The sequence below is a fragment of the Chitinophaga cymbidii genome (assembly GCF_007992715.1).
Classification (GTDB): domain Bacteria; phylum Bacteroidota; class Bacteroidia; order Chitinophagales; family Chitinophagaceae; genus Chitinophaga; species Chitinophaga cymbidii.
Window position 1 is genome coordinate 1,555,888 of record NZ_BKAU01000001.1, and the last position, 57,012, is coordinate 1,612,899.

A 57,012-nucleotide genomic window follows, 5' to 3' on the forward strand; every position below is an offset into this window, starting at 1 on the left:
CCACTGATAGTGATTCGCCGTGTCCGCGCCGAGCCAGGGCGTTACAGGTTCTTTCACGGCATAGCGGTGCCCGTCCCGCAGAAAGCTGCTTTTACGTGTGACGCTGTAAAGCTGCGCAGCGGCCAGTTCCATGTCGTCCGTCCAGTTGTCTTCCGCATAAATGTAGGGGGATAATACGGAGGCTGTCTGCTGCACGCCGGGCTTTTGTACGCCCAGCCTGTACGCCCATCCCGCGCGCTTCAGCAATTCGTTCGCATACACGGCGTCCTGCTCCCGCAGCAAGGAATACCCCAAAGCGAATGTGCTGGCGAACTTCCCGGCGGTAGATGCTACACCGTCCGAACGGTTCATCTTTTTATATTTCACGCCCTGCACCTGCGGCTGACCGGAGCAGAAGTATACCGGCCGTTCAGATCCCCGCCCATAAAAAGAATCCAGCGCGGGAATGCGCATGCCGCGATGATCGCGGTCGTCCGCGATCTGGTTGAAAAGCCAGTCCTCCTTCGGATGCATTTTCAACAGCCAGTCCAGCCCCCAACGTGCCTCATCCAGTACATCCGCTACTTTATTGCCACCGGCGAGCCCGTTGGCATCATGATGATCGCCGAACACACCGGGAAAATCCCGGTACGCGGCCAGCAGGTGATAAGCGGTGTTGGCGGAGGTGGTGGAATACTGGAGGTAGTCGCTGGCATCGTGCCATCCGCCAACGGCGTCGATATGGGTACTGTCCGGCATAGGGCCGTACAGGGTATATCCGTCGCGGGTATGGCAGGAATCTTTCAGGAAAGGGTTGAAGCCGCAGCGTTGCTGGCGCAGGTAACGAAGGCAGAAATCCGCCGCGCCGTTATACACGTCCCCCGCGATCCTGAATGCGGGCGACTGCGCGTTGCCGGCACGGAGGTAATAAGTGCCGGGGGTTTTGTAGGCGGAAAAATCGAGCCGGAAGGATTGCCGGAACGGGCCGTAGCTACCGAATGCTTTACCCGCTTCCGCTGTATACACCGTTTTCCCGGAGGCTGAATCGATCAGCGAAAAAGAAGTGATGGAGGTATTGTCCAGACTGCCCCACACCGCCGTTTTCAGGCCGGCGGGCAGATATCCCAGCTGGTTGATGCGGATAAATGCGGTATCCTCCTGCCGGGCGGACAATAAAAATGCGGGAAGCAGTAACAGCAGTGCGATTCGTTTCATACGGCCAATTTACTTAAAAAGACAAACTGGCCGCATGATGCCGTTATGCAGTATGTTGCAGCAATTTAGAGCGGGTGAGGTAAGATGTATCCGGACTGTACATGAACAGGCAGCTGCCGTTCTGAATGGTGCTGATGATCTTTTTATGCAGCTTTACCGGCAATGCGGGGCAACCCAGGCTGCGCCCGATATAGCCCTGTTTGCGGCCAAGCACTTCGTTCACATAACTGGCGGCATGCATTACGATCGCCCTTTCCATCGCATTATCATTAATGCCGCTCTCTTCTCCTTCCAGGCGCAGGGAATAGCCGTGCTTCCCCCTGTAAGTTCCGCCGGTCACGTAAAAGCCGAGGCTGGTCTTATAACTTTCGGGGGAATTGGAAAAGCTGGTCGCCATTTCCTTCCCGGAGTTTCGTCCGTGTGAAACGAGAGAATTAAACAGCAGCTGACCGCTGGATATATCGATCACGAACAGGCGCTTCTTCGTGGAAGGCAGGCTGAAGTCAACAATCGAAAGGATATTTTCATTGCGCAGCTTTCCTTCTTTCGCCAATTGTTCCTGGCCCTGTAAAGCGAACTCGTACGCCTCTTTTGAAAGGCCCAGTGAATCCAGCGACAGTTGTTCATACAGCATGGCCGCAGCCGAAACCGCCACTGCCGGCGCCGCCACCACCATACCGGTATTCTTTTTACCGATGGAGGAAACTTTCAGGCTGAACAGGGAAGTAAGTGCTATGAATGGTAGTATGTATGCTCTCTTTGTAATACGTAATTTCATCCTCAACATTTTCAATGTCCTATAAAAACGGTTTTTCTGATATGATATTGTGAGTTACAAAAGTAAGAAATATTATCTTTTTAAATTATAAAGAATGTGTTAAAAGATAGCTTATTATGTCACAAAACTATCAGTTTTAACAGCTATTCGAACGGCTGTAAAAACAGCAGTTACACGGTGTTTCTTATTTCCCCGACTGTATAACCGTCAGTTGTAAAATGACAAACACGGTTGATCCTGAAAATTGCTGTTGCATTGGAGATCCGCGATGATAGCGGTGTTCATGACGTTTATTCGGATGAAAAAGCTTTTGTTATTCAGATTTTAATTTCATCTTTGCATCGCTAAAAATAAAAATCATAAACATGCAACGCTCATTGCGACATATTAAACCAGCGGCCAGCTTCAATCCCTCAGCGGATTGCAGGTATCGCGGTGCATGTTATGCGAAAGGATAAAAAGGAACCTTTTAAATAACGGAAGCCCCGCAAGCAATTGCGGGGTTTTTAATTTTTGGATGATGTTTAAACTGTTGACGATAAAAAATAACAGGACCGGAATGGATCAGCATATTGATCGATCCGAACGACCTTTCCTTGTCTGTACATAATTGGAATGATGTAACAGCGCAGGAGCCCGGTCGTTTACGGCCGGGTTTTTTTATGGCTTATAGCGCAACGGTAGCGCAGCTACCTGATACGTAGCAGGTTACAGGTTCGAATCCTGTTAAGCCGACAAGATGGTGCTTTTAGTTCAATGGCAGAACGGCCGGTTGTGGTCCGGAAGATGAGGGTTCGAATCCCCAAAGCACCCAAAATGGCTGGTAGCTTAACCGGATAAAGCTCCATACTACGAATATGGAAGATGCGGGTTCGAATCCCGCCCAGCCATCGTAACATCGGTCTGTAGCTCAATGGCAAGAGCGCCGGTCGCTGAAACCGGATGCGTGAGTTCGAATCTCACCAGGCCATCAATATTGGTTCGTAGCTCAACTGGTCAGAGTACCGGTCTTTTAAACCGGGAGTTGTGAGTTCGATTCTCACCGGGCCAACCACGGATAAATAGCTCAACGGCAGAGCAGCGCCCTGTTAAGGCGCAGGTTGAAAGTTCGAATCTTTCTTTATCCGCCATGCTGATGGAATATCAGCGAAGAGCTTTGTAGCAAACCAGGCGAGGGTTTCTGTATGGCCCCGCAGTGCAGGAGTAATAGCTCGCTGTATGCTGTTGCGGCAAAGGTAATCTGTGTGTCAAACGTTCGATTCGTTTCCGGGTAACGCCGGTAGCTCAGCTGGAAGAGCAACAGATCTCTGTGTGTCAAAGGTTCGATTCCTTTCCGGCTAACACCGGTAGCTCAGTTGGTAGAGCAACAGAAAACGTGCAGGTTCGAATCCTGCTCCTCTGAAAAAGGAACGCATAATGGTAGTGCATCAGAAGAAGTAGCCGCTTCTATAAAAATGGCGCCCAAAAGCCGGGGACACTTACCGCATGTTCGGTAACCGCCCTGCAGGCTGGTGTAAATGCAATGACGCCCGTGCCGCTTGAAGAGTTGCGCAACCGGCAAGGAGCCGCATCGCTGAAACCTTCTTCCGTGCTTATTGAATGGAAGTATCGCCGGCTTTTTTTAACCTTAAAAACTTATTACCATGAAACGTGTAAACATCTACGCCTACCAGGTCGGGCTGGTCTACAAAAACAAGGCATACCAGCGTATGCTGACGGAGGGCGCCCACTGGCTGTGGTTCTCCGAGGAAGTGGTGGTGTACGACAAACGGGAAGCCTTCTGGCCGCCGTACGATCTCAACATCTATCTGCAGGACGAAGCTCTGGCGGAAGCGCTCATCGTATTAACGGTGAAGGATAAGGAGATCGCGTTGCAGTACGAGAACGGCCTCCTGAAAAAAGTGCTCACCGCCGGCCGCTACGCTTACTGGAAAAGCCACACCGAATACGCCTTCGTGAAAGCGGATACCAGTGATATCCACATCCCGGCGGAGATCGGCAAGGCCGCCCTGCAGCACCCGCTGGTGACGCCGTACGTACGCTCCTACATTGTGGAGAACTACGAACAGGCCCTGCTCTTCGTGGACGGAAAATATGTGCAGATGCTGGAAAGCGGCACCTACCACTGGTTCCGTAACAACACGCCGGTGCATGTTGGCAAGGTGGACATGCGTCAGCTGCAGATGGAACTGAACGGGCAGGAAATACTGACGAAAGATAAAGCGGCCATCCGCTTGAACGCCTGGGCGCAGTACCGCGTGACGGACATCCGGAAAGCCTTATTGCAGAACAAGGAATACGAGCGCCAGCTCTACGTGTGCTGCCAGCTTGCCTTGCGTGAATACGTAGCGGGGCTGACGCTCGATGAATTGCTGGAGAAAAAAGACATGGCCGGCAAAACCGTGCTGGAAGCGATCCGTACGGACGAGCTGGGCGTGGCGCTCCTGCACTTCGGTATCCGCGATATCATCCTGCCGGGTGATATGAAAGATATCATGAACCAGGTGCTCATAGCGGAAAAGAAAGCACAGGCCAACCTGATCACACGCCGGGAAGAAACCGCCAGCACCAGGAGCCTGCTGAACACCGCGAAGATGATGGAAGACAATCCCATGCTCTTTAAACTGAAAGAGATGGAATACGTGGAAAAGATCGCGGAAAAGGTAAGCAGCATCAGCGTCAGCGGCAACAGCGCGCTGATCGATCAGCTGAAGCAGATATTTGTTGCCCCGAAATAAAAAAGGAGTTGGCTGCATGTTCAGTCAACTCCTTCTCCCGTTATAAAAGTCCTTAAATCACCGGATTCTTCGCATAATCATCCCACAGCTCGTCCACCGTTTTACCGGTTTCCGCTTTCCAGAATTCATCTGTATATGTCTTGCTGCGCATGGCGCTGTCCAGCTTCACGATGATGCCGCTTTTTGTATTCTTTTCCAGCCAGATGAAGAACCTTGCCGTTACGCGGTAGGCGTTCCTGTAGCTGTGCTCCGGTTTGAAAGCGGGAAGGCTCCAGCCGGCGCCTTCATTGTCTACCCCCATGGTGGCGCGCACATAATCCGCGATGCCTTCGGTGATCCAGCCTTCGCCGCCGCGGTACGACTGAATAATATGCATCACTTCATGCGTCACTACATCAATGTCGCCGGGATGTTTGTCGAACCACGCCGGGTTGTAATGCACATAAGTGCCGGCTGTAGCGGCTACGCCGTCGTATTTCGGGTTGATGATGAACGTCACCTTTTTTGCCGTATTGGGATTGTAGATCTTCGCCTGCTCGGGGTAGACTTTAAAAAACGTTTCGATCATCCGTTCTTTCAGGGCGGTGCTGAAGCCTTCGGATTTGTTCACGAAGATCAGCGTATACTCCCCGCGGGTGATGGAATCTTTTGACACCACGTCCGTTTCCGTATCCCGCCATCCGTTTTTCCGCTGCGCCTGCACGCCCAGTACCGCCAGCAGCAGGCAGGATACCAGGAGGGTTTTGTAAATTTTCTTGCTCATGTCTGTAATTGTTTACAACGAAAAATAATATCGCATCTTTACATTTCCTGTTAACACACCTCAAATACATTGTTAACGGATTTCAAACGGGCTTGCTAAATTGAAATAATTTGCTGATAATGAGGGGCTTTTTCATACCTGGATATGCGCTCACCGATTCTTATACATAAGCTGATAGCGGTCACCAGCTTCCTGATCCTGTCCACCGTACTGTTTTTCCTGCTGTACAATACGTACGAGCTGAAGAACCAGCATTACGCCGTGGAGGAAAGGACGGTGCTGGACCAGGAGTACCAGCGTTATATCAGTAACGACAAGCTCTTCCCCGGCGGGGCGAAGATCCTGGACGAATACGTGTACCGCAACATCGGCGAGCTGGAGCGGCTGTACACTACCGACAAGGCGCAGTTCGACTCCCTGGGCCGGCGCGTCTGCGATTCCGCCTTCGCCGCCCTGCGCAAAGCGAATACGATGGACAGCGTGCTGGAAGTCATCAAAAAGAAACATCACCTGGAAAGAGACCTGCAATACACGCTCCGCGCCCTGCTGCTGGACATCCGCTTCAACTCCAACCAATACATCAACCTGTACGACTTCCGCAAAGCGGACGGCCCTTCCTCCCGCATCGGCGGCACGCTGGAAGAAGTGAACAACCAGAACCTGATCACCGCGCTCACCGTCAGCGCCCCGAATAACTACAGCTACCGCTTTGGTTTCAGCCTGAATGTGGACACGCCCAACCGCTTTATCACCATCCTCCGGCAGATGATGCCCGCCTTTTCCCTGGCGCTGTTCTCCATCCTGTCCGTCGTGATCATCTACTACATCACCTTCCGGAACTGGCTGCGGCAAAAGAAGCTCTCGGAAATGAAATCCGATTTCATCAACAGCATCACCCACGAATTCCATACGCCGCTGGCCGCCATCATCGTCGCCAACCGCACGTTAAGCCGCATATCGCCGTCAGACAACGTGTCCCCCCTCACCGAAGTGATCAACCGCCAGGCCGGGCGCCTCAAAAAACTGATCGCGCAAACGCTGGACATCACCACCCTGAACAAGGTCACCGTGCAAAAGGAAACGCATTCCCTGCATGCGCTGCTGGACGAGATACTGCTGGACTACCGCCTGAAGCTCACCGGCACCAATGTGCAGCTCAGCCTGGTAAAAGGCGCGGGGAAGGATGAAGTGATGGCCGACCAGTTCTGGTTCACCACCATCCTGCTCAACATCCTGGACAACGCCATCAAATACAACGACCAGTCCTACAAGGAAATACAGGTATCCACCCATAACGATAAAAAGAACATCATCCTGCGCATCGCGGACAATGGCGTGGGCATGAACGCGGAAACACAGCGGATGGTATTTGAAAAGTTCTACCGCCGCGAGCCGCAGGTATCTGTAGGGCTGGGGCTCGGACTTTATTATGTGAAACAGGCGATCGACGCGCATAACTGGAAGATCAGCGTGGAAAGCACGCCGGGAGCCGGCAGCGCGTTCATCATTACAATCCCGATTTTATGAAAGCGAGTATATTATTAGTGGAAGACGAGGCCGACCTCGGCAATGTGATCAGGCAATACCTCGAGATCTCCGACTTTGACGTTACCTGGTTCCAGCACAGCACGCAGGCGCTGGAACATGTGCGCGTGCATCTGGACAAATACCACATCGTGCTGCTGGACGTTTCCATGCCGGACATGGACGGCTTCACGCTGGCGCAGCATATCGTACAGATCCGCCCGGACATGCCTTTCCTTTTCCTCACCGCGCGCAACGAGCGTTCGGACAAGCTGTACGGACTGAAGATCGGCGCGGACGACTACATCACCAAACCTTTCGACATCGACGAACTGGTGCTGCGCATCCGCAACATCATCAAGCGGAACTTCACCGCCGTGGAACCCTCTTCTCCCCGCAACTACATCGAACGCGGCGACGTGCGGTTTTATAAGGATTCCTTACGGCTGACCATCGGCGGAAACGAAAGCATGCTGACGCCGCGGGAAGCAGAGCTGCTGGAATTCCTGTTCCGGCACGAGAACAAGGTGCTGCGCCGCGAGGAGATACTGGTGCAGCTGTGGGGCGATAACGATTATTTCCTGGGGCGCAGCCTGGACGTGTTTGTGTCGCGGTTGCGGAAGCATCTTGGGAAATCGGGCGTGGTGAGTATTGAGAACGTGTATGGAGTGGGGTTCATTTTTAAGGTGATGAATATTTCATCTTCTCAATAGATCGTTTCGCCCGCCGGTTTGTCTGTTTCACCCCGTTTGCCGCTGGCATTATTGTCTGATTCCTTTTACTTGCTGAAAAAATTTCAGCATGAAACCGAGCATGCTTATGCGAGGTTCCATCTGGCCACTAAAAAAATTTCAACAGATGAAAAGAATGATGATGTTTGCCATCCTGATGACCATCGCCGCCGTTTCCCGCGCGCAGTCACAATCGAACGAAGACCTGAAGGCCAAAATGACGGAATACCGGGAAAAGCTCAATCTCACCGAGGAGCAGTCCACCCGCGTAGACGCGATCAACGCCGATTACATGGAGGCGTTATCCGCCTTAAAATCATCCAACGAAAAAAAGCTGGCTAAATACCGGCGCTTCAAAGACATCCAGGCTAAAAAGGACAAACAGATGAAAGAAGTGCTGGACAAGGAGCAATACAAGCAATACCAGGCCATGCAGTCGGAGATGAAATCGGAAATGAAGAAGAAAAGAAAATCAAAATGACGGGCGCTGCTGTTAACCTGCTCCTGTTTTGCCTGTTGCTTTTTACCGGTTGCGGTAAGGATATTGATGATGCGTTGCCTCACCGCATTTCGGCCACGATAACGGTGGATGGCAGAACGAGGCATTACCTGCTGTATCTCCCCGCCGGTTACTATGAGGATACTTCCCGGTACGCCCTCGTGCTGGGCCTCCACGGCACCGGCGGCAGCGCCGCGCAGTTCGACCGGCAGTATGGCCTTACGCAGAAAGCGAATGCTGCAAAATTCATCGTGGCGTACCCCGAGGGCGTCCGCAGTGACGGGCCGCTCGGCATTCGCACCTGGAACGCGGGCAACTGCTGCGATTATGCCGCCGAACATCAAATCGACGACGTGCAATACATCCGCCTGCTGATCGATCAGCTGACGGCCCGTTATCGCATTAATCCGAAAAGGGTATACGTTACGGGGATGTCCAACGGCGGGATGATGGCGTACCGCCTCGCCTGCGAGATGCCGGAAAAGATCGCCGCCATCGCGCCGGTGAGCTGCACCATGATGGCGGCGGACTGCCATCCCTCCCGGCTCATGCCCGTTCTGCACCTGCATTCCGCGCTGGACACGAAGGTGCCTCCGCAGGGAGGCATCGGGATCGGCGGGTATTATTTTCCGCCGGTGGATTCTGTTTTGCATGTGCTGGCATCCGGCGCAACGCCGGTGATGGTGCGGGATGATGGGCAATACAAGCTGACGAAGTGGGGGGACCGGATGGAATATTACCTGACGCGGGACGGGGGACATGCGTGGCCGGGGGCGCTGAGTACCGCGGGTTGGGCCGATGCGCCGTCGGAGGTGATCAATGCGAATGACTTGCTGTGGGCATTTTTTCAGCGGTTTGAATTGGAGTGATGAGGATATTCCGACAGGGCTGAACAATATTTTTGTTCAGCCCCATTGTTCCATCCACCGGCTTTTTTTATATTCGGTGTATGCTACACTTCCCCACTATGATAAGTAAACTCGCCGTATTGTTACTCCTCCCGGCCATTGCGTTTTCACAAACCGGCAAACCCGACCGCAAACTTCAAAAAGCACTGCAGGAGATCGTGGATGGTTTCCATGGCACCGCGGGCGTTTACGTACAGAACCTGAAAACCGGCCGGTACGCCGCCGTGAATGCGGACACGATCTTTCCTACCGCCAGCATTGTGAAAGTTCCCATCCTCGTGGGCGTTTTCGACAAGATCGAAAAAGGGGAACTGAAATACCACCAGCCCCTGGTGTACCGCGATTCCGCCAAATACGGCGGCTCCGGCCTCATGCAGTTCTTCAAAGACAGCGCTCAAACGGAATTAAGCGTGCTGCTGCATTTGATGATGTCTTACAGCGACAACACCACCTCGCTCTGGAACCAGGCGCTCGCCGGCGGCGGGGAGCAGATCAACAGGCTGATGGAGCAGTACGGTTTGCAGCACACCCGCGTGAACTCGCGTACGCCGGGGCGTGAGGAGATCTGGAAGATCTACGGCTGGGGGATGACCACGCCGCGGGAAATGTCAAGCCTCGTAGTGAAGATATTCCGGGGAGAGGTGATCAGTCCGGGTGCGAGCGAAAGGATGTACCGGCTGATGACGAAAGGATATTACGATGAAACCGGCATCTCACAATTGCCGCCGGACGTGCAGGTAGCCGCGAAAAGCGGGTCGGTGAACGAATCCCGTTCGGAGGTGCTGCTGGTGAATGCGCCGCATGGGGATTATGTGTTTTATGTCGGAACGAAAAATATTAAAGATCAGCGCTGGGAGGAGGATAATGAAGCGGTGGTGATGATCCGGAAGATATCGGCGTTGCTGTGGCGGCATTTTGAGCCGAGGAGCAAGTGGACGCCGATGTTTAAGGCGTATTGACCTTATTGTTTGTTTAACGCTGTTGGCAGCCCGTCTATACTGAACTGGTTCTTTTCTGCTTTATAGGTTTCGAGGCCGCCGGGGCCTTTCTTCTCTGCCCATTTCTGTACGTGATCGCGCTCGCCTGTGTATTCGTAGAGTGGTACGCCGAAGCCGCAGGAGGTTTGTACTTTGTGAATGTCCGCCACGATGATTTGCCGGGTGGAGGGCATGAGCGTGAAATCCTTGCTTAATACTTCCCATTCTTCCGTTCCAGGTAATACCGTATGCCCTTTCCCGTAGAGGCGCAGGATATTCGGCGGCCCGTCGAACGCGCAAAACATGAAGGTGATGCGGCCGTTCTCTTCGATGTGGGCGGAGGTTTCGTTGCCGCTGCCGATGATGTCCATATATGCTACACGGGATGGGGAGAGTATGCGGAAGCTGTCGAGCCCCTTGGGGGAGAGGTTGACGTGGCCTTCTTGCGCTAACGGAGCTGTGGCCACGAAGAACATTTTCTGGTGGCGGATGAAATCTGCGTGGTGGGGTTCGATGGAGGTGAAGAATTTTCCCATGGGTGCTTTGTTTGGTGATGTAAAGATACGGCTTGTGATATGATCTTAACCCTTTTCTCCTTGCTCTCTTCCGGCCTTCTCCTTGCTTTCTCCTTGCCTTCAGGTTACGGCAGTGTGTCCTGATAATATAATATCATGATGCTAAAAATTCTCCCCTGCGGTATATTTTTTCTCCGCTGCTACATATCCTTTTGGATGCGGCTGTGCGAGCTTTGTATTGTTAACGATAAGTACTTAAAGTTGATCAAACAAATTTTCTTTAAATCTTAAATTCTTGAAAAATGAAACAGACAAGAAACAGTATCATGCGTGGCACCAGTGGTGCCCTGGGCGATGAGCTCGTATTCCGGCAGCGCGCCGGTAAAACGGTGATCAGCTTGCCGCCGATCGTAAAAGCATACCCGCCTACCACAGGCCAGCTGGAAGTCAGGAATAAATTCCTGGAAGCCTGCCGTTATGCTAAAACGGTGCTTGCCAATCCCGCTTTGAAGGAAGCCTATGCGGCAAAATCGCCTGCAGGCACCTCTGCTTACAACACTGCAACGGCAGATTTCTTCAGAGCCCCGGTCATCCTTTCGGTGGATACCGGTAACTACAACGGATCTGCTGGCGGTACCATCCTCGTACTGGCGACAGACGACTTCAAAGTACAATCCGTACGTGTATCGGTCATCGATGCGGACGGTGAAATACTGGAAGAAGGGCTGGCGGTCGCCGGCGCATCCGGCACCGACCTGTGGACGTACACTGCGCTCAACAGCGTAGACATTACAGGGGCAAAAGTAAGCGTTCAGGCGCATGACCTGCCCGGTAATGTGACCACGCAGGAGACGGAGCTGTAACATTGGTTGCCAGGCCCCGGAGGTACATGTACTCCGGGGCTTATTTTCTGTAGTTGGCCGGCGTGATGCCGGTTTCCCGCTTGAAAGCGCGGATAAAGGCGGAGGTGTTGCAATAGCCGATCTCGAAGGCGATGCTTTCGAGGGACATATGCGTATTCCGCAGCAGGTGCTTCGCTTTTGCCATTCTTTTCTCTATCACCATCCGGCTGAAATTGTCGCCGAACACCATTTTGAAGCCTTCACTCATCTTCTTGGGATGGAGGTTCAGCTTGCGGGCGGCTTCTTTGAGCTGCAGGGGTTCATCCAGCTGTTCAAGCTTCCACTCACCCGCCTGCAGGATCGCCTGTATATCTTCCTGCGAAAAATTAAAGCGTCCGCCCAAACGCTTGCCATCTTCCACCGCCAGCTCTTCCGCATACCTGATCAGCAGGTCCAACACCCTGGCATGCTGGTACATGATCCTTTCCTCTTCTTCGAGATTGCACATCAGCAGATGATTCACCAGCTCCCATATGGGGGCATTGATGTATCCGTTATGCCTGACAAGTTCCGGCTCCTGCTCGTCATAAGCATTGTATACCTGGTATACCGGGAAATACTTCCAGGCGATCAATGTGAGCATTGGCGGCTCAAAGTGTATATGGACGATGATGTGGCTCCCTGCTTCCACCTGCACCGGATATCTGCCGGGCGGGAAGTAGAACAGGGAATAATAGATGCCCTCGGGCAGCCGGGTGTCCGCGATGGCGGGGGCGCCTTGCAGGATGTAGGTGAGCACTATAGCGCGGGTTTTCACCGACAGTTCCAGGCTCAGGGGGATGTTTGTTTCGATGGCGTGGTAGTAGACTTTGTATTCCGGGCCGTATATCTCCTGTTTGATGATGGTGCCGAAATCGCCTGTTATTGTTTCGGCGGGTGCGTAGGGGAGCATTCGGTTGGAGGTGTGGGGTGGTTCGTGGGTTTGGGTGGTGGTTTGTAGATTTTCCGGGGATAGGAGGTGCATTGTGTATTGTTTTTTGTTTTGGTGTGGTGGTTAACCGGGAGGAGGGTTCAATATAGCGATTGTTTATGAAAAGTCAGGCTTTGGGCAGCTATTTAGTTTTTAGCTTATTTACCATATATAGCTAGAAATGAGTCTTCAAAAAGGTAGTATAGTGCCCTTTTTAGTGTATTTAGGCACATTCCATATATGTTTTAATTAAAAAAGTGCTTTTTAACGCACTTTATAATGAATTTTAATCCAAAATGCTTAAATTTACTATGAAAAAGGTACTATAATGCACTCCAAGGAAATTTTTAACATCGTGAAAGCCAGAAGGGAATCTCTAAATGTGACGCAGGAGACGCTCGCTCAACTTTCCGGCGTAGCATTGAGAACCTTGAAACAATTCGAAAGCGGCAAGGGCAATCCTACCTTGCAAACGCTCCAAAAGCTCGGTGACGCACTGGGCCTTGAGGTAACGGTCATCATTAAAAACAGGGGGATTAACTCATGAGAGCAGCCAAGGTTCTTTTCAAAGGGCAAGAAGCCGGCGTCTTAACACAACATGATGACGGTACGTTCACATTCCAGTATAACGCATCGTGGGTAGAAGATAGCAGCAAGCCACCGATCAGCCTTACATTGCCGAAGATCGCCTCGCCATACCATTCCAGTTATTTATTCCCACTCTTCTACAACATGCTGCCAGAAGGGTCAAACAAACAGGTCGTTTGCCAACTTAACCACTTGGACAAGACCGACTATTTCGGGTTATTGCTGACGATTGCTCAAACAGATACCATCGGCGCGGTTACCGTGTCAAAAATCGATTAAAGATGAATTTACCAGATATCCAACATTGTCCCGGTACGCTGGCCCCTGGCTACCATACCTATAGTCGAACGGCACTTGTCAGGGTCTTCAAGGGCCGCAAGGTAAGTCATCTTCTTCCCTATGATTCCCCCGCTTCAAATGCGGCAATGGACGAACTCTTTGATGAAAACAGAAAACGCATATCTATCTCGGGTGTACAAGAAAAATTCTCAGTTCTGCTCGAGAAGAACAAACTTCGATTGATTAACGAGGGGGAACGAGGTAGTTACATCTTGAAACCGATTCCGGCAGCCGGCCGGCGCCCGGACCAGATGCCCGCAAATGAACACCTTACCATGCAGATTGCGCGACAAGTATATCATATCGAAACGGCAGAGAATGCGCTGATCTTCTTCCGGAATGGAGCACCCGCGTATATCACCAAACGTTTTGATGTTGATGAAAATGATAGAAAACTCGCGCAAGAAGATTTCGCATCACTAGCCGGGCGCACGCCTCAAACTCACGGAGAACATTATAAATATCTCGGCAACTATTTGCAGCTATTTCAGCTCATGCAAAAATACGTCCCGGCTTATCCCGTAGAAGCGCCGAAATTACTGAAGCTGCTCATGTTCAACTATCTCTTCTCAAATGGTGATGCACATTTCAAGAATTTTTCTCTCCTCGAAACGCCCATGGAAGATTACCGGCTGAGTCCGGCGTATGACTTGCTTAACAGCCGGATTCATATTAAGGACAAAGATTTCGCCTTAGATGATGGCTTATTACCAAAAAATTTAGCGCAGGGGAAAATTATGCAGCAGTTCTCAGTACTAGCCGATCAGGCAGGCATTTCCCGGGCCTCCTTCGATGCAATCAGGCAACTTATGCTTTCCGAAACAGATAAGGTGCAGGAATTAACGTTGGCGTCCTATCTGGATGAAACCACCAAACGCAATTATTGGCAATCGTATCAAGGTCGATTGCGGCAACTGGAAAAGACGTGAAAAATTTTGTAAATCCTAGCGCTCTGTTTTTCAGGAGAATATTAATTAATCTAATTTTATTTATTTAGCTGTACTAATAGTACGACTATTATGCATGGAATAAACTTATTGCTCGGTTTGGTTTAAGCTAAGTGGTACTACCCCATTTAGGATTGACAGCAGTAGAATTAAGCAACTTTTCAGTCAAAGTTTCGGGAGCAGGTCGCACCATCATGGAATGTCTTCATCTTGCCCCAATAACAAGAACTCATGGAATGCTTTGAGCTGATGGAAGGGTTGAATAATCTTGCTCCCGAACAAGTTCAAACATCACTTGAAAATTGCCAGTCAGTGAATGTGAACCACCTGTTTCTCTTTATGGCCGAGAAAGCGGATCATAGTTGCCTCAAACACCTTGATCTTAATAAGGTGGATTTAGGGAAGGGCAAACGCAGCATTGTAAAAAACGGAGCGCTGATAGCTAAATACGGATAACAGTCCCCAAAGAGTTCGTAGAACATGGAAAGAATTTATAGACAACAGGTAAAATTATTGCTGCTAGTGTTGCCAGAGGCGGCTAAAGGTCAATCCGGCACAAGTAACCGAAGTCGAAGTTTCACGGCTCTTATGGCTAAATTAATTTCTCACCAAGCATATCCTTCCAAATGACAAATCCCTTCTGCTCATCGGAATAGTCGTGGAGAATACGGTTGAAGTTCTCGGGAGGAGCCGCTAAAAATCCCTGCCGACCTTGCTTCCGGATAATATCCAGATGATTGTCTATTTCTTTTAGTCTTAGTGGCAATTCGGAAACTCTTTTGGGAAAATGCCAAAGATAGCTGGCCTCTTCAGTATCCAACGTTTCTAAAATGATGTGGAACTGTTCGGGGCCTTCCAGAAGAAACACGAAAGAAAACGGTTGTAAGACAAATCTCACTTTCACCAAATGCCCGGCATGATTATCGGCCAGGTGACGCAGATGCCGATGATGTTTAAATTGGGTATGTTTTAGCATGTCTTTCAACAGTTCTTCGCCCGATTCATATAAAGGGTGACTTGTTTGAAGCTGCTGGCCTAGATCATTTCTCAGATCAGGATTTGTCCGGCTAAACAAAGGTTTAGTGACAAACTGAAAACGAACTCCTTCAATAATCTGCCGGTCTATTTTTTTAATATCCTCAGAGGTCGCTAATTGAGACATCAATTGCCCATTTTCTATTTCTGCATATACAGACACATTAATATACTTAGATTTCAGTGTTTTGATAAAATATGGCTTTAGAACTTCGAATTCAGGTCGGATGTCATCATGCTCAATTTCAAATTCAATCTGAAAATTTAATTCGGTGGCAGGGTATGTAAACGCAATACTGCCATACCTAAACTCCAACGATTCAATAGGTATATTTACCTGCTTGCTAATAGCTACAGTTGTACTTTTCTCTGTGGCGATACTACTTTCATCAATAAGATCATCAAACAAATTTGCCTGCCTTTCCAGTCTTCGATAATAGGTGTTTCTTTTTAGAAACATCTTATTGAGATAGTCAATCTTAATATCCCGGTAATCGTATATAATTGGCGCAATTTCTGATCGCTGTACCCTTCCGATATACTGTATCAATTTCCCTTCAAAAGAAAAGGGATATGCCAGAAACAAACACGATGCATTTTGAAGGTCAGTTCCTTCTCCAAAAAATTGCCCTGTGGTGACTAAAGCCTGATAATTACCTGAATTCAATATTTTCCACTTTGCAGTTCTATTGCTTTCCGAGTCTTCACCACTCAATGTAATGACCTCATACGACTGTTTAAGATATTGATGTAGTGAATCAATATGCTCCTTTCGTTCTGTTAGAACAACCACCTTTTTACCATTGTTCAATTCATTGGTGATGTCATTCAAAATCAGTTTGTTCCTGGAAGAATCATGTACCAGAATCTTGGACAATGTTTCAAACCTGTCTGTTTTTGTATTGAATGGAATATCCAGGTCAGTATTTCTAACAACAACTAAAGCCAGCTTATGCCTGCCGGTTTGCTCTGCTGTAATTTCGGCGATTATTTCCCCCAGGTGAATAAAAATCAGTTTCCCGTCATTGTATTTTCGAAAAGGCGTGGCTGTCAGTCCATACAAATAATGACTATTGAACTGGTGAATTGTTTTTCTATAGCTTTCAGCCGGAATATGATGGCATTCGTCAATCAATATTGTGCCGAATGTATTTTTTAATGCTGCATCCTTTTCTATTTCTTTAGCCAGACTTTGAATAGTAGCCACGGTAATGTGTTTACCTATCTTTGATTTCCCCTTTCCTAACTTCCCTATTTCGTGTTGAGGAATCCCCAAGAAGGCCTCAATTCTTTCTACCCACTGATCCATCAATTGTTTCCGATGAACTACTATTAATGCAGGTTGTTGCTTATCTACAATGATTTTTAACCCAATTACGGTTTTTCCGGATCCTGGTGGTGCAACAATCACTCCCATGTCCTTCTTGCTTACTGCTTCCAGAGCCGGAACCTGATAACCCCTCAATGCTGCCTGAAAGTTTAATGAAGCGACAGCTTTCTTTTGTCTTTGGTCTTTAAAGGAGTAGGAAATACCTGTATCCTTACAAAATCTCAATAATTTGCCGGCAAAGCCTCGTGGTAAAACAACTTCGTTCTCCGCTTCCTCTATAAACCTGAAATATCGTTCTGTCCCAAATGTATTTCTCCCAGCTTTCCTTTTGATAATAAATTCTGAATTCGCAAAATTCAATTCTTCTTTAAGAAAGGTGATGAGCGTAAGCGGCATTGCCGACCGATTTAACCGTAAAGCATTATCTAATGATACAATTAGTTCGCTATTACCTCCGGGTTCATTGATTATTGCTTTACCGCTGGCGACACTCCAAATAGAGTTATATATTTCCTCTAGTAGCTTGGTGTTCACTTTTTCAATCGCAGAAAGGAAATTCCATTGATCAGGAAATGGCATTAAATTTTCGGGATCAATAAAACAACTGTTTCCCTTATCTAAAGCACGCTTATGTAATGGCAACGCTATGAGGTTGCCAAGTCCTTTCCCGGAAAGTGTATCTTGATTGGGGAATAACCTGTCAAAGCTCGAATTCTTATCAAATACCGAAATCACTCCCGATTCAGTTAGGAGCGATAGGAATATCTTTCTGCTCTTGATGGCTGCATAAGGTTGGCTAAAAAACACCCATACATGCCCTCCCTTACCCGAACGCGAACGTTCCAGGTATGCAGGTATGTTTCTGTCTTTGCAGTATTTTAGAAATTTTTGGCTGTCGGCTATCCAGTTCTGTTCATCAAAATCCGCAACAATGAACCAGGAGGTATTGTCTTGCAATAGCGGGTATATCCCTATAAGATGCTCGCCATTCAAATGTTTCGTAAGCTGGTCGTCCGAAAGCGGTAGATATTCTTTATCAGCGTAAGATTGAAAAGTGCCTCCTTTCATTTTATGAGCCCTGTATCTGTAAGGGTCATATAAATAAGCGGGCATATAGCCACTCTTTGCTTCCCCACCTGGTGAACTGGCAGGTATTTCCCAACGAGTTGCAAATACGTCTTCACGGCCCTTGAAAAGGGAACGGAATAGCTGTAACTTTCTATCAATGCTTAGTTCTGACAAATCAATAGGGGCGTTTTCGTAAAAGTGAGATTTGATGAATTACAATTGGTAAGATGACATGTAGCCCGCAAGGAAAATGAATAACCTAAGTTAAATTCTCTCAAAATTTTGCTGGTAAATTGTTGGCAAAAAATAAAGACGGCACTTTCGTGACCTCTTAGATATTTGATACCCAAGCCCCTAAAGATGAAACATCTAACCATATAGTGCAAGACTTGGTGAGTTTTAATAATATAATAGGCTGCCATAACGGCAACTCTTATCAACATCCGAGAGAATGCTTATTATTAGAATAGTTTAGTCTGAGTTTCCTTTTTAGGGTAGAAAACCCCTATGATTACAAATGGATTGGGCGCGCCCATTGCATGAAATTTCTTCGTAGTACCAAGAAAAAGATAAATATCTTTTGCATTAAACTCGTCCTCATACTTCTGTTTCACCTTTTCTAGTGCAACAGCCTCGTTCCCTTCGGCCATTTTCAAACAATTCCAATAGAGTGCTCCTATCTCCCAATCCTCAATCATCATTTTACGCTGCTTGCCTGTTTCGTCGGTAAACACGTAACTGAATTTGTAAGGAAGTTTAGGTATAAGACTCTCCGGAGTCTTATCCGTAGCAAACAAATCAAGTTGCTTGCGCAAATCCTTCCATTCGTCTTTCCACTCACGAGCCACTTCCTGCCACATAAGCTTTAGATTACCAGCAGGCTTAAATACCGCTAAGGACGTATGTTTGGGTGATTTTGAATCCTCAATGAGTGTTTCCATGTTTGTATAAACATTCTGCAAGCAGATTTGCTTCCTTTCCTCCCAATTGTCGGTAGTCTCAATCTTCTCATGAATTACCAGGTCACGGAAATCATAATTTACGGGAGAATGGCTTTCAGGACGAAAATCGTCAAGTCTCTTGTTTAGATCGATTTCGATCCATGTATATTTTACATTCTTTACTCTGCCGCTTCCTTTCAAATCAAGCAGAAAAGATAAAGGGACGGGATAAATCCTTATCCATTGACCATCTTCTAACATTCCTGCTGTACAAACTAATTCGTCATGGCTTCTCGATGGAAGGGGATAAGTCGTAACAGTAATCAGAACTCTTTTTCGGGGCATGCATGGAATTTATATATGTATGACTTCGTAACTAAAATTGGGAAGTTGACTTATTGCCTTAGCTAAATGACTTCGATGACATTGACAGAAATTTGCTTCAAAACAGGTCAGGGCTACTCGTTTGTGCTCGTGCAGTAAATTTAGAATTTCCTTTTGTACATTAATTGTTTTAGGAAGATCATTCACGCAATAATCTCGAAATAGTTTATCGTAATCCGATTGAGTATTTAGTTCTTGCCTCTTATCAGACGAAATTCCAACCTCTGGGAAATGCAGATATATAATACCAAGGCTCTCACAATACCTCTTTAGGAGGCTTTTATTAAATCCGAATTTCATACTCAAGGGATTCCTACGAACATCTATCAACGCTTTGACATCGTTCCGTATTAGACGATTTAAATAATTTTCAAGGCTCTCACCTTCATAGCCGATTGTAAACAGCACTGTCTTATTTCCAGGCTGTCTCTGCTTATCTACATTTGCTAGTTCTTCTGAAGTGAGAATGCTTGAAGCTTTTACGCTCTTAGTAGCCCAATAAGGGAAATTTCGATATGTATACTTCATCAGCGCGTTGCCGTCCATTTCACCATGAAGTGCTTTTATAGCTCTCAGCTTATATAAGTCATCAGGTTTGAGTGATTTCAGATAGCTTACGTTATCGCTCTTTTGATATCCTTTATTTGTTTCAAAAACTTGATTTTTGCTAGTCATAGCCACCAAATCAGCTGTTGCTGAGTACGAGTAGCATCCATACTTATATGGCACAAACTCATATTCAGCCTTAGCCTGTTTCTGGCAAAACAAAAACAACAATTTCTGCAGTCGAATTTTTTCAAGTTCGCCTTCAAAAATCTCCAATAACGCCAGAATAATTTTGCGTCTATAAAACATGATACAAAGATACGTTATACGAGTGATTTACTAATACGATACTCTTTACAAATTAACAGATTTTTAGACATGTTAACCTTATGAAAAAATCTAAATCCGCTCTCTCATTAAACTTACTATAAATTACCACCTGTTGGAACTCTTACGGAGTACTTATGTGATCTTCAAATAGACCAAGCATGGGCAAATCTTCTCTATATCGCATATGCGAGAACTCTGCCTGAGTATCCTCAAATAACTCAACCTTCTTAAATCCTATTGCAAATCCTTTGTGAGACTGTGCATAATAAGACCAGAGTAAAAAATTCATTGGGCTTTTGCATAAGCAAGCAATACCGAAATCCCTAGCGAAATCATTAGCTGCCTCACGTTGAAAATTGGCGATATAGGTATCGTCATGAATAAACCCTTTTGCTGTTGATCATAAGCCATTTGATGAAGAGCCCATCATCAAGCTCTGGATACATCTTTCTTGCCGATTCCAGCAACTTAATAAAAATATTCTCTTCAGTAATATCTTGGGGATCGTATTGGAACGGAATTCCACTATCGAAGGGATTATTAAACAACTTATAAGAACTGAAAAAAGTTCTCTTTCAAATGGGAGTTTTTGAGAGTTTTTATTATCCCAGTCATGGAATTTATATAGAATGTCTGGAACATCATAAAGAAATTTCATACACTAATAAATTTTGAGTTGTAAGGGCTACGGATTTGTATAATTATGTTATACAATCTGGTGGTTAGTGATTAGCAATTGGAGATGCATATATGGAGAAAAAATAAAAAAGGCCTTAAGATATTACTCTAAGGCCTTTTTTGCTCCCCCTGTTGGACTTGAACCAACGACCCTCTGATTAACAGTCAGATGCTCTAACCAACTGAGCTAAGGAGGAATTTCCCGCATTACCATTGAATCTCAATCGCAAATTGGGATTGCAAAAATAGACAAATTTTTATTTCCGCAAAATCTAATTCAGATTTTTTTTAAACCCATATCTTTATAGCTGCCAGATACTTAATTCCATGCGGATTCTGTTTACCCTTTTCATCCTGCTCGCCTGCGCCGGACTCCCCGCCGCGGCCCAAACCCATGCCGGCACAGATAGTCTGCTCCGGGCACTCAATGTTACCCTCCAGCAGAGCAAACAGTTCGATGCCCAAAAGATCCAGCAGCTCAACACCCTCAAACAACAACTCGCCGCCACCCAACAGCTGCCCCAGCAATACAACACCTGCCTCCGGCTGTACGACGCCTACAAAGCCTTCCACTACGATTCCGCTTTCTCCTACGCCCTGCTCCTGCAGCAGATCGCCCGGAAAATGAACGACCCGGCCCGCATACAGTACGCCAGTATCAAAATGGGCTTTATCCTGCTCTCCTCGGGCATGTTCCGGGAAACCGCGGGCATTACGGACACCCTGCAGGTACAAACGCTCCCGGACAGCATGCGCGCGGAGTTCTATGTGCTGCTGCGCCGCTACTATTACGACCTGGCAGATTATGTGAACGACCGGTATTATTCGCCCGTCTATATGAAAGAGGCGGCCCGCTTTACGGATTCAGCCGTTGCGATGTACCCACCCAACCACTTCCAGCACCTCAGCCTCAAAGGATATAAATTCTATAAACAGTGGAACCTGGACAGCGCGCTCTATTACCTCAACAAAACCATGGAGCTGCCCAACCTTACTTTCCACGAGCAGGCCATGATCAACGCCAACCTCGGCTCCATTTACGTCATCAAAAAGGAATACGAAAAGGCGATAGAACTCTTGGCGCGCTCCGCCATGGCGGATGCCAAAGGCTCGGTGAAGGAAACGACTGCGGCCTTTAACCTGGCGTCCATCCTGTTTCAGACGGGGGATGTAAAGAATGCGTCGAGGTACATAGAGAGGGCGATCGAAGATGCTACTTTTTACGGCGCGCGACAGCGCAAAGTGCAGGTGAGCGCCATCCTCCCTATCATCGAAGGGGAAAAGCTCAATACCGTGGAAAGCCAGAAAGACCGGCTGTTCATCTACTCCGCCGTGGCCACCTTCCTGCTGCTGGCGTCCATCGTGCTGTCTTTCATCATCTATAAACAGATGCAAAAGCTGAAAACGGCCCAGGCAACGATCACAAAGGCTACTGCCGTTCAGCGGGAAATAAACGATAAATTGCTGGAATCCAACAAGATAAAAGAAGAATACATCGGCTATTGTTTCCACATCGCGTCAGCTTATATCGATAAAATTGAAAAGCTTAAAAATCAGGTCGATGGAAAACTGAACGATCACAAATTCTCCGAGATCCGCTACATCGTTAATAATATCAATATCAAACATGAAAGAGAGGAGCTGTTCCGCAACTTCGACCGCATCTTCCTGAAAATATTCCCCAACTTCGTATCCGTTTTCAACTCCTTCTTTAAAGAAGAAGACCAGATCAAACTGAAAGACAATGAGCTGCTGAACACCGACCTCCGCATCTACGCCCTCATCCGCATTGGCATCAGCGAAAACGAAAAGATCGCCCAGATCCTCGAATATTCCGTGAACACCATTTACGCCTACAAAACCCGCATCCGCAACAAAGCCATCGTTCCCAACGACGAATTCGAGGAGAAAATCATGCAAATCAAGATATAAAATTCTCTATATTAAGATAATTTAAATTTGTACATAACAAATTTAAAATCAAACAATTAAACCTCACCTCGCCGCAAAAAACCCCGATAATTTCTATAATCGGGCAATACTAATTGGCCGCGCCTTCCATACCCGCTTACTTTGACCATACAACGATTAAAGACCAAAATTTAAATCCACGTACAGCCCGTCTTCCGCCTGTACATATTCCAGGTAAACTCTAAATATTGCACGTTATGACCAAAATGCGACTACTTAAAGCGCTGCTTTTCTGTCCGCTCCTGTTCCTTATGACCGGACTTTTAGCCCAGACAAAAAACATTTCCGGCAAGATCACGGACGAAAAAGGCGGTCCCATCCCGGGCGCTACCGTCCAGATCAAGGGCACTTCCACCGGCACCGTCTCCAACGCGGACGGCGTTTTCAAATTATCGGTTCCGTCTTCGGCCACCATATTGATTGTGAGCTTCATCGGCTACGCCTCCCAGGAACTGAGCGTCGGCAGCAGGACCGAGTTCAATATTTCCCTCGTGCCCGAAAACACCACCCTCACAGACGTTGTGGTGGTGGGTTACGGCGTCGCCCGGAAGAAAGACCTTACCGGAGCCGTAGCTTCCATCCGGGCAAAAGACTTCAACAAAGGCATCACCAACGCCCCGGACCAGCTGATCCAGGGTAAGGTAGCGGGCCTCATGATAGTAAACAACAACGGTGCCCCCGGCGCCGCAACCACCGTTCGCATCCGCGGCGTCGCTTCCGTTCGGTCCGGCAACCAGCCGCTGTACGTGATCGACGGCGTGCCGCTGGACGGCCGCGTGGCCCGTCCCAATCTCGACGCCAACGGCCTCGGACGTACGCCGGACGCCAACCCGCTCAACTTCGTGAACGCGGCGGACATCGCCTCCATGGAAGTGCTGAAAGACGCATCCGCCACCGCCATCTACGGCTCCCGCGGCTCCAACGGCGTGATCATCATCACCACCAAAAAAGGCCAGCAAGGCCCCGCCAAACTGGATTTTGCCTACAGCGTAGGCGTGAGCAACATCATGAAACAGCTGGAAGTGCTGAACGCCGCTGAATACCGCAACGAGCTGCAAAAGAACGGCCTCACCGGCGGCGACGCGGGCGGCAACAGCGACGGGATGAAAGAGATCCTCCGCACCGGCGTTACCCAGAACTTCAACGTGGGCATTAGCGGCGGCAACGAAAGCGGCAACTACCGCGCGTCCTTCGGCCTCATGAACCAGGACGGCATCATCCGCAAGTCCGGCCTGAAAAAATATACCGGCAATCTTTCCGGCCAGTTTAAATTCCTCGAAAGCAAACGCCTGGGGATCGACTTCTCCATCATGGCGGCGCAAACGGCCGAACAGCTCGCGCCGGTGACCAACAACGCCGGCTTCCTGGGCAGCCTCGTGGGACAGGCGTTACAGTGGAACCCCACCATGAACATCCGCAATGCGGACGGCTCCCTGAGCATCCTCGGGGAAGGCGCGCCCATCAACCCGCTGGCCATGTCCGAAGCATGGGACGATAAAGCGGACATCTCCTACATCCTCGGCAGCATTTCACCGTACTACAAGATCACCGACGACCTGGAATACCGCTTCCTCTTTTCCATCAACCGGCAAACGGGCATCCGCCGCGCGCAGATCAGCTCCTGGGTCAACATTCCCGGCGTGAAAGGTTTGGGCCAGGCGTACTACGGCAATGCCGAGCTGACCACCAAGCTCTTTACCCATACTTTAAGCTATAACAAACAGCTTAGCTCCGCGCTGCACCTCAACGCTGTAGTAGGTTACGAGTACCAGGATTTCCAGTTCAAAGGCGTGGACCTCGGCGCCATGGGCTTCTCCTCCGATGCGCTGCCGTACACCAGCATCCTGCAGAACGCCATTCAGTCCAACACCTTCCTGTCCTCATATGACAATCCTAAATCCGAATTACAGTCCGTATTCGGCAGGGTAACAGCGAATCTGCTGGACAAATACCTGCTCACGGCCACGCTGCGGGCGGATGGTTCCAGCAAGTTCGGCTCCAACAACAAATACGGTTACTTCCCTTCCTTCGCGGCCAAATGGAACCTCCACAACGAGCCCTTCCTCAAAGGCAGCACGCTCTTCCAGCAGCTGGGCCTCCGCGCGGGATGGGGCATCACCGGCAACCAGGAATTTCCCGCCGGCGCGGCGCAGGAACAATATGCGCTTGGCGCGGGCGGATCAGCGGCGCTGAACAACGTAGCCAACCCGGACCTGAAATGGGAACGCTCCAGCCAGCTGAATGCGGGCATCGACTTCGCCATGCTGGACAGCCGCATTTCCGGCAGCGTGGATTATTTCTACAAGAAAACGTCCGACCTGCTCTTCAACTTCCCCTCCATTCAGCCGGCGCCCGCCTCCAACTACTGGATCAACCTGCCCGGCGAAGTGATCAACTCCGGCGTGGAACTGGCCGTGCGCGGCGACGTGATACGCAACAAAGACTTTACCTGGAACCTGGGCGTGAACGCCACCTTCCTCAAAAACAAATTGCAGAATTATACCGGTCCCAATGTGCTGACCGGCGCTATCAGCGGACAGGGCGTTTCCGGCGCTACCGTGCAGCGCTTCACCAACGGCCAGCCGCTGAATGTGTTCTATGTGCGGAAGTTCCTCGGCTTCGACAAAGACGGACAGGGGCAATATGAAAACAACGGCAACACCATGTACTACGCCGGCGACCCCAACCCGAAACAGATGCTGGGCATCACCACCGAACTCAGCTACAGGAAATGGTGGCTGTCCATGAACTTCAACGGCGCATTCGGCCACGTGGTGTACAACAACACGGCCAACACCGTTCTGCCGATCAACAACCTCGGCTCCCGCAACATCGCGAAAGCGCTGGTGAACAACGGGGAAAACCTTTCCAACCCCATCACCACGTCTGACCGCTACCTGGAAAACGCGAATTTCATGAAGATGACCAACGCCACGCTCAGCTATAACCTGGGCAACATCGGCAACACCTTCAAGAATGTGAACCTTTACCTGACTGGCCAGAACCTCTTTGTGATCACGAAATACACGGGCTTTGATCCGGAAGTGAATACGGACAAGAATGTGAACGGCGTAACGTCCTTCGGCATCGAATACTCGCCGTACCCCACCGCGCGTAACATCATCTTTGGCCTGAACCTGTCACTGTAAACCTAAAAACTACGATCATGACCTTACATAAAAAATTAGCTTGTTTACTGCTGGCAGGATATACTTTCACTTCCTGCACCAAGCTGGACGAAAAACTCGGCTCTACCATCACCCGCAGCGAAGCGGACTCTGTGATCAAAGTGCCTTCGCTGCTGAAAACAGCCTACGACGCGCTGCAGCTGCCTTACCAGGACCAGTCCACCTTCTGGTCATTGCAGGAAATGACGGCGGATGAAGCCGTAGCGCCTACCCGCGGCGGCGACTGGGATGACAACGGCGTATGGCGCTCGCTGAAAACGCATACCTGGACGGCCGAGCATACACATGTGGGCGCCAGCTTCAACAACCTTTTACAATTGCAGTTCGCGGCCACCAACGTGCTGAACTTCCGGCCCTCCGCGCGCCAGGCGGCGGAAGCGCGTTTCCTCCGGGCTTTATCCATGTTCTCCGTGCTGGACGGATGGGGACAGGTGCCCTTCCGCACGCCGGAAGACAACCTGCTGAAGGCGCCGCAGGTATTGAAAGGACTGGATGCGCTGGATTTCATCGTGGAGGAGCTGAACGCCATTATGCCCGACCTGCCGGAACGCTCCGGCGATGTGCCCGCATTTGTTGCCAATAAAGACGCGGCCAGAACGCTGCTGATGAAATGTTATCTCAACAAAGGGGCCTTCGCAACGCCCGCCACGCCTACGTTTGACCCGGCGGACATGCAGCAGGTGATCACCCTGGCGAACGAGATCATTTCCAGTGGCCGGTACAGCCTGGCCAATAATTATTTCGACAATTTTACACAGAACAACAACGTACTCTCTACAGAGAACATCTTCACCCAGGAGAACGGCCCCGGCCTGAGCACCGCGCGGTCCGGCAACGCGGCTTTCTGCCATTGGGCGCCCACACTGCATTACAACCAGACGCCGGGCGGATGGAACGGCTTCACCACCATCTCCGATTTTTACGACAAGTTCGAAGCGGTGGATACCCGCCGTGGCGGCGCCTATACCGGCGTGACCAATCTCACGGGGCTCCATGTGGGCATGCTCGTGGGTCAGCAATACAACAGGGACGGCGTGGCGCTGAAAGACAGGAAAGGCAACATGCTCATCTTCACCCGCGAAATACAGTTGCAGGAAACCGGCAACGATCTTGAAGTGAAAGGCATCCGCGTGGTGAAGTATCCGCCTGACATGATCACGCCGAACGGTTCCAACAGCAACAACGGGAATAACGACTGGGTATTTTTCCGGTATGCCGATGTGCTGCTCATGAAAGCGGAAGCCCTGCTCCGCACCAACGGCGCGCCGGCCGCATTGCTGATCGTCAACGAACTGCGGGTGAAACGTAAAGCAACGCCGCTCGCAGCTTTAACGGAAGATATATTACTGGATGAACGCGGACGTGAATTTTATTGGGAAGGATGGCGCCGGCAGGACCTGATCCGCTTCGGCAAATTCCTGGAGCCCTGGCAACTGAAGCCGGAGGATGATCCGAGGAACCTGCTTTTCCCGATACCAGTCAACGATCTGGCTGTTAACCCCAATCTTTCACAGAATCCCGGTTATTAAAGATTGCTTGTCCAGGCAATCATCCATTGGGGCCGGCTGAAAAATATTCACTGTTTTTCAGCCGGTCCCGGTGGATGCCTTTTGTAAAAAATTCAGCTGTTATGATCTATAGACACATCCTTTTTTACCTTTTGATCGGCATTGCCACCTTCGCACAACCCGTCAGGGAACCCGGAAAAGTAACCGCCGTAAGCATTCACGGCCAGGAGATCCGCATCACTACCGAAAAAGCCTTTGCTTCCATCACCGCCTACAGCCCGTCCGTAATACGGGTGCGGATCGACAAACAGGCATTGGCGAAAGATTTTTCCTATGCCGTCATCGCGCAGCCAACCGCATTTCAGCCGCGCATTACGCAGAATGATCAGCAGGTGAAAATGGAAACGGATTCGCTGGTGGTGCACATCCGCAAAAATCCTTTTTCCATCGCCTTCCTGAAAACAGACGGCACCGTGATCAACACGGATGAACCGGGACTGCACACTTCCTGGATCGGGGAGGAAGTCACTACCTACAAAACGATGCAGGAAGGAGAACGCTTCATTGGCCTGGGCGAAAAGACCGGCAACCTCGACCGTAAAGGCAACGCCTACACGAACTGGAACACAGACGCTTACGGCTACACCACGGGGCAGGACCCGATCTACGCCACCATCCCTTTTTACATCGGCATTCATCACGGGCTGAGCTATGGTATTTTCTTTGATAACACCTGGCGCAGTGATTTCAATTTCGGGGCGAGCAACAACCGCTTTTCTTCTTTCAGCGCGAACGGCGGAGAGATGAACTATTATTTTATCTATCATCAGCGCGTGGCGGATATCATCACCGCCTACACCGGCCTCACCGGCCGCATGCCCCTGCCGCCGCTGTGGAGCCTCGGCTACCAGCAGAACCGCTACAGCTATTATCCCGACACCGAAGTGTACCGCATTGCGCAAACGCTGCGCGAAAAACAGATCCCGGCGGACGGCATTACGCTGGACATTCATTACATGGATGCCTACAAGCTCTTTACCTGGAACAAATCCCGCTTCCCGGACCCCGCGGCCATGAACGCAAAGCTGGCGAAGCTCGGCTTCAAAACCACCGTGATCGTAGACCCCGGCATCAAAGTGGAAAAAGGATACGCCGCCTACGAAAGCGGCCTGCAATCCGACATCTTCATCAAATACACAGACGGGCAACCCTATACCGGCCAGGTATGGCCCGGCTGGTGCCACTTCCCGGACTTCACCACCCCCAAAGGGCGGCAATGGTGGAAAGGCCAGCTCGAAAGCTACGCCCGCGCCGGCGTCTCCGGCCTCTGGAACGACATGAACGAGATCGCCACCTGGGGCCAGAAAATGCCGGACAACGTACTATTCAGCTTCGAAGGAAATCCTGTTACCCACCAGCAGGCACACAACGTGTATGGCCTGCAGATGATACGCGCCAGCTATGAAGGCTACCGCGCCATTACGCCCGGCAAACGGCCCTTCATCCTTACCCGCGCCGGGTACGCGGGTCTGCAGCGTTACTCCGCTATCTGGACGGGCGACAACCGCGCGGAAGAAGATCACATGCTGCTCGGCGTGCGGCTGATGAACAGCCTCGGCCTGAGCGGCGTGCCCTTCTCCGGCATGGACGTAGGCGGCTTCACCGGCAATCCCACGCCCAGCCTCTACGCCCGCTGGATGCAGATCGGCGCGTTCATTCCCTACTTCCGCAACCACACCGGCATCAACACCAAATCCGCCGAGCCCTGGGCTTTCGGGGAAGAAGTGCTGGAAATATCGCGCAACTACATCAACCTGCGCTACCGCCTGCTGCCGTATCTCTACGCCTGCTTCTACGACGCCACGCAAACAGGGCTGCCGCTCATGCGCACGCTGGCGATCGATCATACACACGATCCGAAAGTCTATGACGGCAGCTTCCAGAATCAGTACTGCTTCGGCCCGTCTTTCCTCATCGCGCCGTTTGAAAGTAAACAGGATTATGCGCCGGTGTACCTCCCGGAAGGGCGGTGGTACGACCTTTACACGGATAGCGTAGAGCAGGGTGGCCGGGAAAAGATGCTCACCTTATCCATCCAGCAACTGCCGGTATTCGTGAAAGAAAGCAGCATCATCCCGATGCAGACGTTGATACAGAACACCACAGAAAAACCCGCGGATACATTATTCCTCCATGTCTATCAGGGAAACGTGAAGAACGAATTTGTGTATTATGAAGATGACGGGGAAACATATGCTTATGAGAAAGGCGCGTTCTACAAACGCAGGATGACCTACGACCCGGCGGCCCGCACCATCACACTGGAAAAAGCTGCCGGTCAGTCGTCCTCCCGCTTCTCCGTGATCTCGCTGGTCCTGCACGGCTTTGGCGGTCAGCAGGAGATCCGTGTGAACGGTAACAATGCATCGCTGCAAAGCGGCAACTATGCTTTCATTCAGCCCGTTTCCCGCTTCGATCCGCAGGGGGAAAGTAACCCGGTGATCAGTTGCGCCGTGCGGACAACATCGTTCCGGAATGGGGCTGATCAGATCATCATTCAATTATAACTCACCCGCAGCAGGCACCGTTGCCCCAATGCCTGCTGCCTTGTTGCGTAATTCACGAACGGCAGGTCCAGCTTGCTGACATAAAAATGCGGGAATGTTTTCACCATCTCGCAACGGTAACCGATCTTCCGCAGCTCTTCCGCTTCCCCCGGTTCCGTGAAAAGCATTACCGGCGCATCGGCAGCAGCGGTACGCAGTTGCAGCGAATCGTAGCGCAGCACCGGCGCATCCAGGTAATAGGGGAAGGCATAGGAATTGACCTTCCAGAGCGAAACCGGTTGTTCTTTCAGCGCATGATTGGCATAGCGCGCGGCCGTGCTGCCGGACTGGTACCGCATCATATCCGGGTACCACATCCAGTTCAGGAACAGGTTCAGGATGAAGGTAGCGATGCAGGCGCGGTAGAAAAGCACCGTCTTTTTACCCTCGCCCAGCCGTTGCGGCAGTATCACAAAAGCCGCGATGAGCAGGGGCGCAATAATGATATAGCTCACGCTGAATTGCGGGCGGTACAGCACCGTCAGTCCCGCGATAGCCACGAAAATAATGATGATGACCGTCTTCAGCGCAATGCGGTAGAACTTGGTGCCGTCCGGCTCCTTCAGCGACAGCAGGTATTGCGCGGTGATGATGGCGAAGAAAGGGAACAGGATATTCAGGTAATGCGGCAGCTGAAAGCGGGATAAGGAGAACAGCACAAAAGTCACCAGCGCGGCGCAGAGGCAGTAATATTCCTTCCAGCCCCGGCGGAAGAACGCGGCATACAGGAACAGCGACCAGGGCAGGAACGCCCACAGCAAAGTATGCAGGAAAAAGAAAGGATCGCCGCTGCCGCGGATAGGGCCGGTATTCATGAACCGCCCGAACTGGCTGTCCCAGAAAAAGAACCGGATGCCGGAAACGCCTTTCTGTCCGAATACTTCCAGCTCCGGATGCTGATCGAACTGATAATATAATGCATATAATTCCGGCGTGATGAACAGCGCGATCAGCACAGCCGCCAGCAACCAGCGCAAATGAAAAAGCTGTTTCCATTGCCGCGTGATCAGCAGATGCCCGCCGATAGCGCTGCCGATGGGCACCAGCGCGAACAGCCCTTTCGTCATTACCGCAAACGCCGCAAACAGGGCGCCGGCCAGCAAATGATACCAGGGGCCTTTCTCCACGCTCCTGTAAAAATGATACACCGCCGCAATGATCATCCCCGTGAGGTAAGGTTCCGCTCTCACATCGTTATTGGATAAAACAAGATGCTGCGCCGTTAGCAGGATGCACACCGCCCAGCGCGCGGTTTGCGCATTGTACAGCTTTTCCGCGAAGCGGTAGGTGTAGACCGCGCCCGCCATCAGCCATAAAATAGCCGGCAGCTTGTAAGCCCAGGTTGTAAACCCGAACAGGTGATAGCTGAGCGCCATCATCCAGAAAGGGAAGTGCGGTTTGTCCAACCAGGCGTGGCCGTCCGCATAAAGATCAAGGTAGTTGCCGGTTTGCACCATCGTTTTGGCGATACCGGCGTAGAGCGCGCCGTCCGGCTCCAGGATAGTGATGTTCAGTCCGCTGAAATTGACCAGCGCCGCGGCCGTAATAACAAGCCAGGATATACGGAATTCAGAAAAAGTTCGGCTTTGCATCGTTCGGTAATTTACAGATACCGGAATACCGATGCAAATTATCTTTTTATAACATTATTTCAGCACGTCGTCGTCGTACTCGTAGCGGACGATATGGTATTTGTTCCCGATCGTGTAGGGATTTGTAAACCGCGCTTCCGACACCAGGCCCTGGGCGTTCAGCGCAGGATCGCCCACCATCTCGTCGAACCACATTTTGTCCCCGTGGTGGTTCCGCGACAGCCGGATCACATCTCCATGCAGCATGGGCATGATGATCACGCCGCCATGCGGCACATTGAAGCGAAGCCTTGGATTGGGGGCGGATTTGTAATCCAGGTAATCTTCGAACTCGCCCAGTGAATTGACGTACCGCATGTAGTTCCCGTTTTCGAAAATATACCTTGTCGTGTCATCCGCACCGGTCTTTGCGTCTTCACCGATGGCCAGCACCTCATCGGCCAGGTATACGTATCGCGTCGTTGTTTCGGAGCCGTTGTAGGTGGACAGGTAGCTGCTGGCCGAGGGAATGGTGTCGCTGCCGCTGAAGGAGAACTTTATAACGGCCTGCAACGTCGGCCCGCTGCCGGAATATTTCCGCGCTTCCACCATCCGGTGGCTTGCATCATAGAAAAATGAATCGACCTGTATCCGCTGAAGGTTGGCCGTATCGTTGACGGCGGACGCATAGACTTCCTGCGCCAAAGGTTTGTAGTGTGCATTGTAATGTATGCGGGATTCACGTTTGCTGATGGTGTTGGGCGGCCCTTCCGGGTCGGGGAAGAATTGCTCGTAAACATCCAGCTGCACCCATTTGACGATTAGCCAGCCGGGGTTCGTGGATGGTTCCGGTTCAGGAACGGGTGGATGCGGGTCTTTAATGCAGCCGGAAACTGCCAGGACCGCTGCAAGCGCAGCCAGTTGGAGGGGTGTTTTCATAGCGATTCAGATATAGGATAAATATACCTGAATAGCGTTTCATGGCCGATACTCGTTTCAGTAGTTTTAAAACCCGAGCCAGCTCTTTTCCATGCCTACATAAATGCCGTCTTCCCGCTGCTCAACGGGATACGTACGCAGGTAGAATCCTTCACCACTGCTGTTGTAACCGTTCCGTATGCTGAATTTATACCGGTGGAGGGGGCACACCACATTTCCCTGCGCGTCAATGAACCCTTCAGACATCAGTCCCCCGGCATGCGGGCATTTATGCGCGAAAGCATATAACTGCCCCTGGAAGCGGGAGAAACAGATCCTTTTCCCTTTCACTTCATGTACCACGATCGCCTGTTCCGCCACTACGGCGTCATCCGCGTCCGTGAGCCGGTGCCAGTTGTATTGCTTGCTCATGTTTTAAAAGAAAAATTCAGATTTATAAGGATACCGCACACGGTACAGCTCCACCACCTTATCGAGGATGGTCTTGCGCAGCTCATCGATGTTGCGGCGTTCGGTGGCGGACACGAATACGCAGTTGCCGTGGGTGCGGTGCTGCCAGCTTTCTTTCAATTGCTGGAGGATGTCCTTTTTCACATCTTCGGTCAGCCATTCATCGAAGGTCAGCTTTTCGTAGAGGTCCATTTTGTTGAAGATGAGGATGGTGGGCTTGTCCAGCGCCTTCAGCTCCGCCAGCGTACGGTTCACCACTTCTATCTGGTCTTCATACTTGGGATGGGAGATGTCCACCACATGCATGAGGATGTCGCTTTCGCGCACTTCGTCCAGCGTGGATTTGAAGCTTTCCACCAGGTGATGGGGCAGCTTGCGGATAAACCCTACCGTATCGCTGAGCAGGAAAGGCGTTTGCTCGAACACCACTTTACGGGTAGTAGTGTCCAGTGTGGCGAAGAGCTTGTTTTCCGCGAACACCTCGCTTTTGCTGATCAGGTTCATCAGCGTGCTTTTGCCCACGTTGGTATAACCCACCAGCGCTACACGGATGTATTCGCCGCGGTCTTTCCGCTGTGTGAGCGCCTGTTTGTCGATTTCCGCGAGGCGCTTGCGCAACAGCGATATCTTGTCTTTCACGATACGGCGGTCCGTTTCAATCTCCGTTTCACCGGGGCCTCTCATCCCGATTCCCCCTTTCTGCCGTTCCAGGTGCGTCCACATCCCGCGCAACCTCGGCAGGATGTACTGGTACTGCGCCAGCTCCACCTGCACCTTGGCCTGTGCCGTCCGCGCCCTGCGGGCGAAGATGTCCAGGATCAGGTCGCTCCGGTCGATCACCTTTACTTTCAGTTCCTTCTGTATATTGGAAATCTGCGAGCCGCTCAGCTCGTCATCGAAAATCACCAGTGAAATATCCCTGCTGGCCACAAACTGCCGGATCTCTTCCAGCTTGCCCTTTCCCACGAATGTGGCCCTGTCCGGGTGCGGGAGCTTCTGCGTAAAGCGCTTCACCGCTTCCGCCCCGGCCGTATCGGCCAGGAAAGCCAGCTCGTCCAGGTACTCCTGCACCTGCGCCTCCGATTGTTCCTTGTGAATGAGCCCTACCAGTACCGCACGTTCGTTGCCTTCTATTGCTTGTTGTTTCTCTATCAAAATTTTATCTGTATTTCTGCAAAGTTAATGATTTCGTTTTTCCCTAAATTTATGGCTCATCACAACAAAATCTACACCAATGCGGAAAACGTTCCTGGTTGCAGGTATTTTATTTATTCAACACAGCATGGCACAACAGAAAATGAGCCCGGAGCTGCTCTGGCAGCTGGGAAGGGTAAGCGGGGAAACAGTTACGGCCGATGGCGCCGTGCTGTACGGCGTGAGCCGGTATAACCTGGCGGACAATAAAAGTGAAAGGAACCTCTATGCCATCCCGGCCAAAGGAGGCGCCGCAAAGCAGCTGACCAGCGGTCCGGGTGCGGAATCCGGCGCCCAGGTGCTGCCGGACGGGCGCATCCTCTACAATTACAAAGGCCAGCTGTGGGAAATGGATAAAGACGGCGGCAACCCCGTACAGCGTACCCATGTGGAAGGCGGCATGCAGAACATCCGCATTTCCCCCAAAGGCACGCACATCCTCTTCTCCAAAGAAGTGAAGCTGGAAAAGATACTCGCCAAAGACCTGTACACCGATCTTCCGAAAGCTAACGCGCAGGTGTATACGACGCTGAACTACCGCCACTGGGATACCTGGGAAGACGGCAGCTACAACCACGTTTTCTACGCCACCTACGATGCGGCGACCGGCAAAACCGGCGAACCGGTAGACATCATGAAAGACGAGCTGTTCGATTGCCCGCAAATGCCCTTCGGCGGCGCGGAAGATTTTATCTTCGACCCCACCGGCACACAGATCATCTACGTCTGCAAAAAGAAACACGGAAAAGAATACGCGGTCAGCACCAACACAGACATCTACCGTTACAATCTCCTCACCGGCCAAACCGAAAACCTCTCCGAAGGCATGATGGGCTACGACACCCAGCCGGTATTCAGTCCCGATGGCAAACAGCTCTCCTGGCTCAGCATGGCCCGCGATGGTTATGAGGCGGACAAAAACGACGTGATCGTATACGACCTCGCCGCCAAAACCCGCGTCAATCTTACGAAAGACTGGGATGGCACCGTTTCCGCCAGCCGCTACAGCAACGACGGCAAAAGCATCTTCTTCCTCGCTGTCGTGAAAGGCACCGAACAGGTATTCGGCATCGATCTGCGCAGCAAAGCCGTCAAACAATTGACGAAAGGCCAGTTCGACATCAACGGCTTCGTGGGGCAGACCGGGAATACCCTGGTGGTAACCCGCGCGGACATGAACCATGCCGGCGAATTATATACGGTAGACATTAAAAAAGGCGATGTAAAACAGTTGTCTGATGTCAATAAAGATATTTACGGCAACCTCGGCATGAGCAAAGTGGAAGAAAGATGGGTGAAAACCAGCGACGGCCAGCAAATGCTGGTGTGGGTGATCTTCCCGCCGGACTTCGATCCCGCAAAAAAATATCCTACACTGCTGTATTGCCAGGGCGGGCCGCAATCCGCCGTTTCACAATTTTATTCTTTCCGCTGGAACTTCCAGCTGATGGCGGCGCAGGGTTACATCATCGTAGCGCCGAACAGAAGAGGCATGCCCGGCCACGGCGTGAAATGGAATGAAGAGATCAGCAAGGACTGGGGCGGCCAGCCCATCCGCGATTACCTCGCGGCGATTGATGACGTGAGCAAAGAGGCGTACGTGGACAAAAACCGGCTGGGCGCCGTGGGCGCGAGCTATGGCGGATATTCCGTGTTCATGCTTGCGGGCGTGCACGAAAACCGCTTCAAGTCCTTCATCGCGCACGACGGCCTCTTTGACCTCCGCAGCTGGTACGGCACCACGGAAGAACTGTGGTTCGCCAACTGGGACATCGGCGCTTACTGGGACAAAGCCAACGAAAAAACGCATGCGCAGTTCAACCCCAGCAATTTTGTGAACAACTGGAACACGCCCATCATGATCGTGCAGGGCGGCATCGACTACCGCGTGGGCATAGAACAGGGGCTGCAGGCGTTCCAAGCCGCGCAACTGAAAGGGATCAAAAGCAAGCTGCTGTACTTCCCGGAAGAAAATCACTGGGTGCTGAGCGCCCAGAACGCCATTACCTGGCAGCGGGAATTTTTCTCCTGGCTGAAGGAAACCTTATAAAACCGCCATTATGCTGACCTACCACGTTGAGAAAAACATCGCTACCATTACCCTGAACCGCCCGGAGGTATACAACGCCTTCAACGACGCGCTGAGCTTCGAGCTGCAGGATGCGTTGAAGAAAGCGGAAAAGGACGCCGCAGTGCGGGCCGTAGTGCTCACCGGCGCGGGCAAGGCGTTCTGCAGCGGGCAGGACCTGAAAGCCTCGATGGAAGACGGGCGCCCGCGCAATCTCGGGGAATCGCTGCACAAGCGCTACAACCCCATTATCCGCGCGATCCGCAACATGCCCAAGCCGGTGATCTGCCGCCTGAACGGTGTGGCCGCCGGGGCGGGATGCTCGCTGGCGCTGGCCTGCGATGTGATCATTGCCTCGGAGCAGGCATCCATGATCGAGATATTTATTAACATAGCGCTGGTGCTGGATTCAGGCTCATCGTACTTTCTGCCCCGCACCGTGGGCTATCACCGCGCGTTTGAGCTGGCTACCAAAGCCACCAAGCTGACTGCCGCGGATGCGCTGCAGCTGGGGCTGGTCAATAAAGTGGTGCCGGCTGACGAGCTGGACGCTGCCGTGCAGGCGGAAGCAGAGTTCTATGCCGGCGCGCCCACCAAAGCGATCGGCCTGCTCAAGAAAATGCTCACGAAGGGCATGACGGAGAACCTGGACGCAGTGCTGGATTATGAGGCGTATTGCCAGGAGATAGCGGGGAAGACGGAGGACAATGCGGAAGGGGTGAAAGCGTTCCTCGAGAAGCGGAAGGCGGTGTTTATGGGGAAATAGGAAAACTTCCGGGAGAAAGCGGAAGAATGTTCCGCGTGAAGCGTACGCCGCGTTTACAGAAAAAGCGAAAAATAAAGGGGCTGACCATTGCTTTTGGTCAGCCCCGTCTATTTAAATAAAGCTTACAGTCCGCTTAAAGTAATACCGATAGAATACGGCCGCACATCTACGCCTGAGTTGTCTTTGAACAGCGGGTTCAGGTTCACCGCGCCGAAGACGCCGATGTTGCCGTAACCTACGCGCGCGGTAGCCGCAAAGCGCCAGGGGTTGAAGAACCGCCTGTTCTGTTCCTTGATGATATTCTTTTCACCGCCGAGGGTGTTCTTTCCTTTGGTATGCGCATTGACCAGCATGCCCACCTTGGCGCCGATCGCCGCTTTAAAGCCTTTATTAGCGTTTTCCGGCACCTGGCGGAAACGGAATTCCAGCGGGATCTCCAGGTAAGTGGTAGCCACCTTGTACTTGCGGTAAGTTTCGGACCGCTCAAAACGCACAGCAGTGGAGCTGCCATTAGACATATCCAGGATATGGTCTTTCAGGATCACACTGCTTGTGCTGATGCCCAGACCGCCCGCAAAGCTGAATTTGGTGGCTTTGATGGGGAAATCGTACATCAGCGCAATGTTAAACCCACGGTTCAACCCGAACTTCAAACTGTCAGGCGCCTGCGCCCAACCATCATAAGACAACTGGATCATGAGAAAATCCCGGGAGTAGGAAGCCCGCTCCTTTGCTTTACCCACGGCTGCTCCAGCTACATTGTCCTGCGCAAAAACACCCACGGAAACCGCGATAAGACCAAGTGTAAAAAGTACTTTTTTCATAATATGTTTAAATGCCTGGCAAAAAGAATATCAGGCAAATTTAATGGAATGTTATAAACCAAAGGGTTAAAATATTGCAAAAATAAATCATGGTAAGCCCACTGGCCGCCGAATACATAAATTAAGTAACTTGTGCCGCTAGTATTCAGCAACACCAAATCAATCTCGCTATGCGGAACGCCGCCGTTAATCCTGATATGTGAATGCTTAATGACATTGCATAGTGCGGTTGCCAATATTTTGTTTGCATGAAAAAATTCAGCGCCCCTGTTCTGACCATCATCCTGGCCACCATTACCGCTATCGCCTGGTTCGTTTATCATACCTGGTCTGCGGACGCGCGCCTTGTTTCCAATAAAGCATCTATCAAACATTCTACTGATCTCATCCGGCAGGTAGAGCAGTTGAACTATACCATGAAAGCGATGGAATCCGCCGTCCGCGCATTCGTGATCACCGGCGACACCGGCTTTTTGTACCAGGACGAATATATGGAAGCGCAATTGCGGGCGCCCATGCAAAACCTGCTGATCCTGGAACGGCAGGACCCCCTGCAGGTGCAGCGCATGGATAACCTGAAGACCGCCGTGCTGAAGAAGATGTCTTACTTCCGCTACCTGATCCGCGCCGCCCGCGAAGCGCCGGTGGTGGCGGGCGCCATGATCCAGACGAAAAACGGCGCAATGGTTACGGACGATGTGGAAAAGCTCAGTTACCAGATCATACAAACAGAACGCCACAAAGTCAACACCCGCCTGTCTACCGCCTGGTTCAAACGTATTCCTTTCTTCATGACCCTGCTGGTGATGCTGTGCTGCTCCGGCTTCATTGCCGGCGCGATCCGGCAGCTGCTCCGGGAAAGGCGCGCGATCCGCTCGGCGGACCTCGACCTTCGCGTCAGCGAAAGCAAATACCGCCGGCTGGTGGAAGGATCGGGCGTAACCATCTTCACCACCAACCGCGGCGGCTACTTCACCTATGTCAGCAGCAAGGCGTACGACCTCACGGGCTATACGCCGGAAGAGCTGATGAACAAGCCCTACTCGATGCTGATCGATCCGGCGCAGCAAAAGGAACTGCAAACATTCTATGAAAAGCAGGCTTATGAAGGGCCGGCAGAAACAACTTATGAATTCGCCATCGTTCACAAGAATGGTGAAAGAAAATGGGTGGAGCAGCAAGTGGTACTACAGCGGCACAAAGGCATTTTCTCCGGCTACCAGTGCGTGGTGAAAGACATCCATCACCGCAAAATGATACAGCAGGAACTGGAGCATACACAGAACGAGATCAACATCCTCCATCAGCGGCTGCATTCCATCCTCCAGAATTCCCCGGCGCTCATTTATATCAAAGACCTGCATGGCCGCTACCTCCTTGTGAACAACCGCTTCCAGGAAGCCACCGGCATCCGCGAGGAGCAGATCATCGGGAGAACGGACAGGGATTTCCCCGCTGTGCTGAAACCGGAGCGCAACCAGGAAAGCGACCGGGAAGTGGCGTTGTATGAGCAGCCGGTGGAGATGGAAGAAATGATCACCGTTGGCGGAAAGCCGCATTATTATTACGTCACCAAATTCCCGCTGCGCGATCATACGCAAAGAGTATACGGCATCTGCGGTATTGCCGCGGATATTTCCGACCGCATTGAACATGAGCATGCCATTATGCACGCGCGCAAAAAAGCGGAAAGCGCCAAACGCACACAGGAAATATTCATGGCCAACATGAGCCACGAAATACGCACGCCGCTCAACGGCATCATCGGCAGCACCAACCTGCTGCAGCAAACGGACATGCAGCCGGAGCAGAGAGAATTTGTGAATGACATCAAGGATTCCGCCAGCAACCTGCTGACGATGGTGGATGCGCTGCTGGACTTCTCCCGCATCCGCTCCGGCAAGCTGGTATTGACGCAGGTGGATTTTGATCCTTGCTACCTCATCCGCAAGATCATCCACCATTACGGCCCGAAAGCCACGGAAAAAGGGCTGCGGCTGACTTCTGAAGTAGATGACAACATCCGCGAAAACCTGCTCGGTGATCCGCTCCGGCTGAAGCAGGTGCTGGAAAACCTGGTAGACAACGCCATCCGCTTTACAGACAGGGGCGCCGTTCATCTCGCGGTGAAGATGGCGGAACAGGATGATGTGAGCGCCACGCTTTCTTTTGAGCTGCGGGACACGGGCATTGGCATACCGGAACACCTGCAGCATGAGATATGGGAAGCCTTTGCGCAGGTGCAGAGCGATAATGAGCGCAAGCATGGCGGCGCGGGCCTCGGGTTGACGGTGGCCCGGCAGCTGGTGAAGCTGCAGCAGGGAGAGATGACGATCGGGAATAACCCGGGCGGCGGCACCATCATCCGTTTTATCATTCCTTTCAAACGCAACCTGTTCAGCCAGGAACCCGAAGGGCTGCCCACGTCCGCCCGCCATACCGTTCCCCCGCTGGCCGGTAAAAAGATCCTCATCGCGGAAGACAATCACATCAACCAGAAAGTAGCCAAACGCACCCTCATCCAGGGAGGCGCCGAAGCAGACATTGCGAACAACGGCCTGGAAGCCCTGCGCATGCTGCAGCAACAGGCGTACGACCTGATCCTGATGGACATCCAGATGCCGGAAATGGACGGCTTCCGCGCCACCCGCCACATCCGCGAAGCCGGATCAGGCATCCCCATCATCGCCATGACGGCCTCCGCATTGAAAGGCGACCGTGAAAAATGCCTGCTCGCCGGCATGAACGAATACATTTCCAAACCCTTCATCCCCAACCAGCTGTACCAGAAAATACTGGAAGCGCTCGGCGAAAGACAACCCGCACTCGCCACTTTCAACGGCGCCGATTACGAAGAACAATCCGTGCCCGCCTTTATTGACCTGCATTACCTGCGGGGGATCGTGGATGACGACAGCGATTACATGCAGGACGTGCTGTGTACTTTCCTGGAAAGAGCTTCCGGCATTTTCGACAATCTTGTGAACAGCGCGCAGCAAAGCGCCTGGAAAGACGTGTACCGCCATGCCAGCCTGTTGCGCAGCAGCCTGAGCGTAGTGCGCATATTTCCCTTGCTGGACATTATCATGATGATAGAACAACAGGCGCGCCTCGGGGAGGATACGCACAGTATTCTGCCGAACGTGCACGTCGCGATCAAGATCTATAACGATGCGCAGGAAATATTAAAGAAGGAGATTGAGCAGATGGAAAAGCGTTAATGCTACCTCGCCGAGGGCGTTTTCTGGTTTCGCTTCACGGTCACCGCGCCCAGCAAAGCCGCCAGCGCGCCCAATGCGCCGTTCGTGAAAAACACATTGCTCAGCAGGAATATCCAGAAACCCTTTCTCTTGTCATCACTGTATTCGCTGATATGGCGGCCATCCTGCGAAGGAATGTCTATGCCCGTACCGGGCGCCGGTTCTGTTGCCAGGTGGATGATGATACTCGCCGCGGCTACAATGGCGATCACGATGCCCGCCGTGATCAGCCCGACTATAAAAAGATTGCCAAGCGAGGCGCCGCCGCCCATTACCTTGTTGGCGTGGATAACGGCGATCAGCACACCGATGAACAGTACACCGTTTACAATATAACCGGTCCACAGGTCGGAGAACCAGGCGGTCATATAAAATATCAGGGTAAGCAAGATACTTATCACTGAAATGATCGTTGCGTAAATAACGGCCAGGCGGAGGGGAGAATGAGTGGTTGCTTGCATATCCTGTGATTTAAAGTGAATGAATATCTTTTCCGTTCATGATCCGCCGCCGGAAACGGTTCAGCCTGCACTGCAATTGCTGCAGCCATTCGTCCCGGTGGGGAGATGAAATAACAAAGCCAATAAACATGCCTAGCATCAGGCCATTTCTGAAATGCTTGTTCATAACTGTCTATTTTTTTAGTACAACGCGGAGATCATTTTTCACTTTGGACATGCCCGCCCACAGGTCGCCATGCTTTTCAAGGCGCTGCATTGTATTGCCGATGTGAAAATTTTTGATGTCCAGCTTTGCATTGACTTCTTTCCATTGCAGGGGTGTGGACACGGTAGCGCCGGGGCGCGGGCGGGCGGAGTAAGGCGCGGCAACCGTTTGCCCGCGGCTGTTCTGCAGGAAATCGATATACACTTTTTTCTGCCGCTTCGACTTTGCGCGCACCACGCTGGTTAAATCCGGCAGCTTCGCATGGGCTTCCTTTGCAATGAACTCCGCAAAGAGCCGGCAGGTTTCATATTCATATTTTGCGCCGGTGGGTATGTAGATGTGCATGCCGCTGGCGCCGGAGGTTTTTGCGAATGACTCAATGCCGTAGCCTTCCAGTATTTCGTGCACCACATTGGCGGTGTCTACCACATGCCGGAACGCGATGTCTTCCGGGTCCAGGTCTATGACGATGTAATCCGGGTGATCGGGTTTGGAGATGCGGGACAGCCAGGGATTGATCTCTATGCAGCCGAGGTTGGCCATGTAGATCAGCGTGGCGGTGTTGTTGCAAATGAGATAATCCACCTCCTTGCCGGTGGATTCCGCCAGCACCGGCGTTGTTTTCAGCCAGGAGGGAATGGTTTCCGTGTCCAGGTCCTTCTGGTAAAAGCTCATGCCGTTGATGCCGTTCGGGTAGCGGTGCAGCGACTGCGGCCGGTCTTTCAGATATGGCAGCATATGATCCGCTACCGACAAATAGTAATCGATGAGCTGGCCTTTGGTGATCTTTTCCTTTGGCCAGTATATTTTCTGTTGATTGGTGAGGGCAACGGACTGGTTGTTGAGGCGGAGGCTGCGTTCGCTGGTCCCGGCTGCGTTCTTTCCTTCCTTCGCGGCGCCTTTGGCGGAAGGCTTCGCTTTACGCTTTGCAGACGCAGGCGCCTTAGCGCTTTTAGCAGCCGCCTTCGGTGTTCTTGCCTTTGTACCGGTAACCATATTCAAATCTTTTGGTAATTCCTTCTTCACTTCCTTCGCCGGCTTGTCGTCGCGCATGGCTACGAATATCGGCTGCCGGAAAATGCCTTCGCCCGTCCATTCCGAGAACTTCACTTCACACACCAGCTTTGGTTCCACCCAGTTCACCGGCATATTCGTTTTGACCTTTTCGCTGAACGGCGATGTATCGCGCCGGTAGGGCTGCAGGCGTTCGTACATATCTTTCAGCGACTGGTGATTGAAGCCGCCCCCGCAATGCCCTACATACCGCAGCCTGCCATCTTCATACACGCCAAGTATCAGCGCGCCCATTTTCTTCCTGCTTCCCCGCGGCTCGGTGTAACCGCAGATGATGGCCTCCTGCCGGTTGAGCACCTTGATCTTGAGCCAATTCAGGCTGCGGGCGCCTTCCACATAATTGCTTTCTCCGTTCTTCGCTATAATCCCTTCCCATCCCGCTTTGGCAGCATCTTCAAACAGTTTCATCCCCTTGTCCGTATGCGCTGAATATTTCACCACCGGGTCTTTCAACTGCTTTACGATCTCCTGCAACAATGCCTTCCGTTCCAGTAACGTCAAATCTTCCAGGTCATGGCCATCCAGGTGAAGCAGGTCGAATACCTGGTAGGTGAGTTTTCCTTTCCGGGTGGTCTTGTAATTCTGCAGGGCCTGGAAGTCCGACCGGCCGTTGGTTCCCAGCACTACCACCTCACCGTCCAGCACCACATTATGCGGAATTTTCTCTACGGCGTTTACCACCGTTTTGTATACTTCATCGAAGGAAAGGCGGTTCCGGGAATACAGGGAAGCCTTTCCGTTTTTCACATTGGCGATGGCGCGGTAGCCGTCCCACTTGGTTTCATAGACCCATCCTTCGCGTTCGAAAGGTTCATCTACGAGGGTGGTGAGCATGGGGCTGTAGAACTCCTTCATCTGCTCATCGCCGGACTTTTTTTTTGACGCTGTTTTAGCCGGTGCAGCTTTTTTCTTCGCTGGCGCAGACGCACGTTTACTGGCCGTGCCTTTCTTTTCCGCTGCCTTATTATTCGCTGTACCTTTCAGTTTATCTTTAACGCGCTTCGGCGTGTAATCCTCACTGTTATATTCATCTTTCGCATAGCGGTCGCGGTGCTTGATGAGCAGCCAGGTATTTTCCTCCCGCCCTTTCATCTTCACCAGCGCAAACTCACCCTTCAGCTTTTTGCCGTGCAGCACTACTTTCAGGCTGCCCGCCTTCCATTCCTTCAGCGCCTGCCTGTCAAAATCATTGCCTTTATCATCCAGCAATTCATACGTGCCCTTGTCCCATATGTACACATAGCCGGCGCCGTAGTTCCCCGGCGGTATCTCTCCTTCAAAGTCTTTGTAATCGTACGGATGATCTTCCACTTCCATCGCCAGGCGTTTATCCTGCGGGTTCAGCGAAGGGCCTTTCGGCACGGCCCAGCTTTTCAGGGCGCCGTTCATTTCCAGCCGGAAATCGTAATGCAGGCGGGAAGCGTGGTGCCGCTGTATCACGAAAATATGTTCGTCCGTTTTCTTCTTCCGTGAACTTTTCGGTTCGGCCGTCTTTTTAAAATCCCGTTTCTTGTTGTAGGCAGTCAAGCTCATGATACCCGTTTTTTATTGCCCAGGCTGGCCTTCAGCTGTTCAAAGAGGTCAGTGCTCTTGGTGTGCACCACTTTCATCTTGCGCACTTTCGGCTGCTTGCCGGAGGCTTTGGCTTTGATGATCTTCATCAGTTCGTTCCTGTATTCATCTTTATAAGCGGTGATATCAAACGGCTCCGACCATTGTTCCACGAGCTTCGCGGCCATGTCTATCTCCTTCTTCGATATCTTTGTATTGGAAGGAAGGGTAAGGTCGTCCGGCTCGCGGATCTCTTCCGCAAAGCGCAGGCGGTGCAGCATCAGGTAGTTGTCTTTTGGCCGTATCAGGGCCAGGCTGGCCTGGGAGCGCAGCACGAACAGGCTTACGCCCACCTTCCCGGTTTTCTCCAAAGTGCGCAGCAGCAGCTCGTACGCTTTACCGCCGCTTTTCTGCGGCTCGATGAAATAGGCCGTTTCGAAATAAAGGGCGTCGATCTCTGTTGTTTCCACGAAGGTGGATATTTCTATGATCTTGCTCTTCTCCGGACTGGCGGCCTCAAAGTCCGCTTCGTCCAGTACGATATATTCATCATTATAATTGTATGCCTTTACGATATTCTCCCAGGCCACTTCCTTGCCGGTGCGCTCATTGATACGCTGGAAGCGGATGTGGGAATGGTCTTTCTTGTCCAGCATGTCCAGGTCCAGACGGCTTTCCTGGATAGCGCTGTACAATTTAACGGGGATGTTCACCAGCCCGAAGCCGATGCTGCCGGTCCATATTGCTCTCATGCGGATGTGATTTTATATCCTTTTGAACAACAATGATTATACCAGCAGGCGCAAAAAAAAACCGTCCCGTAGAACGGGACGGACATCATCCTTATAAATATGCATAACTATGGGGGAATAGTGTCGGAATACGAAGGTTAAAGTTTCTGTAAGAATATGTTTCAATAATTAAGCCACAAATCGGTGGCATGCCTTTTGGATTTTATACTGCTGTACTAAAACACTCTTTTTATGGAAAATCCAACACCAGATAAACCCGGCGAAATGAACACCTTGTCCCAGATACTGGCCAAGTTGCATTCGAAAGGGTACGACAACGAGTTCAAAATGTCTGACCACGGCAGGATGCAACCTGCAAGCGGTGATCAGATCTATGATCCGGAGGACCTGAAGGTCATCAAGACTTACCGGTTTGAAGGTGAATCTGATCCGTCCGACAACTCGGTATTATACCTGCTGGAAGACAAAGAAGGCAACATAGGGTATGTTATGGACGCATATGGCATGTACACCTCGCATGACGAATCGGGATTTGATGACTTCATGCAGAAAGTTCCTGTAGAAGACAGGGAGGAACAGATCATTTTTGGTGGTCTGTAGTTGTGAGGACAGGTGAACAGAAGTAGAGATGCAATAGCTGCATCTCTACTTTTTTTTATGCTGGTCGCGGAGGATCTTCATCAGTACCTTTTCGTCTGTTCCGGCGGCGGTATAATTTTTCAGCGAATCGCTTTCATACAGCTGGATGAGGCAGGGATGAACGTAGTATTTTCTACACACTGCGCGGGTATTCCCCAGTTTTTCCGCCACACGGTCGATCACGTCCACCACATTTTTCTTTCGCTGCGCCTGTGTTTCGCAGGTTTCACAGCCGGCGAGCAGGTGCAGGGCATGCAGGGTGCCCGCCCAGGTACGGAAATCCTTGCAGGTAAATTCTTCGTTCGTGCAGGCTTTGAGATATTCGTTCACTTCCCCGGAATCGAGGCTGCGCACTTCATCCGCTTCGTAATACTGGAAAAGCTCCTGCCCGGGGATGTCGCGCACTTTTTTCAGGAGCCGGGCCAGTGATGCGTGGCGCAGCGCGATCTTCTGCACGACGCCTTTCTTTCCGCGGAATTTAAAGAACACTTCGTTGCCATTGATCTTTACATGGCTGTTATGCAGGGTGGTGAGGCCGTAGGAGTGATATTTCTTTTCATAGGCGGCGTTGCCTACGCGCATCAGTGTTTCTTCCATCACCCGCAATGCGATGGCGATAACGCGGGGTTTGTCCAGCGTTTTTCTGCGGAGGTCTTTATTGATCTGTTTACGGATGCGGGGCAGCATTTTCCCGAACTGCAGCAGGCGGTAATATTTTGTTTCATTGCGCACGGCGGCCCAGCGGGCGTGATAACGGTACTGCCGGCGGCCCAGGGCATCGATCCCCGTTGCCTGCAGGTGGCCGTTCTCGTACGGGCATATCCACACGTTTTCCCAGGCGGGCGGCAGCACGAGTTTGCGGATGCGTTCCAGCACCGCTTCGTCCATGATCTTTTTACCGGAAGCATCCAGGTAATACATGCCCTTCCCGTTTTTCATGCGGGTATATCCCCTGCCGGCAGCGGACACATAACGCAGCTTCACCGCCTGCGCCACGGTAACGGGATCGGCGGCCACGGCAAGCGCCGGCTCAGCCATTGACAATTTCTCCTCCATTGGGGTGCAGTATTTGGCCCGTGATATAACTGGCGTCGTCAGAAGCGAGGAACACGTAACAGGGCGCTACTTCCACGGGCTGGCCCGCGCGTTTCAGCGGCACGTCGGAACCAAATTCCGCTACGTGCGACGCGGGGAAAGTAGCGGGGATAAGCGGCGTCCAGATAGGGCCCGGCGCCACGCCGTTCACCCGGATGCCTTTCGGCGCCAGCATAGAAGATAATGATCTTGTAAAAGAAACGATCGCGCCTTTGGTGGACGAGTAGTCCACCAGGTGACCGCTGCCGCGGTAAGCGGTAACGGAAGTGGTGTTGATGATGGAGCTGCCTTTTCGCATATGCGGCAGGGCGGCTTTCACGAGGTAGAACTGTGCGAAGATGTTGATGGAGAAGGTGCGGACGAGCTGCTCCGCCGTAATGTCCGCCAGCTTTTGCTGCGGGTATTGTACGGCGGCGTTGTTCACCAGGATGTCTATTCGTCCGAAGGTCTTCACCGCCTGGCGGATGATCTTCTCACAATGCCTTTCCTTGCTGATGTCGCCCGCTATCAGGAGACACTGCCGGCCGTAGGCCCCTACCTGCGCAGCCGTATCTTCGGCATCGCCGTCTTCATCCAGGTAAGCGATCACCACATGGGCGCCTTCCGCGGCGAATGCAATGGCCACGGCGCGGCCGATGCCGCTGTCCCCGCCGGTGATCACAGCCACCTTGTCCTGCAACCTGCCGCCCGCGGGCGTCTTTTCCTTTTCCGATACGGGCAGGGGAATCATTTTCGACTCAATGCCCGGCTGGCGGTTCTGCTTTTGCGCCGGGCGGATATCTTTCTTAGGCTGTGATTTCTGCATAGCTCCGTTTTAAACACAGCAAAGGACCTATACGGTGCGTTGCCACATCATATCGGTCCTTTGCAGCAAATTTGGGTTACTCTTCAGACATTGCTTCTTCATTCACAGAAGATTCTGCGATCTGCGTCAGCAATACGTCTGTTTCCTTTTCTTCTGCCAGCGTCTGTTCAAGAATACTGGCGGCCTCGGTGTGCCCCATGTGGTTAGCCAGGGTGCGGAGGCTGCCATACGCGGCTATCTCGTAATGTTCTACTTTCTGCGCAGCAATGATAAGGCCGGCGTCCAGCACAACGGATTCTTCTTCCTCGTCGATCAGCTCCTGTGCTTCCGCTACCAGCCCTTCCATCGCTTCACATTTTTTCGCCACAGGCTTTACGCCCATCAGGTCAAAAATTTCTTCCACGCGGCTTACATGTTCTTTTGTAGCAGCCAGGTGGTCTGCGAATGCGTTTACCAGCTCCTCGGTAGTAGCCGCTTTCTGCATTTTAGGCAGCGCTTTTACCAGGTGTTTTTCGGCCCAGTAAATGTCTTTCAGCTCGTCCATGAACAGCTGGTGGAACTTCGAGTTTTCCATTTCGCTGCTGACCTTTTTTGTGCTGCCGTTCTTCTTTGCGGCGGTAGTGCTTTTCCGGGAGGAGTTACCGTTTCCCCGGGTATTTTTTGTCGTAGCCATTGTGTTGATGTTTTATAGTGTTGATAATTATTTATTGGGGAAAGGGAAACGGTCGCGTTTGTCTACAAGACTCTCCGTATCCCTGTCGTCTTCCACCATCAGGTCGGGGGATTGCTCCTGCACATCGTTATTCTCTTCGCTTTCACCCTTGTCCGGCATCTGCTTCTTCGGCCCCTGTTCCGGTCCTTCTGTGGGCTCGGTTTGCGGATTGCTCGGTTTGCGGTCTATTTCGCGTTTTGGAATTTCGTCCGGTATGTCCGGGTTTTCTTTCGGGGGAGCTGCCGGATCAAGTCCGGGTTTGGGTTGGCCTTCGCCTTCACCGCGATTTCCTTGCCCTTCCCGTCCGGGTGGTTGTTGACCTTGCCCTGGCCTGGGTTGTTGCGGTTGATTAACTTCGCTTTTCATGGCTCACAAGTTTTAAGGTGTATAATATATAACCGTCATCCAAACGACATTCCAATTAACTTTGCCATCAACTGGAACAGCTTTTGCAACAACAATATGAACAGCCACCATCAGACATTCCAGCGGCTGTTAAAAACTGCATCTATGGCGGGGCTTACAATTACCGACGGAATACTGCGTGTAAAAAATCAGCAGTGGGCGATGGTCCGCAGCCCGCTTTTGTAGAAAAGCGTTTTCACACTGTAGAAAATCTTTCACAGGAACATGCCGTCATCATTGGCCTGTAAGTATTTGTTTTTAAGTAACTTGTATCAATGCATATCAGTGTACATAAAAAGATAAAAGTCGGTTTCTTCATCGCGTTTACGATCATCGTAGGGGCGTCCGTGTTATCTTACCTGATCGGAAAGAACCTGATGCACAACGCCAACCGCCTGAACCATACGGTGGAAGTATCCAAAAGGCTGGAAAGGGTCACCAAACAGCTGAAAGATGCGGAAGCCGCCATCCGCGGTTACAACCTCACGAAGCAGGACGCTTTCCTGCATCCGAGCATGGAGGAACGCAGCATCCGCATCGAGCAGGAATACCGGAACCTCCGCAGGATCATGGACGACCCGGGGCAACAAAAGAACCTGGATACGCTCAAGCAGCTGCTGGATGTGAAATACAAACAACTGACGGCCGGCGAGCAGAAAGATTTCAGTAAAGGCAGCCGCATTTCCGTGGGAGAAGGCGAAGTGTCTATGGACCTGATAGACCGGAAGGTCAATGAAATGACGCAGATCGAAGAAGCGCAGCTGTATGAGAAATCCCGCCTGTTCGAATTTTTCTCCAACCTCTGGATACCAGTGGTGTTCATCATTTCGCTGTTCGCCATTCTCATCGGCGTGTATTCGTACGTGATACTCAGCAAGGAATTTCGCCTGCAGCTGCATATCGAAGCCCGCATGAAGCTGTACCAGCGGGAGCTGCAGGACAATATCACGCTGCTGAACAAGTCCAACCAGGAGCTGGAGCAATTTGCCTATGTAGCCTCTCATGACCTGCAGGAGCCCCTGCGCAAGATATCCACGTTCAGCGACCGCCTGCAAACCAAATACGGCAGGGAACTGCCGCCCGATGCAGCGGAGCTGATCAACCGGATGGTGGCCGCCGTATCGCGGATGCGCGTGCTGATCAACGACCTGCTTACGTTTTCCCGCGCGGGCCGCATGATGCCGGAAACCATGTTGCCGGTAGATCTGAACGCACTGCTGCAGGATGTAACGGGCGACCTGGAAGTAGCCCTGCTGGAAAAGAATGGAACGATCCTGATGGACCAGCTGCCCGAAGTGGAAGGCAACGATACCGCCCTTCACCAGCTGTTTCAAAACCTGCTCTCCAATTCCATCAAATTCGCGCATCCCGGCAGGCCGCTGGAAATCCGCATTAAAAGGGAGCTGCTGACGGGCCGCGAAATAGGGCTGGTAAAGGAGGATAAATGGGATGAAACATTCTGCCGCATTACGATAAAAGATAACGGGATCGGGTTTGACCCCGTTTATGCAGACCGGATATTTCTCATCTTCCAGCGCCTCCACGGCGTCAGCGAGTACAAGGGAACAGGGATCGGGCTCGCGATCTGCAAAAAGATCGTGGACGCGCATAACGGCTATATCAGCGCGTTCGGGCATCCGGATGAAGGCGCGGAATTTGTGATCATTCTGCCGCTCAAACAATCACGCGAAGATTAATGCGTTGTATTAAAACAGATGCAAACCATGAAAGATACAAGACCACATATTCTGATGATCGATGATGATGAAGATGATTTCTTTTTGGTCAGCAGCCTTTTGCAGGATGTTGCGCCCAACCAGTACCACATCGAGTGGTGTGCTACCTACGAAGCGGGCATAGCCGCCATCGAACAGAAGCAGCATGTGTTGTACCTGGTGGACTACCGGCTGGGAAGGCATACCGGGCTGGACATCCTCCGGCATTTCCAGCATATCGGCTACGACGCCCCGGTGATCATGCTCACCGGCAAGGGCGATTACGCGATCGATAATGAAGCCATGATGGCCGGCGCGGCAGACTACCTCGTAAAAGGGGAAATCGGCGCACAGGAGCTGGAAAGAGCCATCCGCTATGGCATTTCAGAACACAAGCACCTGCAGACCATCGCGGAAAATGAAAGAAAATATTTCGGCATATTCGAAAAGTCGCACGACCTGATCATTCTCGCCGACTGCGATAAAAATATCATCGAAGTAAACCCCACCGCACAGAAAAAGCTGCAGCATACCCGCGAAGAACTCCTGCGCATGAACCTGAAAGACCTGTTCATGCAGGAAACCGAAGCCCTGCAATTCCTGCTGGACATCTGTGAGGACAATGCCATCGTACAACGGGAATATGCCTTCAGGAACCAAAGCGGCCAGAAGCTGGACGTACTGGTGAATGCCAATAAGCTGGACGAGAAACTCGGCACCTTTCTCTGTGTTGCCGAAGACATCACCGAAAAGAAACGGGAAGAGCAGGAAAAGCAGCACCAGGAAAAATTCGTGATCACCGGCCGCATTGCGCGGGTGATCGCCCATGAGGTGCGCAACCCGCTCACCAATATCCTGCTGGCCGTGGGCCAGTTCAAACAGGAAATTCCCAGCGAACAGGAAGATGCGCAATTGTACCTGGACATTATCGAGCGCAACTGCACCCGCATCAACCAGCTGGTCACCGAAATGCTGCAATCCACCCGCATGATGGAACTGCACCTGCATGAAATGGACGCGAACGAAATGGTGCACAACGCGCTGGCGCTGGCGGAAGACCGCCTGCAGCTCAACGAAATGCGGCTGGAAGAAAGCTATATGGAAGAAGACATCAACCTGCTGGTAGACGCTGAAAAAATGAGCATCGCGCTGCTGAACCTGTTCATCAACGCCATAGAAGCCATGACGCCCGGCCAGGGGGTGCTCCGCGTGAACACCATGCATGAGAACGGCAAGGTATACATTCGTATAGGCGATAACGGTATAGGGATTCCCGAAGAGAATAAGGCCAAGCTCTTCGATCCTTTCTTTACGAATAAAACAAAAGGAACGGGGCTTGGCCTCACCTCTACGCAAAATATCATTCTCAATCATAAAGGCGCCATCACCGTGGAAAGCTCCCCCGGCGAAGGAACGCTCTTTACCATCATCCTCCCGGTAGTATAATAAAAACTATACAGCCCGTCCCCGTATAATGTTGATCAGAATGGCAATAACGGCCAGTACTAACAGGGCGTGTATAAGCCCGCCTGCCGAATAAACAAAGAATCCCAGTAACCATCCGATTATCAGGATCACAGCGATCAGATACAATAAGCTACTCATGGCAATTAAATATTGGTTCATCCCTTATGGTAAAAATATTATGCCAATGTCGCCAGGCACGGCTTTTCAGGACAATGGGGCGCCCGGGGCAGGGCAAAGCATACCCATGCGGGGCATCTTCTTCCACAGAAAGAGCCGGTTAGCGCGTGGCAGTGTTTTTGGAGTTTTTGTATCGTAAACTTATTGTTTCATTCCAAAAATATACACCATGCAACAGGGAAAAACAGCTGCGGTGCTGGAAGATCTGATAAAGATCAATAATGACCGCATTGAAGGATATGAAAAAGCAATGAAGCAGGCGGAAGATGAAGATCTGAAAATGCTGTTCGGCAGGATGCTGGAAGAAAGCAGGCAATATACGGAAGAGCTGAATCGCCTGCCCGGCAGCCAGAGCGATGACGGCGAAAAGGATACGACCATGGCCGGCAAGATCTACCGCACCTGGATGGACGTGAAAGTTTCCTTCGGCGGCGCCGACCGCCATTCCATCCTTGCCTCCTGCGAATTCGGAGAAGACGCCGCGCAGAAATCCTACCGCCAGGCGCTGGAACAGGACCTGCCGGAAGACGTACGCACCGTGGTAGCCAGGCAGCAGGCCGCATTAAAGGCTTCCCACGACAAGATCAGGCACCTCCGGGATATAGAGGCCGTCAACAAATAAACTGCGTTTCAAAAGAAAACCGGCAGACCTGCAAAATCTTTGCAGGCTGCCGGTTTTTTATACGACAGGATGTGGCTTTTCATAAAAGCTGTCCTGCATCGAATGCAGGACAGCGCAGGCAAGCTTTCAGTTTTATAAGTGTTTTACAACTTTCGTTGTGCTGCATTTATAAAACCATTAAAGCAGCCAATAACTAAAACAACAGCTATGATAAAAGTATAACCGGTTTAAAAAACGGGTTATAGCTCGTTAATGATTTTTTGTACTTCTTCTTTGGATTTGCCCAGTTTCTTTTGCAGGCGGCCGTACAATTCATCTTCCTTGCCTTCCGCATACATCAGGTCATCATCCGTCAAATCCGCATATTGCTGCTTGAGCTTGCCTTTGATCTCGTTCCAGTTGCCTTTTAATTGCAGGGAGTTCATATATTGAGTGTTTTGGTTTATGATGTTTGTGAGGAATATAAACCAATTACTATACCACCCGTTTTTCCCGGCACGAACCGCTATATTTGACCTTAAAAGGATGCAAACTGGGGAACAGGAAAAACAGGGATCTGTGGACATTTTTCCCCAATACATCTGTTTAAACAGCTAATTCCCGTCCGGCAAAGAGTTTGCGTAGGAAATGAAGTAAAAGGAAGAAATGGGGGATTTACAGACATGAATTACGGATGGAATATACTTGAAGAACAACCGAAAGCAATGGGTGCTTCTATTCTGATCATAGACGACGAGCCTGACATCTGCCGCTTATTACAGTTAAGTCTCAGTAAATATGGCTTCAAGGTCAAATACGTACACGCGCTTACGGAAGGCTTGCAGGACCTGCAGCGTTCCCGTCCGGATATTCTGTTCCTGGACATTCACCTGCCCGACGGTTCCGGGCTGGATGCCCTTCCTGTGATAAAAAAATGGTATCCCGACCTCACCGTGATCACCATCAGTGCTTATGACAACGGGATGGAAAAACAAAAAGCGTTAACAGCAGGTGCGGCCCACTTTTTGCCGAAACCTTTTGATGTGGGCAAGCTGAAAGAGATCATTTATCGTGTGAAGAGCTGAATTTAGCTCACAGACCCGTATGCATAATTATTCGTAAATTTATTACCCGGCCTGATAAATCTTATTTTAAAATAAAATATGAAGAGTGTCCTCATAATTGATGATGAAATAAACATTTGTACCCTCCTGAGCAAATTTCTGGGCAAGCACGGGTTCAAAACGGATAGCACTATGACCGGCGCGCAGGCGCTGAAAATGCTGAAAGAGCATCCGTACGATCTTGTTTTATGTGATTACCGGTTGAAAGACACGGACGGCGCCAGGCTGATGAGCGACATCCGGCAGATGAGCCCGCAGACGGTGGTGATCATCATCACCGGTTATTCTGATGTGCGCATTGCCGTGGAAATGGTGAAGAACGGCGCGTATGATTATATCTCCAAACCGCTTTATCCTGACGAGATACTGAGCCTCGTGAACAAGGCCCTCGCGCAGCAACCCGCCACACCCGTGGAGAGTACGCATAACGTGGTAGCGCCCCACGCCCACGAAGAACCCGCCACACCCGCTGCGCGCATGCAGAAAAACGGGCGCTCCTACGTATTCGGCGAAAGCGAAGTGTCCCGCGAGCTTTACCGCGAGCTGACCCTCGTGGCGCCGACGGACTTCAGCGTGATCGTATTCGGGGAAACCGGTACGGGTAAAGAATCTGTTGCCCACCTCATTCATGAGCACAGCAGCCGCAAAGGCCAGCCTTTTGTGGCGATGGACTGCGGCAGCCTTTCCAAGGAACTGGCGGCCAGCGAACTGTTCGGGCATGAAAAAGGCTCCTTCACCGGCGCCATCGGCACCAAGATCGGGGCATTTGAACAAGCCCACGGTGGCACCCTGTTCCTGGACGAGATCGGTAACCTCTCTTATGACATACAGGTAGCCATGCTGCGCGTGATACAGGAAAAACAGATCCGCCGCGTGGGCAGCATGAAAGAGATCGGGGTAGACGTACGCCTCATTGTGGCATCCAACGAAAACCTGTTTGAATCCGTACAAAAAGGAAAATTCCGGGAAGACCTCTTTCACCGTTTCAATGAATTCACCATCCATATTCCGCCCCTGCGCGACAGAACGGAAGACCTTCCGCTGTTCGTGGAATCATTCACCGAACAGGTCAGCAAAGAACTGAACAAACCCGCCGCTCCCATCAGCGAGGAAGTGTGGGAATGTTTCCGGAATTACGACTGGCCGGGTAATATCCGCGAACTGAAGAACGTTATCCGCCGCGCCAGCCTCCTCACCCCCGCGGGCAAAGAGATCACCATGGCGGCCCTGCCGCTGGAAATGAAAGCAGGCAGCAGCACCCCGCGTTATACGGCCGCATCCGCGGAGAACCCCGGAGACGACATGCCGGAAGGTATGATGCTGGACTCCAACGACCTGAAATCGGTGGCCCTGAAAGCAGAATACAACAAGATCATCAATGTGCTGAAAGCGGTGAAGTATAACAAGACCAAAGCGGCGCAATTGCTGAACATCGACCGTAAAACGCTGTACAACAAGCTCCGCCTGCTCAATATCAACTACTGACATGCCGATGGCGAAAAAATTACCCTTTTTTGAAAAGCTGGCAGGTAAAGCGGTCAGTGTTACCGGAAGCCCCTGGGCGTTTCTCACGGCGGCGCTGGTGATCATCGTATGGGCTGTTACCGGCCCCCTTTTCGGGTTTTCAGACACCTGGCAGCTGGTGATCAACACCGGCACCACCATCGTTACTTTCCTGATGGTGTTCATCATCCAGAAAACGCAGAACAAGGATTCGAAATCCATCCAGCTGAAGCTGAACGAGCTGATCGCCGCCACCAAAGCGGCCAGTAACAGATTGATAGATGTGGAAGACCTGTCCGAGCAGGAGCTGGATACGCTCCACCGGTTTTACCAGAAGCTGGCGGACGAAACAAAAAGCAAGCTCGACCTGAAACATTCGCATTCCATAGAAGAAGCGATGGGCAACATTGAAGAAAAAATTAAAAGCCGCAAAGCCTAGCGGTTCAATTCCTGCAGAAGATCGGTGATATTCAGCCGGCGGGTATACATGTTCAGCCCGCCCGCCTCATCCTGCGGCCACTGCTCCCGCGGCCGGTCCCAGTACAATTCCAGTCCATTACCATCCGGGTCATTCAGGTAAAGCGCCTCTGAAACACCGTGGTCCGCAAAGCCGGTGAAAGTCACATTGGCGTCCGTCAGCCGTTTGTAGATGGCCGCGAGGTCTTTTCTTTCAGGATAAAGAATGGCAACATGATAGAGGCCCGCCGCATTTTCCGGCGCGGGCGGCATGCCCTTGCTGTGCCAGGTATTCAGCCCGATGTGATGATGATAACCGCCGGCCGAGATAAACGCAGCCTGGTCGCCATACTTCATCATCAGCTCAAAGCCCAGCAGGCCGCAATAAAAATCCAGGGAGCGCTGCAGGTCGGAAACTTTCAGGTGTACGTGACCGATGCGTGTCTGCGCGGGAACGGTGTAGCTCATACCGCAAATATCGTATTACCACAACAAGCCTGCAAAAAGAAATCCCGCCGCTACGGATACGGACACACAGACCAGCCCCGGCAGCATGAAGCTATGGTTGAGCAAATATTTCCCGATGTGCGTGCTGCCCGTCCGGTCGAACTGAATGGCCGCCAGCAAGGTGGGATAACCGGGCAATACAAAGTCGCCGTTCACCGCGGGGAACATGGCCACAAGGTGTGGCGGCGCAATGCCCAGCACCACGCCGAGCGGCATCAAAGCCTTTGTGGTAGCGGCCTGGCTGAAGAGCAGGATGCCGAGCAGGAACAGTGCGATGGCAAAGGTCCACGGTGCGGCGCGCGCCATGTCGCCCAGCGCGCCTTCAATGGCGGCTTCATTGGCTTTCATGAAAGTGGCGCTCATCCACACCACACCAAAAATAGCTACCACGGCCTGCGCACCGGCGGTAAAGAGGCTGGCCCGCGCTACGGCGATCGTTTGCACTTTGCAGATAAGGAGGATCAGCGCCGCGGCGGCCAGCATCACCAGTTCTATCACAGCGGCCATTTTGATGGTGCCGTTAGCGTTCATGGAAAGATTGGCGGGGCCCGGCGGGAAAGATGGCAGCAGTGATGGAAATGATCCCGCCAGTACGATCAGTATCACCGCCATGCCGAAGATCAGCACGGAGGTCTTTGCCCCACGGGGCAGCTCTTTGCGGGTGGTCGTATGTTCCGCATCCAGCTCCCGCGCAAACTCGGGATCTTTCATTTTGGCGAGGAAAGCGGGGTCTTTATCCAGGTCCTTCCCCATTCTCCACACCGCCACCACGCCGGCGAGTATGCCTATGATG

Annotated in this window: 52 protein-coding genes and 8 tRNA genes (2 of these 60 cut by a window edge); 33 read left to right on the top strand and 27 right to left on the bottom strand. The window is 51.5% G+C overall.

Annotated elements, in window-relative coordinates; all coding sequences use genetic code 11:
• Both CCY01nite_RS06170 and CCY01nite_RS06175 read right to left on the bottom strand, forming a co-directional pair.
• A protein-coding gene (locus tag CCY01nite_RS06170; RefSeq protein ID WP_146858809.1) for a glycoside hydrolase family 9 protein crosses the window boundary here: on the bottom strand, positions 1-1,194 show its 5' portion. 588 nt of this gene lie to the left of the window's left edge; 1,194 of the gene's 1,782 nt are visible here — the first part of the coding sequence; the start codon lies at positions 1,192-1,194; its stop codon lies beyond the left edge, outside the window.
• A gap of 43 nt (positions 1,195-1,237) precedes the next feature.
• Complete coding sequence (locus CCY01nite_RS06175; protein WP_146858811.1) at positions 1,238-1,972, bottom strand: murein L,D-transpeptidase catalytic domain family protein; 735 nt, start codon at positions 1,970-1,972, stop codon at positions 1,238-1,240.
• Between the two features lie 663 nt (positions 1,973-2,635).
• On the opposite strand from CCY01nite_RS06175, the gene CCY01nite_RS06180 reads away from it, so the two are divergent.
• From CCY01nite_RS06180 to CCY01nite_RS06215, 8 genes are all read left to right on the top strand, one after another.
• Positions 2,636-2,707: transfer RNA gene (locus CCY01nite_RS06180), tRNA-Ile, on the top strand.
• A 7-nt stretch (positions 2,708-2,714) separates the two neighbouring features.
• Positions 2,715-2,784 (top strand) — tRNA-His (locus tag CCY01nite_RS06185).
• A 5-nt stretch (positions 2,785-2,789) separates the two neighbouring features.
• Positions 2,790-2,863: transfer RNA gene (locus CCY01nite_RS06190), tRNA-Arg, on the top strand.
• An 8-nt stretch (positions 2,864-2,871) separates the two neighbouring features.
• A tRNA-Gln gene (locus CCY01nite_RS06195) sits at positions 2,872-2,943 on the top strand.
• Between the two features lie 6 nt (positions 2,944-2,949).
• Positions 2,950-3,026 (top strand) — tRNA-Lys (locus tag CCY01nite_RS06200).
• A gap of 1 nt (position 3,027) precedes the next feature.
• Positions 3,028-3,102: transfer RNA gene (locus CCY01nite_RS06205), tRNA-Asn, on the top strand.
• A gap of 213 nt (positions 3,103-3,315) precedes the next feature.
• Positions 3,316-3,375 (top strand) — tRNA-OTHER (locus CCY01nite_RS26575).
• Between the two features lie 240 nt (positions 3,376-3,615).
• On the top strand, positions 3,616-4,710 hold the full coding sequence (locus CCY01nite_RS06215; RefSeq protein WP_146858813.1) for a slipin family protein: 1,095 nt from the start codon (positions 3,616-3,618) through the stop codon (positions 4,708-4,710).
• 52 nt (positions 4,711-4,762) lie between these two features.
• Here CCY01nite_RS06215 and CCY01nite_RS06220 read toward each other — a convergent pair whose 3' ends face one another.
• Positions 4,763-5,473, bottom strand: coding sequence for a basic secretory protein-like protein (locus CCY01nite_RS06220; RefSeq protein WP_146858815.1), 711 nt, complete (start codon positions 5,471-5,473; stop codon positions 4,763-4,765).
• Between the two features lie 144 nt (positions 5,474-5,617).
• Here CCY01nite_RS06220 and CCY01nite_RS06225 point away from each other — a divergent pair, with 144 nt between their 5' ends.
• The 5 genes from CCY01nite_RS06225 to CCY01nite_RS06245 all read left to right on the top strand — a co-directional run bounded on the left by CCY01nite_RS06225 (position 5,618) and on the right by CCY01nite_RS06245 (position 10,094).
• The gene (locus tag CCY01nite_RS06225) at positions 5,618-7,000 is read left to right on the top strand and encodes a sensor histidine kinase (protein WP_146858817.1); all 1,383 of its coding nucleotides are present in this window, start codon (positions 5,618-5,620) and stop codon (positions 6,998-7,000) included.
• A complete protein-coding gene (locus CCY01nite_RS06230) occupies positions 6,997-7,710 on the top strand; it encodes a response regulator transcription factor (RefSeq protein ID WP_146858819.1) in 714 nt (237 codons plus the stop codon). Before CCY01nite_RS06225 ends, CCY01nite_RS06230 begins: the two co-directional genes overlap by 4 nt.
• Positions 7,711-7,855: 145 nt before the next feature.
• Positions 7,856-8,209, top strand: coding sequence for a hypothetical protein (locus CCY01nite_RS06235; protein WP_146858821.1), 354 nt, complete (start codon positions 7,856-7,858; stop codon positions 8,207-8,209).
• Positions 8,206-9,096 (top strand): CE1 family esterase, encoded by an 891-nt coding sequence (locus tag CCY01nite_RS06240; protein ID WP_146858823.1) that lies wholly within the window; start codon positions 8,206-8,208, stop codon positions 9,094-9,096. Before CCY01nite_RS06235 ends, CCY01nite_RS06240 begins: the two co-directional genes overlap by 4 nt.
• Before the next feature lie 98 nt (positions 9,097-9,194).
• The gene (locus tag CCY01nite_RS06245) at positions 9,195-10,094 is read left to right on the top strand and encodes a serine hydrolase (protein WP_146858825.1); all 900 of its coding nucleotides are present in this window, start codon (positions 9,195-9,197) and stop codon (positions 10,092-10,094) included.
• Positions 10,095-10,096: 2 nt separating this feature from the next.
• On the opposite strand, the gene CCY01nite_RS06250 is transcribed toward CCY01nite_RS06245, so the two are convergent.
• A complete protein-coding gene (locus tag CCY01nite_RS06250) occupies positions 10,097-10,648 on the bottom strand; it encodes a pyridoxamine 5'-phosphate oxidase family protein (protein ID WP_146858827.1) in 552 nt (183 codons plus the stop codon).
• A gap of 281 nt (positions 10,649-10,929) precedes the next feature.
• Between CCY01nite_RS06250 and CCY01nite_RS06255 the strand changes: the two genes are divergently transcribed.
• The gene (locus CCY01nite_RS06255; protein ID WP_146858829.1) at positions 10,930-11,490 is read left to right on the top strand and encodes a hypothetical protein; all 561 of its coding nucleotides are present in this window, start codon (positions 10,930-10,932) and stop codon (positions 11,488-11,490) included.
• Positions 11,491-11,530: 40 nt separating this feature from the next.
• Here CCY01nite_RS06255 and CCY01nite_RS06260 read toward each other — a convergent pair whose 3' ends face one another.
• Positions 11,531-12,493, bottom strand: coding sequence for a helix-turn-helix domain-containing protein (locus CCY01nite_RS06260; protein WP_146858832.1), 963 nt, complete (start codon positions 12,491-12,493; stop codon positions 11,531-11,533).
• Positions 12,494-12,767: 274 nt separating this feature from the next.
• Between CCY01nite_RS06260 and CCY01nite_RS06265 the strand changes: the two genes are divergently transcribed.
• The 4 genes from CCY01nite_RS06265 (at position 12,768) to CCY01nite_RS06280 (ending at position 14,769) form a co-directional block, all read left to right on the top strand.
• Positions 12,768-12,986: a helix-turn-helix domain-containing protein gene (locus CCY01nite_RS06265; protein ID WP_146858834.1), complete on the top strand. Its 219-nt coding sequence runs from the start codon at positions 12,768-12,770 to the stop codon at positions 12,984-12,986.
• A complete protein-coding gene (locus CCY01nite_RS06270; RefSeq protein ID WP_146858836.1) occupies positions 12,983-13,306 on the top strand; it encodes a HipA N-terminal domain-containing protein in 324 nt (107 codons plus the stop codon). The genes CCY01nite_RS06265 and CCY01nite_RS06270 overlap by 4 nt, the downstream gene beginning before the upstream one ends.
• A gap of 2 nt (positions 13,307-13,308) precedes the next feature.
• Positions 13,309-14,295 (top strand): type II toxin-antitoxin system HipA family toxin, encoded by a 987-nt coding sequence (locus CCY01nite_RS06275; protein ID WP_146858838.1) that lies wholly within the window; start codon positions 13,309-13,311, stop codon positions 14,293-14,295.
• 249 nt (positions 14,296-14,544) lie between these two features.
• Positions 14,545-14,769: a type IV toxin-antitoxin system AbiEi family antitoxin domain-containing protein gene (locus tag CCY01nite_RS06280; protein WP_146858840.1), complete on the top strand. Its 225-nt coding sequence runs from the start codon at positions 14,545-14,547 to the stop codon at positions 14,767-14,769.
• Positions 14,770-14,905: 136 nt separating this feature from the next.
• Here CCY01nite_RS06280 and CCY01nite_RS06285 read toward each other — a convergent pair whose 3' ends face one another.
• The 5 genes from CCY01nite_RS06285 to CCY01nite_RS06305 form a co-directional block, all read right to left on the bottom strand.
• Positions 14,906-17,920 (bottom strand): DEAD/DEAH box helicase, encoded by a 3,015-nt coding sequence (locus tag CCY01nite_RS06285; RefSeq protein ID WP_222614318.1) that lies wholly within the window; start codon positions 17,918-17,920, stop codon positions 14,906-14,908.
• Between the two features lie 287 nt (positions 17,921-18,207).
• Complete coding sequence (locus CCY01nite_RS06290; RefSeq protein ID WP_146858842.1) at positions 18,208-19,032, bottom strand: DUF8758 domain-containing protein; 825 nt, start codon at positions 19,030-19,032, stop codon at positions 18,208-18,210.
• A gap of 9 nt (positions 19,033-19,041) precedes the next feature.
• On the bottom strand, positions 19,042-19,926 hold the full coding sequence (locus tag CCY01nite_RS06295) for a DUF488 domain-containing protein (RefSeq protein ID WP_146858843.1): 885 nt from the start codon (positions 19,924-19,926) through the stop codon (positions 19,042-19,044).
• Between the two features lie 142 nt (positions 19,927-20,068).
• Entirely contained in the window at positions 20,069-20,236 is a 168-nt protein-coding gene (locus CCY01nite_RS27090) for a DUF2971 domain-containing protein (protein WP_146858845.1), read from the bottom strand.
• 512 nt (positions 20,237-20,748) lie between these two features.
• A tRNA-Asn gene (locus CCY01nite_RS06305) sits at positions 20,749-20,822 on the bottom strand.
• Between the two features lie 130 nt (positions 20,823-20,952).
• On the opposite strand from CCY01nite_RS06305, the gene susR reads away from it, so the two are divergent.
• From susR to CCY01nite_RS06325, 4 genes are all read left to right on the top strand, one after another.
• Positions 20,953-22,557: a SusR family glycan utilization regulator gene (gene susR / locus CCY01nite_RS06310; protein ID WP_146858847.1), complete on the top strand. Its 1,605-nt coding sequence runs from the start codon at positions 20,953-20,955 to the stop codon at positions 22,555-22,557.
• A gap of 290 nt (positions 22,558-22,847) precedes the next feature.
• Positions 22,848-25,745: a SusC/RagA family TonB-linked outer membrane protein gene (locus tag CCY01nite_RS06315; RefSeq protein ID WP_246129867.1), complete on the top strand. Its 2,898-nt coding sequence runs from the start codon at positions 22,848-22,850 to the stop codon at positions 25,743-25,745.
• Positions 25,746-25,762: 17 nt separating this feature from the next.
• Entirely contained in the window at positions 25,763-27,313 is a 1,551-nt protein-coding gene (locus tag CCY01nite_RS06320; RefSeq protein ID WP_146858850.1) for a RagB/SusD family nutrient uptake outer membrane protein, read from the top strand.
• Between the two features lie 101 nt (positions 27,314-27,414).
• Positions 27,415-29,859 (top strand): glycoside hydrolase family 31 protein, encoded by a 2,445-nt coding sequence (locus CCY01nite_RS06325; protein WP_146858853.1) that lies wholly within the window; start codon positions 27,415-27,417, stop codon positions 29,857-29,859.
• Here CCY01nite_RS06325 and CCY01nite_RS06330 read toward each other — a convergent pair.
• The 4 genes from CCY01nite_RS06330 to hflX all read right to left on the bottom strand — a co-directional run bounded on the left by CCY01nite_RS06330 (position 29,850) and on the right by hflX (position 34,013).
• A complete protein-coding gene (locus CCY01nite_RS06330) occupies positions 29,850-31,490 on the bottom strand; it encodes an ArnT family glycosyltransferase (protein WP_146858855.1) in 1,641 nt (546 codons plus the stop codon). The genes CCY01nite_RS06325 and CCY01nite_RS06330 overlap by 10 nt on opposite strands.
• A gap of 54 nt (positions 31,491-31,544) precedes the next feature.
• On the bottom strand, positions 31,545-32,408 hold the full coding sequence (locus tag CCY01nite_RS06335; protein ID WP_146858856.1) for a hypothetical protein: 864 nt from the start codon (positions 32,406-32,408) through the stop codon (positions 31,545-31,547).
• 66 nt (positions 32,409-32,474) lie between these two features.
• Complete coding sequence (locus CCY01nite_RS06340; RefSeq protein WP_146858858.1) at positions 32,475-32,819, bottom strand: Rieske (2Fe-2S) protein; 345 nt, start codon at positions 32,817-32,819, stop codon at positions 32,475-32,477.
• 3 nt (positions 32,820-32,822) lie between these two features.
• Positions 32,823-34,013: a GTPase HflX gene (hflX, locus tag CCY01nite_RS06345; protein WP_146858860.1), complete on the bottom strand. Its 1,191-nt coding sequence runs from the start codon at positions 34,011-34,013 to the stop codon at positions 32,823-32,825.
• Between the two features lie 127 nt (positions 34,014-34,140).
• Here hflX and CCY01nite_RS06350 point away from each other — a divergent pair, with 127 nt between their 5' ends.
• Positions 34,141-36,102 carry a S9 family peptidase gene (locus CCY01nite_RS06350; RefSeq protein ID WP_246129868.1) on the top strand — a complete coding sequence of 654 codons (1,962 nt, stop codon included), beginning with the start codon at positions 34,141-34,143 and terminating at the stop codon, positions 36,100-36,102.
• Between the two features lie 10 nt (positions 36,103-36,112).
• A complete protein-coding gene (locus CCY01nite_RS06355; RefSeq protein ID WP_146858864.1) occupies positions 36,113-36,886 on the top strand; it encodes an enoyl-CoA hydratase-related protein in 774 nt (257 codons plus the stop codon).
• Between the two features lie 122 nt (positions 36,887-37,008).
• On the opposite strand, the gene CCY01nite_RS06360 is transcribed toward CCY01nite_RS06355, so the two are convergent.
• Positions 37,009-37,710 carry an outer membrane beta-barrel protein gene (locus CCY01nite_RS06360; protein ID WP_146858866.1) on the bottom strand — a complete coding sequence of 234 codons (702 nt, stop codon included), beginning with the start codon at positions 37,708-37,710 and terminating at the stop codon, positions 37,009-37,011.
• Between the two features lie 248 nt (positions 37,711-37,958).
• Here CCY01nite_RS06360 and CCY01nite_RS06365 point away from each other — a divergent pair, with 248 nt between their 5' ends.
• Entirely contained in the window at positions 37,959-40,931 is a 2,973-nt protein-coding gene (locus tag CCY01nite_RS06365; protein WP_146858868.1) for a PAS domain S-box protein, read from the top strand.
• A gap of 2 nt (positions 40,932-40,933) precedes the next feature.
• Here the strand turns inward: CCY01nite_RS06365 and CCY01nite_RS06370 are convergent, their stop codons facing one another.
• The 4 genes from CCY01nite_RS06370 to ku are packed head-to-tail and all read right to left on the bottom strand — an operon-like array spanning position 40,934 to position 45,013.
• Positions 40,934-41,431, bottom strand: coding sequence for a hypothetical protein (locus CCY01nite_RS06370; RefSeq protein ID WP_146858870.1), 498 nt, complete (start codon positions 41,429-41,431; stop codon positions 40,934-40,936).
• 10 nt (positions 41,432-41,441) lie between these two features.
• A complete protein-coding gene (locus CCY01nite_RS26580) occupies positions 41,442-41,597 on the bottom strand; it encodes a hypothetical protein (protein ID WP_186830929.1) in 156 nt (51 codons plus the stop codon).
• 6 nt (positions 41,598-41,603) lie between these two features.
• A complete protein-coding gene (gene ligD / locus CCY01nite_RS06375; RefSeq protein WP_146858872.1) occupies positions 41,604-44,243 on the bottom strand; it encodes a DNA ligase D in 2,640 nt (879 codons plus the stop codon).
• Positions 44,240-45,013, bottom strand: coding sequence for a non-homologous end joining protein Ku (gene ku, locus CCY01nite_RS06380; protein WP_146858874.1), 774 nt, complete (start codon positions 45,011-45,013; stop codon positions 44,240-44,242). The genes ligD and ku overlap by 4 nt, the downstream gene beginning before the upstream one ends.
• A gap of 231 nt (positions 45,014-45,244) precedes the next feature.
• Here ku and CCY01nite_RS06385 point away from each other — a divergent pair, with 231 nt between their 5' ends.
• Positions 45,245-45,613 carry a hypothetical protein gene (locus CCY01nite_RS06385; protein WP_146858876.1) on the top strand — a complete coding sequence of 123 codons (369 nt, stop codon included), beginning with the start codon at positions 45,245-45,247 and terminating at the stop codon, positions 45,611-45,613.
• 45 nt (positions 45,614-45,658) lie between these two features.
• Here the strand turns inward: CCY01nite_RS06385 and CCY01nite_RS06390 are convergent, their stop codons facing one another.
• The 4 genes from CCY01nite_RS06390 to CCY01nite_RS06405 form a co-directional block, all read right to left on the bottom strand.
• Positions 45,659-46,708, bottom strand: a complete 1,050-nt coding sequence (locus CCY01nite_RS06390; protein ID WP_246129869.1) for a DNA topoisomerase IB — start codon at positions 46,706-46,708, stop codon at positions 45,659-45,661.
• A complete protein-coding gene (locus CCY01nite_RS06395; RefSeq protein WP_146858878.1) occupies positions 46,683-47,552 on the bottom strand; it encodes an SDR family oxidoreductase in 870 nt (289 codons plus the stop codon). Before CCY01nite_RS06395 ends, CCY01nite_RS06390 begins: the two co-directional genes overlap by 26 nt.
• Positions 47,553-47,628: 76 nt before the next feature.
• On the bottom strand, positions 47,629-48,225 hold the full coding sequence (locus CCY01nite_RS06400; RefSeq protein WP_146858880.1) for a YciE/YciF ferroxidase family protein: 597 nt from the start codon (positions 48,223-48,225) through the stop codon (positions 47,629-47,631).
• Positions 48,226-48,252: 27 nt separating this feature from the next.
• Positions 48,253-48,630 (bottom strand): hypothetical protein, encoded by a 378-nt coding sequence (locus CCY01nite_RS06405; RefSeq protein WP_146858882.1) that lies wholly within the window; start codon positions 48,628-48,630, stop codon positions 48,253-48,255.
• Positions 48,631-48,713: 83 nt separating this feature from the next.
• On the opposite strand from CCY01nite_RS06405, the gene CCY01nite_RS26585 reads away from it, so the two are divergent.
• Genes CCY01nite_RS26585 through CCY01nite_RS06415 form a run of 3 tightly spaced genes read left to right on the top strand, consistent with a single transcriptional unit; the run spans position 48,714 to position 51,830 of the window.
• Entirely contained in the window at positions 48,714-48,917 is a 204-nt protein-coding gene (locus CCY01nite_RS26585) for a hypothetical protein (RefSeq protein ID WP_186830930.1), read from the top strand.
• Positions 48,918-48,944: 27 nt separating this feature from the next.
• Positions 48,945-50,366 (top strand): sensor histidine kinase, encoded by a 1,422-nt coding sequence (locus CCY01nite_RS06410; protein ID WP_146858883.1) that lies wholly within the window; start codon positions 48,945-48,947, stop codon positions 50,364-50,366.
• A 27-nt stretch (positions 50,367-50,393) separates the two neighbouring features.
• The gene (locus CCY01nite_RS06415; RefSeq protein ID WP_186830931.1) at positions 50,394-51,830 is read left to right on the top strand and encodes a hybrid sensor histidine kinase/response regulator; all 1,437 of its coding nucleotides are present in this window, start codon (positions 50,394-50,396) and stop codon (positions 51,828-51,830) included.
• A 6-nt stretch (positions 51,831-51,836) separates the two neighbouring features.
• Here the strand turns inward: CCY01nite_RS06415 and CCY01nite_RS06420 are convergent, their stop codons facing one another.
• The gene (locus CCY01nite_RS06420; protein WP_307726075.1) at positions 51,837-52,010 is read right to left on the bottom strand and encodes a lmo0937 family membrane protein; all 174 of its coding nucleotides are present in this window, start codon (positions 52,008-52,010) and stop codon (positions 51,837-51,839) included.
• Positions 52,011-52,197: 187 nt separating this feature from the next.
• Here CCY01nite_RS06420 and CCY01nite_RS06425 point away from each other — a divergent pair, with 187 nt between their 5' ends.
• The gene (locus CCY01nite_RS06425; protein WP_146858889.1) at positions 52,198-52,650 is read left to right on the top strand and encodes a PA2169 family four-helix-bundle protein; all 453 of its coding nucleotides are present in this window, start codon (positions 52,198-52,200) and stop codon (positions 52,648-52,650) included.
• A 239-nt stretch (positions 52,651-52,889) separates the two neighbouring features.
• Here the strand turns inward: CCY01nite_RS06425 and CCY01nite_RS06430 are convergent, their stop codons facing one another.
• Positions 52,890-53,075, bottom strand: coding sequence for a CsbD family protein (locus CCY01nite_RS06430; protein WP_146858891.1), 186 nt, complete (start codon positions 53,073-53,075; stop codon positions 52,890-52,892).
• 279 nt (positions 53,076-53,354) lie between these two features.
• Between CCY01nite_RS06430 and CCY01nite_RS06435 the strand changes: the two genes are divergently transcribed.
• The 3 genes from CCY01nite_RS06435 to CCY01nite_RS06445 all read left to right on the top strand — a co-directional run bounded on the left by CCY01nite_RS06435 (position 53,355) and on the right by CCY01nite_RS06445 (position 55,695).
• Positions 53,355-53,714, top strand: a complete 360-nt coding sequence (locus CCY01nite_RS06435) for a response regulator (RefSeq protein WP_246129870.1) — start codon at positions 53,355-53,357, stop codon at positions 53,712-53,714.
• A 78-nt stretch (positions 53,715-53,792) separates the two neighbouring features.
• Positions 53,793-55,238 (top strand): sigma-54-dependent transcriptional regulator, encoded by a 1,446-nt coding sequence (locus CCY01nite_RS06440; protein WP_146858895.1) that lies wholly within the window; start codon positions 53,793-53,795, stop codon positions 55,236-55,238.
• A 7-nt stretch (positions 55,239-55,245) separates the two neighbouring features.
• On the top strand, positions 55,246-55,695 hold the full coding sequence (locus CCY01nite_RS06445) for a low affinity iron permease family protein (protein WP_146858897.1): 450 nt from the start codon (positions 55,246-55,248) through the stop codon (positions 55,693-55,695).
• On the opposite strand, the gene CCY01nite_RS06450 is transcribed toward CCY01nite_RS06445, so the two are convergent.
• Positions 55,692-56,180 carry a VOC family protein gene (locus CCY01nite_RS06450; RefSeq protein WP_146858899.1) on the bottom strand — a complete coding sequence of 163 codons (489 nt, stop codon included), beginning with the start codon at positions 56,178-56,180 and terminating at the stop codon, positions 55,692-55,694. The genes CCY01nite_RS06445 and CCY01nite_RS06450 overlap by 4 nt on opposite strands.
• A gap of 15 nt (positions 56,181-56,195) precedes the next feature.
• Positions 56,196-57,012, bottom strand: the 3' portion of a protein-coding gene (locus CCY01nite_RS06455; protein ID WP_146858900.1) for an anaerobic C4-dicarboxylate transporter family protein. The gene runs 524 nt beyond the window's last position; only the last 817 of its 1,341 coding nucleotides appear in the window; its start codon lies off the right edge, out of view; it ends in the stop codon at positions 56,196-56,198.

Excerpts from the sequence above, each read along its gene's own strand:
- CCY01nite_RS06390 (WP_246129869.1), bottom strand. The coding sequence starts at position 46,708 with ATGGAGGAGAAATTGTCAATGGCTGAGCCGGCGCTTGCCGTGGCCGCC.
- CCY01nite_RS06240 (WP_146858823.1), top strand. The coding sequence starts at position 8,206 with ATGACGGGCGCTGCTGTTAACCTGCTCCTGTTTTGCCTGTTGCTTTTT.
- CCY01nite_RS06365 (WP_146858868.1), top strand. The coding sequence starts at position 37,959 with ATGAAAAAATTCAGCGCCCCTGTTCTGACCATCATCCTGGCCACCATT.
- CCY01nite_RS06275 (WP_146858838.1), top strand. The coding sequence starts at position 13,309 with ATGAATTTACCAGATATCCAACATTGTCCCGGTACGCTGGCCCCTGGC.
- CCY01nite_RS06225 (WP_146858817.1), top strand. The coding sequence starts at position 5,618 with ATGCGCTCACCGATTCTTATACATAAGCTGATAGCGGTCACCAGCTTC.
- CCY01nite_RS26580 (WP_186830929.1), bottom strand. The coding sequence starts at position 41,597 with ATGAACAAGCATTTCAGAAATGGCCTGATGCTAGGCATGTTTATTGGC.
- CCY01nite_RS06270 (WP_146858836.1), top strand. The coding sequence starts at position 12,983 with ATGAGAGCAGCCAAGGTTCTTTTCAAAGGGCAAGAAGCCGGCGTCTTA.
- CCY01nite_RS06250 (WP_146858827.1), bottom strand. The coding sequence starts at position 10,648 with ATGGGAAAATTCTTCACCTCCATCGAACCCCACCACGCAGATTTCATC.
- CCY01nite_RS06255 (WP_146858829.1), top strand. The coding sequence starts at position 10,930 with ATGAAACAGACAAGAAACAGTATCATGCGTGGCACCAGTGGTGCCCTG.
- CCY01nite_RS06325 (WP_146858853.1), top strand. The coding sequence starts at position 27,415 with ATGATCTATAGACACATCCTTTTTTACCTTTTGATCGGCATTGCCACC.
- CCY01nite_RS06395 (WP_146858878.1), bottom strand. The coding sequence starts at position 47,552 with ATGCAGAAATCACAGCCTAAGAAAGATATCCGCCCGGCGCAAAAGCAG.
- CCY01nite_RS06445 (WP_146858897.1), top strand. The coding sequence starts at position 55,246 with ATGGCGAAAAAATTACCCTTTTTTGAAAAGCTGGCAGGTAAAGCGGTC.
- CCY01nite_RS06420 (WP_307726075.1), bottom strand. The coding sequence starts at position 52,010 with ATGAACCAATATTTAATTGCCATGAGTAGCTTATTGTATCTGATCGCT.
- CCY01nite_RS06295 (WP_146858843.1), bottom strand. The coding sequence starts at position 19,926 with ATGTTTTATAGACGCAAAATTATTCTGGCGTTATTGGAGATTTTTGAA.
- CCY01nite_RS06415 (WP_186830931.1), top strand. The coding sequence starts at position 50,394 with ATGAAAGATACAAGACCACATATTCTGATGATCGATGATGATGAAGAT.
- CCY01nite_RS06405 (WP_146858882.1), bottom strand. The coding sequence starts at position 48,630 with ATGAAAAGCGAAGTTAATCAACCGCAACAACCCAGGCCAGGGCAAGGT.
- CCY01nite_RS06425 (WP_146858889.1), top strand. The coding sequence starts at position 52,198 with ATGCAACAGGGAAAAACAGCTGCGGTGCTGGAAGATCTGATAAAGATC.
- CCY01nite_RS06400 (WP_146858880.1), bottom strand. The coding sequence starts at position 48,225 with ATGGCTACGACAAAAAATACCCGGGGAAACGGTAACTCCTCCCGGAAA.
- CCY01nite_RS06235 (WP_146858821.1), top strand. The coding sequence starts at position 7,856 with ATGAAAAGAATGATGATGTTTGCCATCCTGATGACCATCGCCGCCGTT.
- CCY01nite_RS06290 (WP_146858842.1), bottom strand. The coding sequence starts at position 19,032 with ATGCCCCGAAAAAGAGTTCTGATTACTGTTACGACTTATCCCCTTCCA.
- ligD (WP_146858872.1), bottom strand. The coding sequence starts at position 44,243 with ATGAGCTTGACTGCCTACAACAAGAAACGGGATTTTAAAAAGACGGCC.
- CCY01nite_RS06385 (WP_146858876.1), top strand. The coding sequence starts at position 45,245 with ATGGAAAATCCAACACCAGATAAACCCGGCGAAATGAACACCTTGTCC.
- ku (WP_146858874.1), bottom strand. The coding sequence starts at position 45,013 with ATGAGAGCAATATGGACCGGCAGCATCGGCTTCGGGCTGGTGAACATC.
- CCY01nite_RS06330 (WP_146858855.1), bottom strand. The coding sequence starts at position 31,490 with ATGCAAAGCCGAACTTTTTCTGAATTCCGTATATCCTGGCTTGTTATT.
- CCY01nite_RS06360 (WP_146858866.1), bottom strand. The coding sequence starts at position 37,710 with ATGAAAAAAGTACTTTTTACACTTGGTCTTATCGCGGTTTCCGTGGGT.
- CCY01nite_RS27090 (WP_146858845.1), bottom strand. The coding sequence starts at position 20,236 with ATGAATTTTTTACTCTGGTCTTATTATGCACAGTCTCACAAAGGATTT.
- CCY01nite_RS06440 (WP_146858895.1), top strand. The coding sequence starts at position 53,793 with ATGAAGAGTGTCCTCATAATTGATGATGAAATAAACATTTGTACCCTC.
- CCY01nite_RS06430 (WP_146858891.1), bottom strand. The coding sequence starts at position 53,075 with ATGAACTCCCTGCAATTAAAAGGCAACTGGAACGAGATCAAAGGCAAG.
- CCY01nite_RS06355 (WP_146858864.1), top strand. The coding sequence starts at position 36,113 with ATGCTGACCTACCACGTTGAGAAAAACATCGCTACCATTACCCTGAAC.
- susR (WP_146858847.1), top strand. The coding sequence starts at position 20,953 with ATGCGGATTCTGTTTACCCTTTTCATCCTGCTCGCCTGCGCCGGACTC.
- CCY01nite_RS06340 (WP_146858858.1), bottom strand. The coding sequence starts at position 32,819 with ATGAGCAAGCAATACAACTGGCACCGGCTCACGGACGCGGATGACGCC.
- CCY01nite_RS06315 (WP_246129867.1), top strand. The coding sequence starts at position 22,848 with ATGACCGGACTTTTAGCCCAGACAAAAAACATTTCCGGCAAGATCACG.
- CCY01nite_RS06335 (WP_146858856.1), bottom strand. The coding sequence starts at position 32,408 with ATGAAAACACCCCTCCAACTGGCTGCGCTTGCAGCGGTCCTGGCAGTT.
- CCY01nite_RS06220 (WP_146858815.1), bottom strand. The coding sequence starts at position 5,473 with ATGAGCAAGAAAATTTACAAAACCCTCCTGGTATCCTGCCTGCTGCTG.
- CCY01nite_RS06265 (WP_146858834.1), top strand. The coding sequence starts at position 12,768 with ATGCACTCCAAGGAAATTTTTAACATCGTGAAAGCCAGAAGGGAATCT.
- CCY01nite_RS06350 (WP_246129868.1), top strand. The coding sequence starts at position 34,141 with ATGGCACAACAGAAAATGAGCCCGGAGCTGCTCTGGCAGCTGGGAAGG.
- CCY01nite_RS06245 (WP_146858825.1), top strand. The coding sequence starts at position 9,195 with ATGATAAGTAAACTCGCCGTATTGTTACTCCTCCCGGCCATTGCGTTT.
- CCY01nite_RS06230 (WP_146858819.1), top strand. The coding sequence starts at position 6,997 with ATGAAAGCGAGTATATTATTAGTGGAAGACGAGGCCGACCTCGGCAAT.
- CCY01nite_RS06320 (WP_146858850.1), top strand. The coding sequence starts at position 25,763 with ATGACCTTACATAAAAAATTAGCTTGTTTACTGCTGGCAGGATATACT.
- CCY01nite_RS06410 (WP_146858883.1), top strand. The coding sequence starts at position 48,945 with ATGCATATCAGTGTACATAAAAAGATAAAAGTCGGTTTCTTCATCGCG.
- CCY01nite_RS06370 (WP_146858870.1), bottom strand. The coding sequence starts at position 41,431 with ATGCAAGCAACCACTCATTCTCCCCTCCGCCTGGCCGTTATTTACGCA.
- CCY01nite_RS06175 (WP_146858811.1), bottom strand. The coding sequence starts at position 1,972 with ATGAAATTACGTATTACAAAGAGAGCATACATACTACCATTCATAGCA.
- CCY01nite_RS06450 (WP_146858899.1), bottom strand. The coding sequence starts at position 56,180 with ATGAGCTACACCGTTCCCGCGCAGACACGCATCGGTCACGTACACCTG.
- CCY01nite_RS06260 (WP_146858832.1), bottom strand. The coding sequence starts at position 12,493 with ATGCACCTCCTATCCCCGGAAAATCTACAAACCACCACCCAAACCCAC.
- CCY01nite_RS06280 (WP_146858840.1), top strand. The coding sequence starts at position 14,545 with ATGGAATGCTTTGAGCTGATGGAAGGGTTGAATAATCTTGCTCCCGAA.
- CCY01nite_RS06435 (WP_246129870.1), top strand. The coding sequence starts at position 53,355 with ATGGGTGCTTCTATTCTGATCATAGACGACGAGCCTGACATCTGCCGC.
- CCY01nite_RS06215 (WP_146858813.1), top strand. The coding sequence starts at position 3,616 with ATGAAACGTGTAAACATCTACGCCTACCAGGTCGGGCTGGTCTACAAA.